Below are 50610 nucleotides of genomic sequence, written 5' to 3' on the forward strand. Positions count from 1 at the left end.
ACAGAATTTTGAACGCCCTCCGGTCATATTTGTACCAACTATGTCCGTATTTACGATATTGCCGATGCCATTTAGGTCGATACTCATTAATAAAGAGTCATGAGTTTCTTTCGCATAACAAGATAGGTTGTTACGATTCTTGTTTTGCATACACTGGGACCAAGCGTTAACGATTGTGTCATTAGCCTTTTGAATTAAGGCGTGAGACGACTTACTTCCCTCATAAGATTGGTCATCTTGAGAACAATGCTCTCTTTTCCATTCTTTAACGTTACCGCCGCCACCACCGATAGAAAAAATTCCAATAACATCAAGTGCTAAGTCACCACCAGAGCTACCTGAGCTGAACTCAGAGCTACAAACCCACTTTTTAAGCGCGATTTTTGATTCAAAATTCATCGTTTGTTCGTAAGTATCAAGCACTCCGCCGGCTAGAATAGCATTACAACTCTCGTACTGAACTACCGCTACTGCACTCGCAGAAGCTGCAATTGAAGAGAATGCTAAAGCTATTAAATAGCGTTTATTTTTCACGTTAATTATTAATTTATATTGGTATTTTATAATATAAAGTAGAGTATTGTAATGTGAAAAAATGTACATTGTTACCATTTTTAGTAAAGTTCCACACCCTTGTTGTTATTTCTTTAATTTTAAAATATAGAATGTTATTTGTTTTGCATTTTCCCATTTGTGTATTTATAAGTGTTATTTATTTACAATGTCTAGAGCGGCGGTGCAGAATCTATCAACTTTATTTTTTTAGTGCAATAAAGGAGTTTTTGATTAAATTTGTGTGTTTATAAAGTCGGGTTTTATTTTTATATTTTCTTTTATTGTCATTATAAAAGGTGAGGTTATGGTTTTTTATTAATTTGTTATTTTATTTATTTCTTAATATTTTGTTTTGTATTTTTTGTTTTTTTCATGGTTAAAGGCACTTTTATTATACTTTTATGTGTTTAGAGGTTGCTAAAAGTAGATTTAAAGTACAGCTTTGTTGTGAGTGCAGGCATATTGAAACGCTAATTACATAAGTTTTTGCGTAGAAAAGCTGCGTTATCACGAAATAGGGTTTTAGAATTACGCAGTCAAGCTTGTACTATTTTTGCACTGACTAATAAAAATCAATCAGTCAATGATTAGTACTTCGGGTTTGAACATCTGCATTAAGCTGATTAATAGCATCGGCAAATAGCAACATCGGGACGTGCGTACTTTTTAAGATTGAGGTGCAGCAGGAAATCATATGAGTTAACATAGCGACAACTAAAACGATGAGTGTCCTTATGCTTTTCAGCACATCATTAATTTTGAGTTGTGCCTTGCTAGGTTGTGCCGTTGGCTTTTTGGCTGGGTTACTTGGTATTGGTGGTGGATTAATTATCGTTCCGATGTTGTCCGCAATTTTAATAGGCTTTTCAATTTTACCTGCAGAGCAAGTCATTGTGGTTGCCATTGCAACATCATTAGCGTCAATTTTATTTACCTCGACTTCATCAGCGTTAGCCCATCATCGCAATAATAATATTCCTTGGCACATAGCCCCTTGGGTGATGAGTGGCGTCGCAATGGGGGCTTTGATAAGTGGTTTTTTAACAACATTAATTCCTGCTTTAGTCATCAAGTGGATTTTTTTAGTGTGCGTTGTTCTAATAGCAATTAATATGGTGATTTCCAGTAAGCGTGGCGACAACGCTAAACAAAGAGCATTGCCGGGTGGCCCGTTTATAAGTGTTATAACAAGTATTATGGGAGCGCTGAGTGCCATGATTGGCATTGGTGGCGGTGTATTAATTGTCCCGTTACTATGCTTTTTTTCAGTGGACATGCGAAAGGCGATTGGCTGTGCCACGGTCAGTGGCATAGTGATCGCCTTATTTGGCAGCATTGGGTATATTGTTTCGGGCAGTGAGAAACTCTCATTACAACAAGGTTTTGCTGGTTACGTTTATTTGCCAGCGCTGTTTGGCATTGTGTTGACTTCGTGGTTTACTGCGCCCTTAGGCGCAAAAGCGACACAGTACCTGCCTGTGGCAACAATTAAAAAGGTGTTTGCATTCATATTGGTAGTGATTGCAGGCAAAATGTTATTTTATTGAGGGAAAGCGATGGCTTTGCAGTTTCCAGAAATAGATCCAATTATTTTTTCAATTGGACCGTTAAGTGTACGTTGGTACGGTTTGATGTACCTGATTGGCTTTGCATTTGCTATGTGGTGGGCAAATAAAGAGTCAGAAAAGCCCAACTCAGGGTGGACCAAAGAGCAGGTCAGTGATTTACTGTTTTACGGCATGCTTGGGGTTATTTTAGGTGGACGCATAGGCTACGTACTCTTTTATAACTTCAATAAATTTTTGGCGGACCCTATTACCTTGTTCAAAGTATGGGAAGGCGGCATGTCATTCCACGGCGGTGCGCTTGGTGTAATTACGGCTATTTTTGTATTTGCTTGGCGAACTAACAAGTCACCGCTATCAGTCGGGGATTTTGTCGTGCCAATGGTACCAGTTGGTCTTCTTGCGGGCAGAATTGGCAACTTTATAAATGGCGAACTTTGGGGGCGTCAAACGGATGTACCGTGGGCAATTATATTCCCAACCGGTGGCGATGTGCCCAGGCACCCTTCTCAATTATACGAAGCTTTTTTTGAAGGCCTAGTGCTATTCTTAATCTTGGTTTGGTACCGCAAACAGCCTCGCCCAGCGGGCAGTATTGCAGGTCTATTTTTGCTAGGTTACGGTAGCTTTAGGTTTGCGATAGAGTATTTCCGTGAACCTGATGCGCATATTGGGCTGTATGCAGGTGTGATATCACAAGGGCAAATTTTATCACTGCCGATGATTATTGGTGGATTAGGCCTGATGATTTGGGCGCACCGTCGAGAGGCTGTGCGTACAGCTTAGCGCGGTACTATTAACCTCCACTAAACCCAAAAAAGAGTGACTCAAAAGTCACTCTTTTTGATTGTAACTTTGCTAAGCCGTCATTTGGCGTTATAGTATCGAACATTAGCTATCAGTTGATTCATAAATTACCGTGAAAACATCTCGCACATCAAAACTTACCACTATTGCTGTTCAGTTTATGCTGATGGCGGTTGTTATGGTGATGTTTATTGTGCAGCCAACCGCTAAAGCTGCAATGGTTTGTTCACACACCATGCCGTCGGGGCATGTGTCTATGAATATGGAAACTGAAAGTCACGGCCATAAGCATATGGCAACATCAAACAACCACATGCCAATGTCGATGCACGGTGATATGGATTGCTGCAAAACGGAATGTAGTTGCCCAACTAGCATGTGCGCACCTTTCTCGCTTTATGTTGGTGGTGCCAACTTGCTATATAGCCGAAGCGGGTTGGCTGATAAACCACTTCCAAGTCCCACTGGGACCCCACAAAGTACCGTAAACTTCGTTTATAAACCCCCCATTCTGGCCTAACACAGGCTTATTATGCCCAATATTTGGGTTTTTGGTTATTAATCCATCAAGGTCATGTTTGTTTGCTTCAAGATTTTGAAGTGTGTTAGTTATTATTTAAGCGTGCCTGCAGATGGTCCAACAATGATATAAATTGTAAGAGTGTCAGAATGCAATATTTTAGATTAGTACTCCAGTGGGGGGTCTTTGCCGCTGGGTTGATTTTTCATAGTTATTCCTATGCCGAGCATAGCTCAGCGCTATCTGTTTTAAAAATTTATAAAACGCCTACTTGTGGTTGTTGCGGGAAGTGGCTGAAGCACCTTGAGGACCAAGGCGTATTTCATCAAGCCATTGACTTAGCAGATCTGAGTGCAACCAAAAAGCGTTTGAATATTTTACCAAGATACCAGTCTTGCCATACTGGTGTTAGTGAGCATGGGTATGTGTTTGAAGGCCATGTGCCAGCAAAGTTTATTAAGCAGTTTTTAAAGGCTCCAATCAAAGGGGCAATCGGTTTATCTGTGCCTTCAATGCCGCTGGGCTCACCTGGTATGGAGGTTGGCAAGCGTTTTCATCCCTATCAAGTTTTGTTGTTAATGCCAGATGGCAGCCACACAGTATTTGCAGAAGTTAAGCGATATGAGGAGCAATTCTGATGAGCGTTTATCTAGTGAGTTCTAAAGCAATTATGGGTGTGCCCAGTCTTTTGTTCTTATGCCATTTCGGGTTAAGTGCAAGCGCCCTAACAAGGGCAGGCTTTTTGGATTGTGTATATTATGCCATGCGAAATAGAAGGAGTATCGCACTATGATGTTGTCGATTAAAAAACACCTCCTAGGGTTACTTGTGGGCGCACTTGTCGGCGGTGGTTTGGTTAACCTCTACACTTTCTATAGCAGTGAAAAATCAAGCGAAAACAAAGCCGCTGAAGAGAAAAAACCACTTTATTGGGTGGCGCCAATGGATGCCAATTACCGCCGTGATAAACCTGGAAAATCGCCAATGGGTATGGATCTCGTCCCTGTATACGAGAAACCGCAAGTTAATGAAGGCTCAGGTCCTGGAGTTGTAACAATTTCCCCCCATGTTGAGAATAATTTGGGGGTAAGAACTGCACTTGTTAAAAGCATGCGCATACATACAGAGATAACCACGGTAGGTTACGTTGGCTATGATGAAGATAAGTTAGTGCACATTCACCCGCGAGTAGAAGGTTGGATAGACAAGTTGTACATCAAGTCGATGGGAGAGAGAGTGGAGCAGGGTCAACCGCTATATGAACTGTATTCACCTGAGCTTGTGAATGCACAAAAAGAGGTGTTGGTAGCTTTAAAACAATCTGATCAACAACTTATTAGCGCTGCGCGCAAGCGTTTGAAGGCGCTGAAAATGTCACCCAAATTCATAGAGCACTTGGTGCAGACGAAAGAAGTCAGTCAAACCGTGACTTTTTACGCGCCGCAATCTGGTGTAGTAGAAAATTTAAATATTCGAGAAGGGTTTTACGTTCAACCTGATACAACAATGATGAGCATCGGTGAGTTGCAGCAAGTGTGGGTTGAGGCTGAAGTATTTGAACGAGAAGCAGCCTTAGTGAAAGCTGGTTTGCCCGTGACGATGAAATTGGACTATTTACCGGGCAAAACTTGGCAAGGTGAAGTGGACTATGTCTATCCAAGCCTTGATGCCCAAAATCGAACACTGCGAGTTAGGTTGAGGTTTAACAATAAAGACTTGGCATTAAAACCAAATATGTTTGCGCAAATTTCTATCCATAGCGACCCCGTCGATGAGGTAGTAACGGTACCTAAAGAAGCGGTGATCCGCACGGGCCAACAGGACAGAGTAGTACTCGTTGTTGGTAATGGCCAGTTTAAGTCTGTCGAGATTGTCATCGGGCGTGTAACCAGTGAGTACATTGAAGTATTAGATGGGCTCGCAGCAGGAGATGAAATTGTGACTTCTGCTCAATTTTTAATTGACTCAGAATCAAGTAAAAACTCCGATTTTAAGCGCATGAATGTAGGCGAAACGCCCACTTTTGCATGGATGCAAGGTAGGGTCAATGAGATACAGCGACAACAACGGATTGCCAATATTACGCATGACCCTGTAGCGGCATGGAACTGGCCAGAAATGACGATGGACTTTGGCATTGCTGACAGTGTTGACATAGAGGCACTCAAAGCGGGTCAGGCACTGCATTTTAAAGTCATACAGTCAGGCTCCGGAGAGTATTTGGTCTCTGAAATCCATATTGTTTCTGAACCGTCATTTCCGAGTGCTACGGTACGTGGCGTGATCAATCAAGTTGATATTGATGCGCGGGTATTAAACATCAGCCGTGAAGCAATCGAGAAATGGAATCGTCAGGCCGCTACGATGGATTTTGTTGTAGCAAAGGGTGTTGAGCTTCAACAGTTCAAAACAGGCGATGCTGTCAAATTTACCTTTGAAGTTAGGGAAAACTTAGTGGTGACAGAGATCATGTTGCAACAGGCTGGCGATGAAGCACATCACAGCCACGGCCATCATTAAGGAGCCAGAATGATTGAATCTATCATTAGGTGGTCACTGGTCAATCGCTTTTTTGTTTTGCTGGTTACGGCAATGGTGGCAATAGGTGGCGTGTATTCGCTTAAAAATACCCCCGTTGACGCTATCCCTGATTTGTCTGACGTACAAGTGATTGTCAAAACAAGCTATCCAGGTCAAGCACCTCAAGTTGTACAAGATCAAGTAACATTTCCATTGACGACGGCAATGCTTTCGGTGCCAGGCGCAAGAACCGTGCGGGGTTTCTCTTTTTTTGGAGACTCATACGTCTATATTATTTTTGATGACGACACCGATTTGTATTGGGCACGTAGTCGAGTTTTAGAGTATTTGAGCCAAGTTTCTGCAAGTTTACCTGAAACGGCAAAGCCACAGCTGGGGCCAGATGCTACCGGTGTGGGTTGGGTTTATATCTATGCGTTAACAGATCGAACCGGTCAGCACGATATTAGTCAGCTGCGCAGTATTCAAGACTGGTTTTTAAAATATGAATTGCAAGCTGTTGCTGGTGTTTCTGAGGTTGCTGCGGTGGGCGGAATGGTTAAGCAATACCAAGTAGAAGTTAATCCTGATAAGCTTCGAGCCTACGATGTACCTCTCAGCCTGATTGAAGTGGCTTTAAAACAAGGCAATAAAGAAACGGGGGCTTCGGTGGTCGAAATGGCGGAAGCCGAGTACATGGTGACCGCGACGGGATATATCCAATCGATTGAAGATATTGAAGCGATCCCACTTGGCGTCAATAGCAAAGGGACGCCTTTAACGATAGGTGATGTAGCAAATGTACAAATAGGACCACAAATGCGGCGAGGGCTCGCAGAACTGAACGGTCAAGGTGAAGTCGTGGGGGGCATCGTGGTGATGCGCTTTGGCGAGAATGCGCAGCAGACAATTGAAGGGGTTAAAGAAAAGCTTGCGTCACTTCAAAATTCACTGCCTGCGGGTGTGGAAGTAGTTCCTGTGTACGATCGCTCTCAACTTATTGAAAGGGCTGTCGATAATTTATGGAGTAAACTGCTTGAAGAGTTGGCCGTGGTTGCTTTGGTTTGCGTGGCGTTTTTATTTCATCTACGTTCATCAATTGTGGCTGTCGTGACATTGCCGCTTGGGATCTTAGCCTCTTTTATTATTATGAACTTGCAAGGCATCAATGCCAATATCATGTCTCTTGGTGGTATTGCAATTGCGATCGGTGCGATGACAGATGGTGCGATTGTTATGATAGAAAACATGCATAAGCACATGGAAAAAACGCCATTAACAGATGAAAACCGTTGGCAGATAGTGGCAAAGGCGGCTTCTGAAGTGGGCCCCCCGCTATTTTTCAGTTTGTTAATTATCACAGTGTCGTTTTTACCGGTATTTATATTGGAAGCGCAAGAGGGCAGAATGTTTGCACCATTGGCTTATACGAAAACCTATGCCATGGCCGCTTCAGCAGGGCTTGCGATTACTTTGGTGCCTGTTTTGATGGGGTATTTCATCCGCGGCAAAGTGGTGTCACAAGATACGAACCCTCTTAATAAATTTTTAATTGCCCTTTACATACCTGTGCTCAGGCAAGTGATGCGGTTTCCTAAAATTACGATTGCAGCAGCATCATTGATTACCATCGTGGGCTTTTACCCCGTCAACAAAATTGGCAGTGAGTTTATCCCACCATTAGATGAGGGGGATCTGATGTATATGCCTACCACTTACCCTGGCATTTCAATCGGCAAGGCACGAGAGCTGTTGCAGCAAACGGATAAACTGATACGCACAGTGCCGGAGGTTGAAAATGTATTTGGTAAAGTTGGACGGGCAGAGACGGCGACGGATCCCGCGCCATTGACGATGATAGAAACCTTTATCCAGCTCAAACCTCGATCGCAGTGGCGAGATGGTGTGACGACCGAAAGTCTAAAAGCCGAATTAGATCAATTGGTGAAATTTCCCGGTGTAACCAATGCTTGGGTAATGCCTATAAAAACACGGATAGATATGCTGGCTACAGGCATAAAAACGCCTGTTGGTATTAAAGTCGCTGGTCCTGATTTAGATGTAATTCAAGAAATTGGTCAGCACATTGAGCGTATTTTACCAAACGTTAAAGGGACAGCATCAGTGTACTCCGAGCGTGTTGCTGGTGGACGCTATATTAAAGTGGATATTTCTCGAAAGAAAGCAAGCCGCTTTGGTTTAAATATTGCGGACGTGCAGCAAGTTGTGTCTACAGCAATTGGTGGGATGAATGTGACTCAAACGGTTGAAGGACAAGAGCGCTACCCCGTTAACCTGAGGTATCCGCAAGACTATCGAGATTCACCTGAGCAACTGGCGAGGTTACCGGTGATCACTCCTTCAGGACAGCGTATCGCTTTGGGAGACGTCGCGAATGTATACATCGAAAATGGCCCTCCAGGCATAAAGAGCGAAAATGCGCGTATAAATGGGTGGACGTTTATTGATATAGAAGGAGTTGATATTGGCAGCTATGTAAACGATGCAAAAGCTTACTTGGCATCAGAGCTTGAGCTGCCTACGGGGTATTCCATTACTTGGGCAGGTCAATATGAGTACATGGAAAGAGCAAAAGAAAAGCTCTCTTATGTGCTGCCACTCACTTTGGCTATCATCGTAATACTGCTCTATATGAATTTTAGAGCTATCAGTGAGGTTGCCGTCATCATCGTTACGCTACCTGTGGCGTTGATAGGTGGATTGTGGTTAATGTATATAGAAGGGTTTAATTTTTCGGTGGCTGCGGGGGTTGGATTTATTGCTTTAGCAGGCGTAGCGGTCGAAATCGGCGTTATTATGTTGGTGTATCTGAATCAAGCTTTGAGCGAGTTAAAGTATCGGGCCCAAAGTACATTTACGCCTATATCAATGGCGCAATATAACCAAGCCCTGGTGGATGGCGCTGGTTTACGTGTAAGGCCAGTGATGATGACTGTTGCCACGATTATTATTGGCTTATTGCCCATTCTTTATGGGACGGGAGCTGGCTCTGAGGTTATGAGTCGAATTGCCGCGCCTATGGTCGGGGGCATGAGTAGTGCGGTTTTACTCACGCTCATTGTGTTACCCGCAGTATATAACTTACTTAAACGTGGTGAAGTGGCACGGTTCAATCGAGTTTTAACTTCAGAAAAGTAAGTCAAATTAAAGAAGCAATGCCAATATGGCATTGCTTCTGATCTCAATTTTAAAACTCAGCTGGGCAATCTTGCTCGCGAGCGCTAAAGCAGCCACTATTGTTTTCAGCAGCGATGCAAGCCGCATTGCCGAATGTGGGACACATGTCGGGCTGCCCACCAGCAATGCGCTTGGTCATTTCCAAATCCATTTTTTTGTCGTTAGAAAGGTGCTTTAGGGTATTTCTCTTGATTGATAACTTCACTTTATTTTCCTTATGGCTTGATAATAGTTCCTAAATTAACCTATCAGTTGTTTTTGAATGTGTTAACTGTTTTTATTTCTTTGTTTGGAATTTTATATTCTAAAAGTAAAAGTTGAAATGAGGTGGAAAAGTTGAATTCAAATTTACTTTAAATAAACACATGCGGACAATGATGGTGTCACTCACAGAGGCAGTGTATGATAGCGCTCAGTACAGTTTAGTTTAGTGATAGGGTTACATAAATGAAGCAATACTTGGACTTATGCCAGCGTATCGTAGACGAGGGTAAATGGGTAGAGAACACTAGAACTGGTAAAAGATGTCTCACCGTGATTAATGCCGACCTTACCTATCATGTTGATAAAAATGAATTCCCACTAGTGACCACACGAAAAAGTTATTGGAAAGCTGCGATTGCGGAATTACTTGGTTATCTGCGTGGTTATGACAGTGCTGCACAATTCAGAGAGATTGGTTGTAACACTTGGAACGCCAATGCAAATGACAACCAAGACTGGTTAAACAATCCAAATCGAAAAGGTGAAGATGATATGGGGTTTGTATATGGCGCAGTCGCCAGAAACTACCCCAAACCTGACGGTGGCAGTGTGGATCTTGTCAAGCAAGTGATTGATGACTTGTCTCAGGGTATCGATAACAGAGGTGAGATAATTACCTTCTATCACCCTGGTTCTTTTCATCTTGGTTGTTTACGCCCTTGTATGTTCCAGCATCAATTTTCGATTCTAGATGGTGTGTTATATCTAAATAGTTATCAGCGTAGCCAAGATGTGCCTTTAGGCGGTAACTTCAATGCGATTCAAGTATTTACTTTGTTAAAGCTAGTTGCACAAATTACCGGACTTAAACCGGGCAAGGCGTTTCATAAGATCGTTAATGCACATATTTATGAAGACCAACTGGAATTAATGCGTGATGTACAATTAAAACGCGCACCATTTGAATCGCCTCAGTTACATATTAACCCTGATATAAAGACATTTGAAGACTTGGAAACGTGGGTAACTTTGGATGACTTTGAAGTGACTAACTACCAACACCACGATGCGATTCAATACCCATTCTCCGTATAAAGAATTCAAAAAAGCAGCACAGAGTGCTGCTTTTTTGATCTCGATAGTTCCTGCAATAAATACAAATATAGTGTGCTGTATTCCCCTCAAAAACATACTTGCAGATTGTTTTTTGAACAAAAGGTAGGGGTTTTATCCTTTTTTGTGGACAATTAAGTATTTTTTAGTCAGTCTAAAGGCCTATGTTAGGACGGAAATGTCATATTAGTTAATTTAGTTTGGGTCTTGCAGTATGCCTACCACTTTGTGGCCAAAAAAATTATTGTCAGTATTACCTTTGTTGGGATTATTTGGCTGTGCAAACACGGAACTTTCACTAGAAGAAAAAATAGCACAGCAAGAAGCAATACATGCGCATAAAAGTATGATTGCCTCATATGACAAAAATAAAGCGAGTATTGAACGCCTTGCGCAAATGGAGGGGGACTTAAATCAGCTACTTGCCATTTTATCAGTGGAGGCTGAAGTGGAGACAGTGCAAAATCACCTTAGTCCAACGCAAGAAACGACAATTCATACGGCAACAGATAGTATTGAGCCCCAGTTAAATGATTCGCAGACAGCAGTGACTTCAAACCGAGTGATTGAAGCGGACGTGACGACCCCAGATTTAGTGCTGGGCATTCATATGAAACGTGAACGCGCTTTACGTCAGGTTGAACATATTGATAAGCGACTAAATAAGGTTAAGCAGCAATACCACCTTGTATTTAACTCCGTGCATGCTCAAATGATTGAACCGAGCGATCAGCAATATCTTTACTATGTAACTGCAAAAGGTTTTACCTCAATAGAAGAGGCTAAAGTATTTTGCAAAGCGATGGTAAATATCGCAAAAAGATGTACCTATTTATAGAACGCGTGTAAATTAAATTCTCCGAGTATGGCTGGATAAGCTGTGTTGGAATCAAAGAAGGAGCTTTGGGTATTTTTTAGAGTTTATGCTCTTATTTATTTGGCAAGAGAAGTATTTCTTAATCACAACTTCTTCCACAGTGGTTTTAAAAGGATAACACAATGAAAAACAAGACTAGAAAAATAGCCCTTGTGACCGCTCTAACTGCGGTGACGTTTACCTCTCACGCGGGTGAGCAAAGAACATTTGAAGCGAAAGTAACTGTAAAAAATGCGTTTGAATTAGAGAAGCAGTCAGATCTGTTATTTGGCACAATCCGAGCGAAAGCAGACACCACAGGCTCTGATACAGCGACTTTGGTAATCCCAGCCGATACCGGCAAAGCAGCCAGTGTAACGTCTACTAATATCAGCAATGCAGAAATCTCTATTTTAGAAGCTGGGGCGCCTGCGCAGTTTAAGATCTCTGGAGTCGTCCCTTTTGCAACGTTGAATATTACAGAACCTGCGGAAACAGATATTGTCTTAGCGGGTGGAAACCCTAATGCTGCGGGTTTTAAGATGGACTCTTTTACCTACTACATCGAAACTGGTGCGCTGAGCAAACAAGACGTTGCGGGTAATAAAATTCAGGTGGATGACAAAGGTGAAGCACTTTTCAACATTGGTGCGACACTTAAAACGACCACTGGCGGCACTGCCAATTACTTAGATGGTAGCTATAGCGGCACTTTTACCATCGAAGTGAGTTACTAGGTTATTGCTGGTTTGAAACATGCCATACGTAAAGGAAGTTTCAATACATTAGCCGCGTTCATTGCATTGTTGGTTGCACCTAGTTTCTATAGCTATGCGAGCGTTGTTGTTGAACGGCCTTTAAATTTTGGCACTGTTTTAATCTCAAATCATGCTGAAGTTGGCCGTGTACAAATGCGAGCCAACGGGCAAAGCACAACCAATGGGCCGGTGCATCTGGTGTCGGGTGCACATACTGCAAGCATTGTATTGTCGGCTCTACCTGCGCAAACAAATATTGCTATAAGCACCAATATCATTACCCCTCAAATGTCTCACAGTAATTTAGCCATCTCGGGTATTAATCTAATTCACTTGGAACATGTGGACCGAGTGTATAGTGATACGCTTGGTAACGCACAATTTGAGGTGGGTGGCACGATAGAGATAAAAAGCAGCCCCAGTCAATATCCAGATGGCACATACCGAGTTTGGGCAAGCATAGAAGTGAGTTATTAGTCATTTATGAAGAATCTGTTTTTAGTTATTGGTCTGTTGATAATTGGCCTGGTGAGTAATTTTGTCCACGCAAGCTTGATGATCTCCCCTACTCGAGTTGTATTTGACGAACGCCAGCGCACAGCGAAGGTTTTTTTGATTAATAACAGCCAAGAAGAGAAAACGTACCGATTGGGTTGGAAGGAAAAATACGCTTTGCCTACCGGTGGATACAGAGATTTAACTACTGATGAAGTGGGGTCTTGGCGTTTGAGTCAATTAATTCGAATGACGCCAAAGCAAATTCATTTAGCACCCGGTGAAAGGCAATTAGTAAAATTAGCACTGAGACGTAAACAGGGAATGGCACCGGGGGAGTATCGCTCCCACTTGTTTTTTCAAGCGCTACCAACAGAGAAGAGTGTGACCTCGAAAGCAATTGGAATTAACCTAAACATGATTCTGAGTTATAGCATTCCCGTTTTATACCGTAAGCAAACCTCCGTACCAAAAGTAAATTTAAGTGATGTCCAAATCGTGGAGAGTGGCTCGGGAAAACAAGTCATTAAGCTGAAAATGCACCGCTTAGGGAACGCCAGTACATTCGGCAAAGTTCAAGTGTATTGGAAAGGGGGGGATGAACAATCTTGGCAGCGTGTGTCTGTGGCAAATAATTTTGCAATTTACCCTGAAGTAGAAAGTGCGTCGGTTGAACTTAATGTCCTGACTGAGCAAAAAATGCAGAATGCAGGTCAGCTCAAAGTAATCTATACAGGTCAGCAAGAGTACGTTGACAAGGAATTTGTTAAAAAGATTTTTGCTCTTACGCCCTAATTTTAGGTGTGACAGTATTGCGCGACTTTTATACTGTATTTGTTTGGTTGATATTGGTTAGTCTACTCGCTGGCAAAGTGACTGATCTTCGTGCCGCCCCAGTGGCATTTAAAGTCGGTGTGGTACACGCTGGGGGAGCGCGAATTGCAGTAGGTGAAGATCTACTTTTATCTCTCTATATAAATGAAGCATACATAGCAGAAGTTTTTGCCATTAAAACAGAGCACGGTGCTGCGATTGAATTGCAAAGTCTTTTTTCCAGTTTAGATTTTGCCATTTCTGCACAAAATACTTCTGCTTCAACTAATTATGTGGGTTGGTTCATTGCCCCAAAACAATCGTTCTCACTAGATCTAGAAAAACAGCGAGCCCATGTGGCAGGGCGTGTTGAGCACTTTAATAACTATCAGTGGCGCCAACTTGAAGGGGAAACCTATGTCGATGCAAATTTATTAGCATCGTGGTTTAATCTCAAGTTTATTATCAACTATCAAGATTTAAGAGTACAGGTACTCAGTGCAAAGGTGTTGCCAATTGAGCAGCGTCTTGCGCGAAAGAGTCGTACTTTTTCTATGAAAAATACCCACCCATTGCCGATATTGCCATGGCAGCCGAGCCCTTATCAAAAGTGGAGTGCGCCACTACTAGATTTTCAACTCGGAGTTAAAGCAACAGACTACGATACGAAATTAGATTATGTTGTTCAAGGCAGTCAAGATATCGCTTATTGGAACACCCATTATTTTGTGCGGGGTAGTGAGCAGGATCTGGCAAGCCAAAGTCGATTACAAGCCAGTCGCTCATATTCTGATGCCGTTTCTTTGGGCCCGCTAGAAGTCACGCAACTCGAGTTTGGTGATATCATAGGAACTCATATTGGCAGAGACTATCAGGCGACCCATGCGCGGGGAGCGAGAGTCACAAACAGGCCTGTGTATAAAGAGGTTGATAGTCAAATCGTGAGGATCAGCGGTGGTGTACAAGTAGGCTGGGATGTTGAGCTATACCACAATGGGTTGATGATTGCACAGCAGCTGAACATTCAATCGGGATTGTATGATTTTGACAATATAGAGTTGTATTTTGGCAGCAATGCATTTGAAATCTTGATGTACGGGCCACAAGGGCAAATTGCACAAGATGTTCGCTCGTATTATGTGACAGGCAATGCGATAAAAGCAGGTGAGCATTATTTTGATATGTCGATAGTGGATACTGGAAGCACATTACTTAATGATAAACTCGTTAATTTGTCTACCTCAGGTTGGAATCTACTATCTCGTTATGATTATGGTTTGAGTGAGAATGTTGCCGTCTACACTGGTGTGCGCTACGGCTTAGAAAGTCAGGCTAACCAATATCAACTGTCAACGGGCGTCAGCTTTGATATGTGGAATAGAGGATTGTTGAATGTAGACTTAAGCCGGGATGAACAGGGCAATCAGTTAACTCAATTACAGGGAAGAACAGAGGTGAATGGCCACTCTCTGAGTATGACCTTTAATGATCGCAATCGATTTTTGACACCACAAAGTATATCTAAGGTACGCTCACAGGAGTTGTACTTGCGCGCTTCAGGCCAATTTTATAGTTATGGCTCTTTGCGGTTAAATTATCAAAATACGTTAAATTGGCAGAGAACACAGCAACAAAATCGTTTTATGGCGACAAACTTGCTGGCAATGGCGACACGAGCCGGCACATTCAGTAATCAACTTAGTTATTTTAAACACGACACGGATGACGAGACCGAGTTATTTGGTGGTTTGCGTTGGCAGGGGCGGCTGGGGCGAGCTTATGGTCGTTTTAACATAGGCTATCAGCTACAGCCGAGCCGGAAATTCACGGATTATCAGATACAAATAAGTCAGTCAATTCAACCCGATCTTGACGTAGAGTTGGAGTATACAAAGTCGTTGTTACATGACGGCTATGAGCTAGGGGTAGGGCTTAGTTGGCACAATGACAGACTCCGTTTAACCGGGGACTTTAGCTACCAGCAAAATGAAGAGTGGCAACTTGGTTTCGCAACTCAGTTTAGTTTAGGTTACCCCAATACGAGAGAGATACTACTCTTTACAGACAAACGTCTCGCGAGTACAGGTTCTGTGGCTGTCAAAGTGTTTTTAGATCATAACAACAATGCCGTCTTTGATAAGAATGATGAAGTTTTACAGGGCGTGAGAATTAAATCAGTTCAAAGTTTAGGGCAAGCACAAACTGATGATAACGGCATTGCTTTACTCACCAATATGCCGCTAGAGCGCAGAACAGATATTCGATTGGATATAGATACTTTGCCAGATCCGTTCTATATTCCGGCACATGACGGACGTTCGGTGACTCCGCGTCGGGGACTCATTACATATTTGGAGTACCCGGTTGTACATGCCGGAGAACTAGAAGGTGTTACCTACAGAAAACATCTGGATGGTAGCAGTTCACCACTACCTTACGCGACAATAGAGCTGGTAGATAAAGACAATAAAGTTGTTGCACAGGCTAAGTCAGCATTTGATGGATATTATGTACTTAGCAATATCCGGCCAGGTCTTTATGAAGCTCGTGTGAAACAGCAATCAGATGACGAGTTTACACAAAGAGGCAAAGTCGCAGTTCAGCTATCCAACGAGGGGGATGTACTGTTGGAAGTCGATTTAACCGTAGAGCAGCTAGAGCAACGCGAGCGTATTATTGCCAGTGGTGGTAGGTTTAACTCCCTACCCATTTTAAAAACTTATGCCTTGATGCTAGTAAAAAAGTCACCAGGGTTGTTCCAATCTAAACCTTTTTATATGTATGACAGGCAGCGTGAGGACTATTTACTGGGTTTTTCACTTTATGAGCATGTTGAAAAAGCGGCAAAAGCTTGCCTGACATTCAAGCGAAAAAAAATAAATTGTGAAGTAGAAGAAATCACACTCAACTATTAAAAGTAGTCACTCGAGCAATACTAACTGAAATTGATGTCACACGAACAATATAATTATTGATATGAGAACTTGGTTCGATTTTTGCATTTCCTGTCATATTGAATGAGAGGTGCAGAATATGCGTATTTTATTATTGGTGTTGGTTGGCTTGATGACGGGATGTAGTTCCAGCCTGTTAATGAATCAAAGTAATCAACCTACAGCAAAAAATACACCACCCGCGCGCACTGTGCATAGTTACGTGGGTGAGTTAGCTACTCAATTGAGTCAGTACAGCAAACCTTTAAAGCCGGGGGCATCAATTGCAATAACCAGCTTTTATAAAGACAGCAAGCTCGGTATGGACACCGTACACAGTCAAGGTGAAGGACTGAGTAATCAAGTTCAAGAGAGCTTCATTACATATATGACACAGATGGGTTTGCAGGTTGTCGAGTTTCGCATGCAAAAAGCTATAAGTTTGTCGGATGATGCCGATAACATACTTAGCCGTGATATAGATAAGCTTAAAGAACGACATAAATTTGACTTGGTGTTAACCGGTACTGTCAGTGAAAGCTTCAATTCTTATACGATACATGCACGTTTGATTGATATGGTAAATAATAAAACGATGTCAGCAGCGTCCATTAGCTTGCCCAAAGCCACTTTGTGGGGAGAAGAGCAGGTGCAAATGCGTGATGGTTTACTTCATCGCGGCCAATATTGACGGAGAAAAATATGAAACAGTACGCATTCGGGCTTATTTTACCGCTTTTGTTTGGTTGCATGCTTACCGAAGATGACCGCAGTAACCGCAGTGCCATTGTGGTTGAGAAAAACGCTTTTGCCACACCTGAGAGCCAATTTCAGGCTCATCCCAGCGGCATGCATGGTATGACAGTTTCGCAGCAAATGGCGAGTCGTAATGTCACCCACTATGTGCAGAACTTAATGCAAGATATGATCGGTAACTTGCGTTACGTGAATGATCGTACACCCATTGCTGTGGCTACTTTCGTATTCCTAGATGAAGATTATAACTATGGGTCTTTATTGGGTAACCAACTTTCGGAGAGCTTTATACATGAGCTTCATAACTTTGGGGTGCCTGTTGTCGATTTTAAAACGACAGACTTTATGCGCGTGACCAAAGAAGGGGACTTTATTTTTAGTCGAGACTTCTTAGAGTTATCTGATGAGCATACGTTCAATTATGTGCTCGCGGGCACGTTGGCTAACCATCAGGGCGGCGTCTTGGTCAATGCACGGATTGTCGGTGTTAAGAGTAAGGCTGTGGTTGGAACCGCACAAGGCTTTTTACCTCAAGCGGTTGTTAACGCTCTAAGAGACGGTATTGGCCATGATGGTATTCGGTTAGAGCGAGCGAGTAGGTAATGACTATGAAACGATGTGGCTTAATTTTTAGTTGCCTTGCTGTACTGAGTGGATGTGAATCGTCAACACATACGCAAATTGTGCCGAAGCAGCAAGTTGAGTCTAGTGTGACGCAACAGGCACGGCAATTAACGCAGCTTTCACGTGAGCTTGATACAATATCAGATATTGAGTATAAAGATCGTGGTTTTATCAGCTACACACACAATAAGCAAATATCAAACTATGCTGGCCAAATCGCGTTGGAGCTATCTGACTCATTGTCTGGCATTTCACCTAGTGCGGTGGCGATTACGAGTTTTGTAAGCTTTGATAGTAGCCTACGTCGCAGTAATCAGCTTGGCAATCAGCTAGCAGAGTCGATGATCCATCAGTTTCAAAAAATGGGTTATCCTGCACTCGATTTTAAATCCCACCGAGGGATTGCAGTTACTGCCAATGGTGACTTTATTTTGTCGAGGAATGCCAAACAATTACCTAAAAAGCCAGCCCCCAGTCACGTATTAACCGGTACTATGGTTTACCGAGACAAAGGCGTTGAGGTCAATACACGACTTCTAGATTTTGATAATCGCTTAGTCGTTGCTAGTAGTAATGTGATGATCCCTTACTTTATTCTTAGTCCTCACGCGACTTCAACATACTAATCCAGATTTGGTGTTCACTAACTATTGTGGGTGAGCACCGTTTACCCCCAACATTTTTGCTTCAAGCTAAGGCTAAAAAGGCTTAGATTTAGCACCTTGCTTCTCTCTTTCATGAATTGTGTTTGCGATATACAGGGATACAAGGTGAAATAAAATATGCTTGTGTTTTAGTCTCTTAAGTTGTTATATATTAAGACAAAGGCAGTTCAACTAGTCTCCGTAGTTTAATGGATAAAACGAGGCCCTCCTAAGGCTTTGATGTAGGTTCGATTCCTACCGGGGACGCCATTCAAAACGATATTGCCAACCAAACTACAAGGCAAAGTCTTCCGGCGGAGTAATAATTAACTCGACGATGTCATTGACCTGAATATTGTTCATTGGGCGGTTTTGTATATTTTGCGCAATGGCATTTTGCGTATTGACCTGTGTTACTTTAACTCGGTTTATTGTTTGAATACTACGTGAGAAAAACTGGTTTCTTTTTCCTGCCACGTCACTACGATGTGCGACACTCAGGACCTGTCCTTCCTTAATGCCGTGCGCTCTGCCAAGGTTTATCACAAGCTGATCTTGGTCTTTGTGGAGGATTTTACCTCTGGTGGGCATGCACGCAAAAGCTTGGTCTAAATCTTGAGCTAGGCTATTGAATACACTTTGGATACGCTTGCCATAGTCAGTATGCCAGAAAGTATCACTGTAGACATCGATGATTTTAGTTTTCTCGAATGGCCAAATACCTGTCACACTGTAGTGTTGTTGCCACACCTTGTCTTTGGTGAGGGCATCAAACGCAACAAAATCGATTTTGAAGCTGCGCACAAACTCGTCGTCTTGCCAAAATGCATAATCGCTGTTGAGTTGCTGTGAACTAGCAAGATCAGTGATCTGGCTGAGTAAAACATATTGACTATTGCTCGTGGCTGTTAAGCTTTCGATTAGCTGCTTGTCATAATCAAAGTTTTGCGAAAAAAACGCTCTAACATTGAGGCTTTTATCTATGAAGGGGATGGGCTTTACCGTCATATTTCTTTGCATAAGTGTTTGATACAAACGCTCGCTTGAAGACTTATGGATGTCAAAAATTTGACCTAACCGAGCTTGGTGAGGTTGAATAAGCTGACTTTGAGTGACGGTAATTTGTTTACTGAATGACTCTTCAGGGCATTTTTGTTGTTTTGGAAAAATATCCAAATGTAGAGTCACACTCATGACCCCATTTTTGGTGTTTTCTGATACGAGATTAATCTCTTGGATCTCTCCATGACTTTTGATTTTGATATGATCTTGCGCCAACACGCCGTCAGCTAAGGTCTGCACACTAGATACGGTTGCGCCAGAGAATATCAATGCTTGTGTTATAGCATCTTGTACAGCTTCTTGTCTGGCGGCTGCTCTGTCAGAGGTGTAGGCATTTGCATAACCCGTAACTTCAAACCACTCAGCTTTACAAGGAAGACTAAGTGCACCTGTAACAAGCGCTAGACAACTTAATTTTTTCATTGAGCAATTACCATATCAAAAATCTATCTAACGTTGTTAACGCAAGTCTTATGCCAATAGTGTTGGCTCAATTTGTGCATAAGCATTAGTGGACGTTAATTGGTTTTATTAGGAGTCGGTAGCAAATGCGAAAGTTTTATCAAATCGGCAAAGTACTTGCTGCAAGTTTTGTACTTGGCCTCACTGGGTGTAGTTCAATTATCGACAAACATGTAGAGTATAGTTATGTACAGCCTGATAGCTACCCCGTTTTAAAAGCAATTGGTTATGCGCCGCTTGATGCACAGCCTGGGGCAACTGACAGTGAGAAAATGTTGATGGCTATTAAGGTATCTAAGTTAGAGGCTTACCGAGAGCTTGCAGAGCAGGTGTATGGCCACCAGCTCAATGCATCGACAACCGTAAAGGGGGTTATCGCCCAAAATGATGGCTTGAGAAGCCAAGTACAAGGGGTGATCCGTGGGGCTAGGGTATTGAAATCTTACGCGGTCGGGGACATTTATACGACAGAACTAGAGTTGGATATGAAGACTGTCTACGATCTTTACATAGGCCAAGTTAAACCCAAGAAAATCCAGCGAGTAACGTATTACTAACCTTTGCCAAGAGGTTATCTATCGGCACAAAAAAGCACGCTAGGTAATAGGCGTGCTTTCAGTATGATTTGTGTGTGTGTTTTTATCGCTAAGCTTTTAAGTTTTTTACAAGCTCACTGACATTTTCAACCACACTACCTTCCTCTGTGTATGTAGTTGAAGTTGGTGTTCCTATTAGAATTTCTTTCAATTCTCGGACTGTCATATTGGCCAAATGAGCGGCTTTGGCGTTAACTTCGTTTTGATTTTTACATTTATACAATAGCGTGTTGATTTCTTCTGTAAGCGGAACTACATCTGGGTCTTTGAATAGTTCAGCTGGAAATGAAGACAAACTTTTATCAGTTTTTTGAATCGTATTGAGGTAGGTAATCTTTTGCCGAGCAATTTCTTTTAAACTATCACCGTTTCTTGAGCTAAGAATAGTCAACTCCTCATCAAGAAGCTGGGTCAAAGCTTCTAACGAGGCGATTTGAGCATTTAATTGCTGTATACACAGCTCAGTTGTATTATCCATATAAATCAAATTCAAATGCGGCTATATTTTTGGCTAATTTTTCTGCATCGACTTGATATTTGCCTTCAGCAATGGCTTTTTTCAGCTCTTCGACCTTTTTACTGTCGAATGCTGGAGCTTGCTGTGCTTTTTCTTGCAAGCCTTTAAGTTGTTGCGCTTGAGGCGTCAAGCTTACAGAATCTGCTGCTGCTTTCTGCTGGGCTGCAGGTTTAGTTGCAGGATTATTTGCATCATTTCTTTGCAATTCAGCACGTTGTTGCTTAACATTATTAGCAACATTGTTCGGCTGATTCTGACCGTTAATGTTATTAACCATGATTCTGACCCATTAAAAAAGTTGATTCAGTCTTTATATCGACCGTTCCTTTATTTACTTTAGCAAAAATTTTAAATATTGACCGCTACGGAATCAACATCTTTTACACGTGCTCGTATAGTTTTTCCTGATTTTGTGTTTTTAACTCGGATCTGTTCACCTAAGTTGCCGTCTTGCAGGGCTATTCCTTGTGTTTTGATGGCGAAGTGTTCGTTACCAGCCAAAATTATAACAGTATCTCCCTTACAGACCATGCATATGTGCCTCATGTTAATTGATTTATCAGCTTGAATGCGCCGTTTTGTTTTACTGCCAATCAACATTGAAATGTCGTCAATATTCGATGCACGCACAAAGTGTTTTGGTCGCATCGCAATTTTGAGATCTTCCGCTTGTAGCACAACACCTTTGTCCAACCGCTGTGAACTGACTATAACAGGAAACAACACTTCAATTCTCACATGCACAAATTGTACCCATTTCTCTCTACTATCACAACGGACTTGTACCGTAACTTGGCGCGTAAATGGTGGGCGTGTTTTGCTTGATACTTTTAGGGGGAGTGCGCACTGCCTATTAGGAAGACGAGAGTCAAGGGGGAGTGCGCTGATATTAGTTTCTCCCTTAGACTCTTGAATAGCATGTTTTTCTACATACTTTATTGCGAGTTCCTGAATTTGCTCTGACTGATAGGTCTGAGCATAAGCGGATGACATGGCTAAAAAATATGCCAAAATAAGAAAGAATTGAACTGCAACTGTATTTTTTAACAAACTCATGATGTTTCGACTATGCTTATGGGGTGAAACAAGGTATAAAGATTTTGCGTGAATTGCTTCACCGCTTCAAGTGCAACTTTGAATGCTAATTAACAAGCAAACATTGTTCCGATAAGCTGTATTTTGAGTAGGAGAATGAAATGGCAGGTATTTTAGACTCAGTTAACCAACGAACTCAGTTGGTGGGTCAAAACCGACTTGAACTATTACTCTTTCGTTTGAAAGGTCGCCAACGCTTCGGTATCAATGTTTTTAAAGTAAGAGAAGTGCTCCAATGTCCACCTCTTACGGCTATGCCAAAATCTAATTCGTATGTAAGAGGGGTTGCGCACATCCGTGGGCAAACTATCTCAGTTATAGATATGTCTCTCGCTGTCGGCGGGCCGCCAATCGAAGATATTAAAAATTGCTTTGTCATCATTGCTGAATATAACCGCTCAGTTCAGGGCTTCTTGGTGGGCGCGGTAGAGCGCATTGTAAATATGAATTGGGAGCGCATTATGCCTCCACCATCTGGCGCGGGCCGTTACTCTTATGTGACCGCTGTGACAGAAATCGAAGAAGAATTAGTAGAGATACTCGATGTTGAGAAAATCTTAAATGAGATTTGCCCAATTAACACAGAAGTCAGCGAAGACATTGTTGCTGATGGAGAGATGCAAAAAGACCTCGGCGAGCGTATTGTATTCATTGCAGACGACTCTGCTGTAGCTAGAAACCAAGTCAAACGAGCGCTTGAACCGCTCGGAGTGCAAACAGAGTTGGCCAAAAATGGTAAAGAGGCACTCATACGATTAAAAGAGATCGCCGAAGTAGACTGTCAAAATGACATCACTGAGCGTGTTGGGCTTTTGATTTCTGACGTTGAAATGCCAGAAATGGATGGGTATACCCTAACAGCGGAAATTAAAGCCGATCCAAAATTAGCACCTTTACATGTTATATTACATACTTCTCTCAGTGGTGTGTTTAATCAGGCTATGATTGAAAAAGTCGGTGCAGACGACTTTATCGCTAAATTTAACCCTGATGAACTGGCGTCTGCTGTGAAGAAATGGGTTCATTGTGATTAATAAGTGGCGGTATAACTTTGGAAAATAAACATCTTGAGCAAAGCGAGTACGATCAATTTCGCACTTTTTTAGAACAGCAGTGCGGGATAGTGCTTGGTGATAACAAGCTATATTTGGTGAAGAGTCGGCTTGCGCCTTTGATGTCTCGATTCAATGTGGATTCTCTTTCTTCATTGGTGAGCAAAACTCTGAGCCCACATGAGCGCCAGCTGCGAGCCGCAGTTGTTGATGCAATGACAACGAATGAAACGTTATGGTTTCGTGATCAATATCCGTTCGAATTGCTAAAAAAGAAAATTTACCCTGAATTTAAAGACTTGCGTCGTCCAGTAAAGATATGGTCAGCGGCTAGTTCTTCGGGTCAGGAACCGTATTCAATAGCGATGTCGACAAGTGAATATCAGTCCCAAAACCCAGGCGCACTAAAAATGGGTGCACAAGTTGTGGGGACAGATATTTCTAATACAATGCTCGATATGTGTAAGAATGCTGAATATGATGCACTTGCACTTGCACTTGCGCGTGGTTTATCGCCAGAAAGGCGTAAAAAATTCTTTATGGATAGTGGCAATGGCATGGCAAAAGTTGTCGACCCTATTCGTAAAATGGTGAATTTCAGACATTTAAACTTGCTTGATTCATACGCACTATTGGGTAAGTTTGACGTGATTTTTTGTCGCAATGTGCTTATCTACTTCTCGCCAGAAGTGAAAGCGAAAATTATTTCGCAGTTTGCTCAAGCGCTAAACCCAAATGGATATCTATTTTTGGGGGCGTCAGAGTCTATGGCCGGTTTAAGTGACGATTTTGAAATGCTGAGGTGCAACCCCGGCATTATTTATCAGAAAAAATCTTAACCATAAAAAAGCAGCAGAAGAGCTGCTTTTTTATTTTAGCAGTGCTGACTAACCTAAAATAATGTGTGGAATAAAACGGCTTAAATCTTGTGTTATTAAGCTTTTGTCTGCTCTTAACCCTATTCCTGCGGGCTCGTCTCCTACCACCCAGCTGCCGACCACGAGATACTCGTCTTCAAATTTAGGTAGTGGGCTATATGCTTGATAAACATATCCCTCTTCGCCATAACCCCCTAAAGATTGCGCAACTATTTTGTTATTTTTACGGATTTCAATGTTCGCGCCTTCTCGAGAAAAAATTGGCTTTTTAACTATACCTTGATGATTTGGTAATTGATGTTTTTGGTCGGAAAAATACGCTGGTAATAAGTTAGGGTGGTTTGGGAAATGCTGCCACAGCAGTGGCAATATTGCTTTATTCGATAGTAGCGCTTTCCAAGATGGCTCTAACCAAGTTGTTGTAGTGTCAATCAAGGCGTGTGCATACTCGTCCTCAAACATAAACTCCCATGGGTACAATTTAAAACACCAACTAATTGAAGTGTCGTCTAAATCAGTAAACTGGCGATGATTATCTATTCCAATATCTTCGATATAAACAAACTTACTCCGAATACCCGCCTCAATGGCACAGCTTTTTAAATAATCAATGGTCCCCTTGTCCTCGGCAGTGTCCTTACAGCAGCTAAAATGTAAGCTCTTAGAGCGATTGAGTTTGTGTAAATGTCGAAAACGAGCAATCAACTGCTCTTGTATGCTATTGAATTGATCTGTTTGTCTAGGCAGTAATCCCGCATCGACTTGTTGTTCAAGCCATATCCACTGCCAATATGCTGACTCGAATAAAGAGGTGGGCGTATCGTAATTGGCCTCAAGTAGTTTGGCGTTGTGACGACCGTCATAACAGAGATCAAAGCGACCATACAAATGAGGATCTCGCCTTAGCCAAGAGCGCCTTATAATATGCCAAAAAGGCTCAGGGATAGCGAAACGCTGCATCAAGGCATCATCATTACAAACCTTGTCTACAATGTGCAATAACATTTGATGTAGTTCAGCGGTAGGGGCTTCTATACCTTGTTCGATCTGCTTGAGTGAAAATTGATAGTAAGCTCGCTCATCCCAGTAGGGTTGTCCGTGCATGGTATGAAATCTAAACCCAATTTCTTGGGCTTGTGCCCGCCAGTTTGGACGTTCATTTATGGGAACTTTTATCATTTGAATAGTGCCGTCAGACTTCAGGTTTTGTTTTCTCTAAAAGTAAAATAAAGAAGGGGTTACCCACCCCAACTTCGACTGCTGGCGCTGCGACCAAAGCCTCCTCGACTTTTGGTTCTCGTGACCACTTTGTTTGGTTTCGCCCTGTAATTGATGGCAGAAGAGCTTACTTTGGTTGTTCCTGCTGCGCTTGTGCTAGCAACAATAGCATTTTGAGCATTGCGATACTTGAAGTAGTCGTCCTTACTACGGTATAAGGGCTTTGCACCTGAATAGTATTTACCACTTAAAAATGCCGCTTGTTTTCGCTTGCGTTTTTTCATGGCATCAAGGCCTTCATCAACGGCCTCAGCTATCGCCGCGACCATAAACCCTGCCATTAACGGCCGCCATATTCCGCCGTTGTTATCACATTGTTCATAGCCAAAATCGCCTTCACAAAGCTGTTCTGTGGCATATTTGGGCGCTTCAGAGAGATGCCTATTTTGTGCTTGTTCATACTGAAATTGACAGGCGTCCTCTTCAACACCAAAGGAGGTACAATCATCAATGTTTTTAAACAGCAATGCTGACTCATCACTATCGCCACATCCTACAAGACTTGCACTGGCACCCATCATTAAGGTTAGCTTAACATGCTTGCTGCGTTTCATATCGACTCCTTAATATGTCATGCAGGCAGCATTTAGTATTCCTGTTGCCAGTGAAGCACCACCCAAAAATAGACCCGCGCCAATGTGGTTGCTTTCAATTTTTTGCGAAAGTAACGGCATATATAAACGCACTAAAAAGAACGTCACTAACTGCATTATGCCTGCAATAACGCCCCATAATGCGAAATCAATTAATGAGACGGCGTTAACAGCAGCACTGGCTACAGGGAGAGTAAACCCGATTAGCGTGCCGCAAAAAGCCGCAGCTGCCGATGGGTTATTATCTTTGACTAACTGCCACTCACAATGTGGTGTAACCTTAGTGTAGACAAATAAAAAGGTTAGAATGAGTAGGTAACCCAGAGCGAAATAGGCGATAAAAGGAATAAATCCTTGCAGAGATTCCAGTAACATCAAGCGTCCTTTTACATTATTCGTGAAGTGTTAAATTTTCTAACTCACGGTGGAGTATATCATCATCACCTATGTTTAATTCAATTAATCGTTTTAAATGAGTTACGCTGTCTAAGTCGATTTGTGCACAGTGCAAACCAAGGTGTGCTTCTTCGATGTGTCGAATTTCTACCTCCATACATATTTCTACGTCGCTACCGGGCAAGTTGAACTTTAGACTAGCGGGTTGTCCTTTGAGTGGAGTTAACCCAATTGGTAAGGTGATCAGTGCACCATTTAATGACAAGTCAATAATTTCGCAATTATAGTCCCCAGTTGTCGTCATTAATGAGGCTTGATTTGAGAATAGGACTCGGGAAAACTTTCTGCGTTCTTTCATAAGAGGATCTCGTCATTTCGTTATCTAAAGTTTAGTCATTTTTTTACAGACTAACCAGATATAAAAAAGCCCTGAACAGGTTCAGGGCTTCAACTTTAGTTTGGTATTAATTAGCCAATCTTTTTGTATTTGATACGTTTAGGTTCTGCCGCTTCAGCGCCGTACGTTTTCTTCAGCCACTCTTCGTACTCAGTATAGTTACCGTCAAAGAAGTTAATTTGACCTTCGTCACGGTAATCTAAAATATGCGTCGCGATACGGTCAAGGAACCAACGGTCGTGCGAAATACACATAACACAACCAGGAAACTCTAAAATTGCATTCTCAAGTGCACGTAATGTTTCTACATCTAGGTCATTGGTTGGCTCATCCAGTAGGATTACGTTACCACCCGCTTTAAGCAGTTTAGCTAAATGCAGACGGTTGCGCTCACCACCCGAAAGCTCTTTGACAAATTTTTGCTGGTCATTGCCTTTAAAGTTAAAGCGGCCAACATAAGCACGGCTAGGGATTTCGAAGCTGCCAATTTTAAGAATGTCTTGTCCGTTAGAAATCTCTTGGAAAACAGTATTGCTGTCATCCATGTTGTCACGAAACTGCTCGACAGTCGCCAGCTCTACAGTTTCACCAACTTTGATTTCACCGCTATCTGGTTGCTCCTCACCACTTAACATTCTAAATAGTGTTGATTTACCAGCACCGTTGGCGCCGATGATACCTACGATGGCGCCTTTTGGCATTGAGAAGCTCAAATCGTCAATCAATACACGACCGCCAAACCCTTTATTGAGGTTAGTCACTTCAATCACCTGATCTCCCAAGCGAGGGCCTGGTGGGATAAAGAGTTCATTGGTTTCATTACGCTTTTGGTAATCAGATTGTTGAAGTTCAGTAAATTGCGCCATACGAGCTTTTGATTTTGCTTGGCGACCTTTGGGGTTTGAACGCACCCACTCAAGCTCTTTCTCAATTGACTTTTGACGTGCTTTTTCTGACTTTTCTTCTTGCTTAAGTCGTGCGTCTTTCTGCTCTAGCCAAGATGTGTAATTACCTTCCCATGGAATACCATGGCCTCGGTCAAGTTCTAGGATCCAGCCAGCGACGTTGTCTAGGAAGTAACGGTCGTGGGTAATCGCAACAACGGTACCTTCGTAATCATGTAAAAAGCGCTCTAACCAAGCCACAGATTCTGCGTCTAAGTGGTTTGTTGGCTCATCTAGTAGTAGCATGTCTGGCTTTTCAAGCAATAAGCGACATATCGCAACACGTCGTCTCTCACCCCCTGATAGATGCTCAATTTTCGCATCCCACTCTGGCAAACGCAGTGCATCAGCAGCACGCTCTAGTGCATTATCTAGATTGTGGCCGTCATGTGCTTGAATAATCGCTTCGAGTTCACCTTGTTCTTTAGCTAAAGCGTCAAAGTCTGCACCATCCATTGCATATTCTGTATATACTTCATCTAGGCGAGTTAGCGCTGTTTTAACTTCGCTGACAGCCTCTTCAATGGTTTCTCGAACAGTTTTACTTTCGTCTAGTACAGGTTCTTGAGGTAAATAGCCAATTTTAGTACCTGGCTGAGGGCGTGCTTCACCTTCAAACTCAGTGTCAACACCAGCCATAATACGGAGTAAAGTAGATTTACCTGCACCGTTTAAACCAAGTACGCCTATTTTTGCACCTGGGAAAAAACACAAAGAGATATCTTTTAGAATTGTGCGCTTAGGTGGAACAACCTTGCTCACCCGCGACATAGTATAAATATATTGAGCCATCTATATAGTCCAACTAATTTTTTAATTTCCGCTATTGTAGTTACAACTTAATAAGCATTCAACGTAGCAAGGGAGATATCGTGACCCACTGGTGCCGCTTTTACAAGTGTGGCTGTGTACTATTTGTACAAAACGCGTTCCTTTATTAGAAAGAGTTGTAGCGGGAATTAGAATTTTCATGCAGCTATTTGTAACTGTTTAGCTTTGGGCTTAATTTGACTTCCCAAACCCTAATTTATCTTACTCCCTTGTTCTTAGGGCATTTTTGACCTGTTTTAATTCCGGGAAAGCGGTATTATATACCTATGCTCAGCAAAGCTATGAAATAAAGTTGTTACACTCTATAGAAGGAACTCTTCTGCAAATTTATTTAAAAAGCGCAGGGGGAGTGGTAAGCCGCCTCGTGATTCAACGTACCTTAATAATTTAAAAACCTCATCATCTTAATCAGAATACATTTTTTATAGCCTCAATTACGAGGTTATTTGCGAACCTTCTTAGACGGAAAATATCAATTAAGCAGCAATAAAAATAAGTATAAGCTCATCTGGAAAACTCGATAAGGAAAGCTATGACGCAGTTAAGTTACTCATCAAAAAGGATTTTTAAAAATAGAAGAGCTCCGCTTGGAGCAGAGATACTCCGTTTTGCAAGACGTTTACGTGGATACACTCAAGCAGAGTCAGCAGCAAGCTACGGTATTGAAGAGCGTACATTGAGGCGTTGGGAAAACAAGGAGTACAGCCCCAAATGGAACGACGTAGTTGGCTTGGTAGAAGATGTTTACTCATTAGATATTTTAGAAGTAATAGGAAAGCTAAATGATAACAACTCAGATAACAATTAAACACATTAGAAATGCACTTAGACGCTGGGGTAAGTTTTGGCGTCAACGTGAGCTTGGTAAAGGGTTTAGCCGTCAAGCCGTAACTGAACAAGCAGGCGGTGGACGAAGCAACTATTTTTCTAGCGATATGATGAGCGTCCCCGAAGAAATTGAATTAATCGGGCAGTTAATAGCTAAGCTGCGACCAGAGTGTATACGTGCAATACGGGCCAAATATTTGTTGGATATGGATCTTACTCAAGCAGCAAAAATGCTTGGCTTTGATACCAAACGTTCGGCGGAGTTTTGGCTAATCAAAGCTGAAAGAGCGTTAATGCTGGAGCTTAGTTATTAGAATAGGAAAATAAATGTCGATTATGAACACAGTTGAGCAAATAAAAAAGCATGAGGGGTACCGGCGTTATCCCTATTATTGTACAGGAGGCAAACTCACCATTGGTTATGGTAGAAACCTAGATGGCAAAGGCGTCGACCAAGAGGAAGCTGAGTACTTATTAGCACAAGATGTACAGAATGCGTTGGCCGGTGTAAAGCGACGCATTAACGTGAGTCATTGCAATGAAGCAAGGCTTGCAGTGCTAACCAATATGGCTTTTAACATTGGTTTGCAAGGCGTCATGGGCTTTAAAAGGATGTTAGAACATGTTGAACAGGGCCAGTTCGAAGAGGCAGCACTTGAAATGCTTGATAGTCGCTGGGCGAGGCAGGTCCCTAATCGTGCACAAGAATTAGCTCAGCAAATGTTGAGTGGAGAATGGCAATCATGAGTTGGTTTACCAGCTTATTTATGGGTAATGTTCGTGAGCCTCTACAAGTAGTCGGTAACATTATCGATGAACTTTACACCAGCGAAGAAGAAGTACTGGAGCAGCAAGTCTTAAAAGCACGTCTGCTTACAAAACGAAGCGAAATACAGGCACAGATTAATTCGGTTCAGGCCAGTCATCGCAGTGTATTTGTCGCAGGGGCCAGACCTTTTTTGATGTGGGTATGTGGTTTTGGGTTTTTATTTGCTTTTGTAATCAACCCTATATTGCAGTGGTTATTGCCAGAGCATGGAGTACCAGAATTGCCGCTAGACGTAATGCTTGAGTTAACTTTGGGCATGTTGGGTTTAGCAGGTTTGCGAACCATTGAAAAAATAAAAGGAGTCGCTAAGTGAGACAGCCTGATAATTGGCAAATGAAAAAGGAGTTAAATTTAGCCCATATTTTAACAACGATCGCTTTGGTGGTTTCAGGAATTTTGTATTTAAATGATCTCGATAAGCGGATTACGTCCAACAAGCAAGAGTTGGCTCATTTAAAGCAAATTCGTAAAGAAGACCAAAAGCGCATAGAAAAACGTTTGGACTCCATAGATGCAAAGCTTGATGCTCTGTTAAGCGCCAAACGTAATGGCTTGTAACGTTACTTACTAAGCCAGTAGTTTAACCCACCTTTGTAATTAAGCACTGAAGATAGTTTGCTCAGGCCAAGTGGTCGAGTGTGCGTTCGTGTGCAAAAAATTTAGCAAGGAGACGAATTTTGAGTACTGCTATAGAATTAGCGAAATTACCACCTCCTCAGGTTATTGAAGCGCTTAGTTATGAGGAGATTTATCAACAGATTGAGCAAGCATTACTGGAGAAAATTCCAGACTATAGTTTGTTAGCATCAGATCCCGCGATTAAGTTATTGGAGATAGCAGCCTATCGTGAGTTGCTATTACGACAACGTATCAACGATGCCGCCAAATCAGTGATGTTGGCTTTTGCCAGAGGAAATGATTTAGATCACTTAGGTGCATTGTTTGGTATTGGGCGAGATGACGATGAAGAAGATGAACGTTATCGCCAGCGTATCCCTATGTCATTAGAGAGTTACAGTATGGCTGGAACTCGCGGAGCATATGAGTTTCATACTTTCTCAGCAAGCCACCTCATACATGATGTATATGTTGATTCAGAGCAACCAGGCCGAGTCAATGTGTATGCTTTGCTAGACACAATGAGCGAAACTCAGGCAAATGAAGTAAAAGGCAAAATAGCGGCACAACTCAATGATGAAGATATTAGACCCATAACCGATGAAGTCGTTGTTAATTGGGTCATGCCGACCTTAGTTCCTTTGTCTGCGCAAGTTTATTTGAATGTCGGGGCAAATAAAGCTCAGGTTGAGCTGGCGATAATGCAAGCGCTCGACACCTTCATTTTGAACCACTTTAAGCTTGGTGCTGAAGTACCTCATTCAGGTATTATTGATGCGCTTCATCAGCCAGGTGTGAGGAAAGTAAAACTATTGACGCCAACAGAAGACCTTCAACCAGAAGTGAACCAAGCTTTCCGTTTAACGCTTGATCTTGTATTTCCAGAAGAGGCGTAGATATGACTAAACCTTCATTATTACCGGTGAATAAAACGCAACTGGAAAGCGATTTAGAGCCCAGTATGGCGCTGAATAGGCCTCAATTTAATACTGAGCATGTTATCCCCGAGAGCATAGGTTCACAATGGGATCCTTTGACTTGTCCCGAGGGACTATTACCTTGGCTTGCTTGGGCACTGTCTGTTGATGAGTGGGATGAAGCTTGGTCGGTCGAAACCAAGCGAGCAATGATTGCCTATTCTGTTTCTATCCACAAACACAAAGGGACTGTGGGCGCTGTTAAGCGCGCGTTGCAGTCTCTTGGTTTACAAATTGAGTTTTTCGAATGGTTTGAGGATATTGATGACGTATATCTGGCTCCGCATCATAGTGGAGAGCCACATACCTTTACGTTTATTGCTTGGGCAAACGAAATGCCCTATACCAGTCGCGCAGTGGTATTAGATCAAAAACTTTATGATGCGATTTATAGAGTGACGAATCAGACAAAACCACAGCGCGCACATTTTGATTTTTTAGTTGGCATGAAAATGTCCTCGCAAGCCGTCGCTGGCAGTTCAGCACACGGATTTGCGAGCAGCCGTGTTTATGCCAAAGTTATGCCGCATGAGAAGCGTCGTGCTGGCAGTAATTCACTCTCACTCGCTGGTGCCATTTCTGGGCATCGCACAGCCGCTTCCCGCCACTATGCAGCATCTTCATCTGAGCGTGCTATCACAGCTAAATCTCAGCCAGGGTGCGCCCTTGTCATTCGAAAACAAGTGCCTTTGATTAGTCGCCAGCGTGTGAGTACCGCGAATGTACGCAGCTTGAGTGCACGCGCAAAACTGGGTTTTGGGGCCGCACTGTCAACGGGTTCAGGACAGGTTGTAAGAACATACATTCGCAGTGAACAAACAATGCCTTCGCGCTTTATTGAGTTTAGCTGCCAGATGGCTGGTGCTATGTCGAAAAGCGCAAAGCAAACGACCGTGCGTCGTTTGTATCTAAATGCAGTTTCTGCAACTTAAACATTTCGAAAACAAGGAGTGCAATAGTGAGCACGATTTTACAGCCGGTGATCACCTCAGCGGGGCTTGCTGCTGTGTTCAGAGCACAGCAAAAAGGTTTCAAAGCTAAGATCACAAAAATTGGAATAGGTTCGGGAGTTCATCAAGTAGATGAAAATACAACGAATTTAAAAGATGAAAAGTATCGCCTAGATATTGACCATGCAGAGTATTTTGAAGATCAAAAACAGCTACATTTGACAGTCCGAGACGACTCGAAAGTTGCTGATGATGGCTTCTTTGTCAACGAGGTTGGCTTTTATACTGAAGAAGAAGTTAATGGCCAAGTTCGCCACGTATTATTTGCTGTTTATTCGGCAAATGAGCCAATTGCTTATAAGTCTAATGACATAGATTTACTGCTGGCTTTTGATTTGACTTTGACTGGTGTGCCGGGCGATGCGATTACGATTATCGACAAGGGCGTAGATTTCAATATCTTAATCGCGCCAGAGCTTGCCAAAATGGCGCGCTCTCAAATTATGAATATGTATCGTCATTTAAAACAAAAGTTTGCATTGATTGACAAAGGAATTTTGTAAGGAAGGTCTATGAAAAAAGAAGATAACTTGCGTGCACAGACGCTCGCAGAAGAAGCGCTGAAGTTGATGCAAGAAGCTAAAGTTTTGCAACAGCAAGCTCAGTGCCAAGCTGCTCGAATTTTAGGTTATCAACAACAAAGTGATGGCCTCGCGTTTAAATATTTAGCTGCAAAAGCGGAATATGGCGAGCAAAGCTTGGAAGCAAATGAAGCGAAACAGGCGTGGCTTTTTTCCCGAAAAGCGGTGCAGGCTCGTTATCCTAAATTTCATGACTAATTAATTTTTGATAGTGCTTTTGCCCACCGAATGGTGGGCTTTTTTGTTTATAGCGGAGATATTTAATGTCATTAGAACAGGATATAACTCGCGTTGTTGAAGCCACAGAAGGTTTGACGGCAACAGTTGATAATCAGATCAGTAAGATCACCAATAAATTGAGCTCGGCCGTGGCCGAGACAAAAACAAAGGTGGACGCGCACCTTGCCAGCGCAGATGCGTTGCTAAATTCATATGAAGAGCGTCAATCGCATTTTCGAATCACCAAAAATCAGGCTTTGGTTGCCAACCAAGCTGGCACCGTCCCTGAGGCATGGTCAAGCGGTTTTGTCACTAAAGCTACTTTATTAGAAAAAGTGGAAACGGGTGTAGAAGCTACACAACGCACACCTCTTGCCAGAGAGTTCTTACAAGCGATTAATTCAGATACCAAATGGTTTGCACAAAACTTTAATATTTGGGAATTGGAATATGCACCTAACCAAGGCGGTGAAAACAGCCATGTTGATGCTTATTTAATGTATCAATACTTAAGAAGACCAACACATATTACCTTTGGGGCCATCGTTAAGCATATTCGTGGTGTGGTGCCAACAGGGTTTTGGTGTACTGGCTTAAAAGCAGGTGAACCGGCAAAAGTATGTGGCGGTCAATATGGTCACAGCAGTAGAAACCACTATACGCATTGCCATCCATATGTGCCTGGTAAAAACTTACCAGCAGAGCAAAAAGGGGTGATTCAAGTTGCACTACCAGCCGTTGTAACGGGTCATGTACCCATCGATAAAGCTTGGGGTCAGTTCGCCTATATTGGCGACTCTGCCTATGATGTGATTGCATAAGGTCAAGGAGATATAACTTAAATGGCTAAACTATTTGTAAATGGACAAGCTGTAGAGCAGTTTTTTGATGCAAAAATGCCGCAGCATGCGGTTGCAAAGCTGGTGGCAGAAAATTTCGGTGAAGAGAGTACATTTTCAGTGGAGCTGACTGTAGAAGAGGCTTTGCAACAAAGTCGCGAAGTTGTTCGCTCTGCACTTGAGCAACAAGTTGCTGATTCAGAGTCATTGCTTGGCACGACATCGGATACTGTGCACTTATTACTTAATGAGTTGAGTGGCTTTGTGAATAAATTAAGCTCAGCTCAAACGCTTGCAGAAATGCGCGCGTCTACGGAATCACTCAAAACAGCGATTGGCGATGTGGAAACCAAAGTTACCAATGGTGAACTCAGTTTCCCTTACCAAACAAAAGGCCAAAGCGATGTAATGGCTGACATTATTTCGCGTGCAAATGGCGTCGACGCCGTCATTAAAGCGCAGTAAATATGGTATCAGTTGGGTATTGAGCACACCTATTGATTTTTAATTTTCATTATTAAACCTAAACGCAAAGCCCGCCAATTGGTGGGCTTTTTTATTTTTTACTTGGAGGTAAATTATGTCTTTAGAGCAAGACATTGCAAATGTAGTCAGTGCAGCAGAGCAACTCACTGGCATTGTGGATACAAAAATTGAAGATATCGACAATCGCGTAGCACAAAAAGCGATTGAAATTGACCAAAAAAATGCTGCGGTTGAAAGCCGTTTAACGGCGAAAGAGCAGGCGGTTGATGCCAAAATTCGAGATTTTCAAAAGGCGTTACCACTGGCGCCAAACTTATTGGTGGATACCAAGTATTTTAACGGGATAGGCAAAGATAATGTAGCCGTAGATATGGTTAGTTCACATAGCAAGCCATGGCGCTGTTGGATTGACTACGGCGTTGAAGCATCGGGTACTGTGACGAGACTGACATTGAGCAAGCTTGCTGAGAACGGCTTAAAACCAGAAGGGGAGTTTTTAACTCGAGCGCTGGGTGACGAACGTACCGAAAACAACTTTTATGGTAGTAATTTTAAGGTGCTTCTGTTTGATGTTGAGATTACCAAGGGTAAGGATAGCAATCCTAATGAAGGTCACTTTTTTGTTTTAAGTCAAGGTGTAGACTCCTACACTGGATGGGGGCGAGGGGAGTTTTTAACTCAATCTAGTTGTTGGGTAAACGTTTTGGAATGTTCTGATGGCATCAAGTTTTACCCTGCGGCAAACCGAGTCGCAAATATTCAAGTTGATAAGAGTGACTTAGGTAAAGGCTGGGTTTATAAGCATTCAACTAGGAATGGTTGGGGCGGAAGCCACTCTCCACTGTTTTCTGGTAAAGGGCGAATGAAAGTTGCGATTTGTTTACCTTATGCTGGTACGGGCGATCATGGTAATAATATGATTTGGGCAAACGATGTGGGTCATCCATATTCACATACAGACGCTACAGAGTTTTACAATAAGAACGTTAAAGAAGCAAGCTAGGGAAAGTAAACATGGCATTATTAAAACAAGTTTCAACTGATAAAATTGTTGCTAGCGGCATTCATAATGAGCAGTCAGCAAAAGAAGTTGCTGAGCTGGCTGGTTACGAAGATGGAGATTACGAAGTTGTTTATTCCGAGGAGGAAATTACCCAATCAAGATTACTCGACTACAAAGCAAAGAGCGACCATTTGTTCATCGATTACATGGCGAATCTAACTGAGCTTGGTGACACGGCACAAGCGACCATAGACGCGAAACAAGCTTGGTTGGGCGCTAGAGCTAGCGTGAAAGCAAGCTTTCCAAAGTCATAATTTTTAAACTCCCCCATGTGCCTGACTAGGTTTTAGTCAGGCATTTCTCAACACTTAATTAAGATCTTAGTTATGTCTTTGACAAACTTTAGCGCCATTGATCTCAGCCGTTTGCCGGCGCCAAACCTCATTGAACCTCTAAGCTATGAAAAGATTAGGGCTGAGATTTTAGACGATTTTAAAACGCGATTCCCTGATGCTGAATTGAACCTAGTGAGCGACCCGGTCATAAAGCTGGTGGAGTCTTTTGCTTATCGAGAGCTACTGTTGCGTCAGCGCATCAATGAAAGTGCGCATGGTGTGCTATTGGCACATTCTTCTAGCCAAGAGCTTGACTATTTGGGCAACCGATTTGGCGTCATTCGCGAGACGGTAATTCCTGCGAATGAAGAAGTGACGCCTCCACAAAAAGCGATAATGGAGAGTGATGAACGTTTTCGAGAACGTATTTATCTTGCCTTGGAGGGGTATAGTACTGCCGGGCCTGCTGGGGCATATAAATTTCATACTTATGCTGCCTCGCCAAACATTAAAGATGTACATATAGATTCTCCCGAATTTAGTTATCTCGACTTGCCAGAGTCTGTGACCGCTTTATTGCCCGAACAAAGCAGGATATTGAACTGTACTTACTCAGGCGGAATTGAGCAAAATACAACAGATTCAACCGCTTTTTACCCGCCAATGCCAGGGGATGTTGTCATTACGGTATTAAGCGCTGAGGGGAGTAAATTAACACAAGGATATGGCAAAGCGAGTGAAGCACTCAAAGAGTCTGTGTTAGCAAAATTAAACCGGGATGATATTCGCCCTTTAACAGATCGTGTACATGTCAAAAGTGCCGAGATTATAGACTTTAATGTAGTCGCCAAGTTGCATTTGTACCCAGGTATGGATGGCGAGTTGGTTTCGTCTGCAGCTTATCAAGCAGCTCAAGCTTTTTTAGATGACCATCATAAACTTGGCCATGACGTTTCTCTCTCAGGGTTATATGCAGCATTGCATCAGGTAGGTGTACAGCGTGTTGAATTGACTGAACCAGCGGCAGATATCGTTGTATCCGGTGTGCAAGTAGCGAATTGCTGCAGCCTCACCGTTGTACTGGGGGAGGAGAATGTCTAAGTTTTTCTACCAAACGAGCACAACAGACCTCGAATTGGCACTAGCACATTGTGCAGACCGAATTTTGACATTACCCATTGCGACAAAAAGTTTATGGGATCCGTGGCAGTGCCCCGTTGATTTTCTGCCTTGGTTAGCAGATGCCCTGAGTATAGATACTTGGGACAGTAATTGGCCGGAGTCGGTCAAACGCAAAGCAATCGCAGATAGTGTCCCCAGTCATCGAGTAAAAGGGACTGTTGGGGCATTAAAAAATGCGTTGGCTGCACTGAATGTCGAATTACAGCTACAGGAGTGGTGGCAAACTGGTGGAGTCCCGCACAGTGCGCAAATAAAGGCCTATGTTAGGCAGAACTTAGACGAGAGTGGTAACACCTTTTTAACCCCAAAAATGCAAGCTCAACTTTGGCAAATCGTTGCAGCAAATAAGCCTCAACGCACCCAAATAGATTTTGAAATCGGGAATATCCAGCAAAATACGGTGTATATAGCAAGTGCAGTACAGGGCTATAAACTTCAAAAAAGAGCATTTGATCAAGTCGTTGACGACACATTTGTTCAGGCCGATTTGGTTATATCTCCACTGGCACAAAGCTATGGCTTGAATTCAATGCACTTTGAGCAGCATGTCGATCAGCTTTTAAAAAGGTGTTCAGTCTTTTTTTCCAGTGTTAGCCATGCACAGTGCATTAAAAAAACTCAACTTGAGCAAAAAAACGATATAAATCTCGAGTTGTCTACCGGTCACCTTTTATCTCATACCGGTTCAATTACTCTCAATAATCTCTACATGGAATTTTCATGAATACATACCAACCAATAATCACACAGGCTGGTCTAAACGCAGCGGTGGATGCTCAAGGAAAAGGGCTGAGTGTTCAGCTTTCTCATATTGCGATAGGGGAGCTAGGCTACACTCCAGAGCGAAGTCAAACAAATCTAAAAAACGAAGTAAACAGAGTTGAAGTAAGCGAAGGTATCAACTACCAAAATGGACAGTTTCGAATCTCAGGTAAGTTCACCACTGAGCAATCAAACGTCGCGGTACGAGAAGTCGGCTTTTATCTATCAGATGGAACTTTGTTCGCTGTTTGGTCACACCCAAGGAATGTGCTGTTTTATCTGACGCCAATGTCAACTGTAATACAAGGGTTTGACTTGTTATTGAGCGCAGCACCTGCAGATGCGATTTCTGTATCGAGCAGTGGCGATTTACGCATGTATTACGACGACGTGTTTTTACATATGACTGAAGTACAGACCGAAATGTTAACGTCACAAATCCAATCTAACACGACCATCGTGAAGCTCTACAGTGAATTAGCTCAAAAAGGAGTACTATAAGTGAGCACTATTGAAATCCAAATTAAAGACCTGAATGAGACAAATAAAGCGCTTGCTGCGGCAGCTAATGAATTGACCAGCACAGTGCAAACACAGGCAAACCGTATAGAGCAAGCTAAAGCAGATTTAGAAACTGATGCCAGCGCGACGTTAACACGAGTTGAAGCCGATGCAGCTAAGAAAGTGAGTGAAACTCTCACTCCCATTCTGCCTACAATGTCAAAAGCTCAGTTCGACGCAATACGTGAACAAAACAAACAGCAGTATGCGGGCAGTGGATTTGTTGACTATGGTGCTGAACTGAACAGCTACGAAGCAAAGCGAATTAGTCGGGGAATGATGTGTACCGGTGATTTAACACAATCTTCCATAGCAAGAAGTATTGCTCTGAGTTATTCTCTTGGAGATAACAGAACAGCAAAAGCGCAAAAATCACTCGTAGCGCAAGTATTAGTAAATGGTACGATTCACCACATAAAACACACCGCTCGACCTGATAATGGATATGGTGCACAAATACGCTTGCCCGATGCGCCTGATGGTAAAAAAACCTATGACCCAGTCACTTCTAAGTTAACTGGACACGATACGGTGCAAGCGGCCTTTGAGGCGGCGGTAGGTACCAATGAGGTGATCACCTCAAGAAAAGACATTATTTTTCTAGAATCTTGGCATGAGGTCATTTCGGAAAAAGGCGCTGTTTACCCATTAGGTAATGTGCAATATGGCGCAAGCTCATATTCGGGTATTTCTCTGTCTGCGGACCTTGTGGAGCAAGGTTACTCAGCATTTGGTGAATGGGATTCTATCACTAAAGGGTATGGTGCAACTTGGACAGAGCTGTCAGCACAGCAACAAAGAGTCTTTTTGGCGGATACGCAAAATAATATTTATTTTGACCCCAAAACTGGCGAGCTAATTCAGGTGCGATACCGCATCCGTGTAGTTGAGGGAGTAAGTGATGAAGTAAAGCTTTTTCCCGGAGACTATATTTCGGGATATTATCCAGCGACTGGCAATTCTAGAATTGCGCAGCAAGGTAAAAGCGTTAGGCCAATTGTAGCGCTCGACAGCATAACCGAGGGCGGTTCCGCATTTATGTATGATAAGACTGGCGCTAGTTATACTGGTGGAAGAGTCAGTGAACCCAGTGCTTGGTTAGGCCATGCTTCAAGTTCGGTTCTAGTATCATATGAGAATACTTTAACCGCAATCCCAATTGCCAGTGTACAAAGGCAAAATGTGGGTGCTTACCATCCAACATTTAACCCAATGGGATGTGCGAAGTTAAAACATAAAGGCGGCTCGGCTTCAGCGTATTGGTATGAAGCGTCGTCTAAGAAACCTTTAAACAAGTTGGAATGTTTTGATTTCGAGAATTATGTCCACGCGGACTGGGGTAAGCTTGGGAAAATGTCAGGCAGATTAGATGGACTTAAATACTATGATGCAGTTTATGCATCGCAAGTAGAAGATTTAAGAATATCAGCACATAAGTTAGATACATACTCTTTGGCGGACAGCACCATTAAAAAAGCGGTGGGCGGTGTCCTTAGGGGTAAAGGACGTATGCCTTTTACTACGACAGCACAGTTCTCGAGTGTTACAAGCCCAAACAAAATTTTGATAAGAGAGAGCGAAACCAGTGTTAGTTTATTTCAGCGATTTGGATCTTTAGGTATCATTAAAGGAGGCTACCCCATTTATGTTCATACCGGTAAGAAAGTACTAACTGTCGATTCAGTAGGAAAAGACAGCGTTGGCGACTTTTTCTATCTGCTAGGTGATGATGCAAATGAACTTGAAGAAAACAAAACTTACTGCATATATGACTTTATGACCCTTTCAGGCGAGTATGACGAGCTTGAGTGGGTCGACATCGTTGGTTCACCAGATAATATCGCAGCGACCTTCCCTGAGGGCGTAGTCGGGCAATGGATTACGAAGGTGCCAGATGATACATCTGGTTACCCATTGAATAGAAAGCTGACTGGTAGTCAACTCTCTGCCACGTACACCGAAGATCAGGGGCTGAATTGGCAAGTGCTTGAGCGTGAGTTTAATACTGATAGCAACACTGATTTAAGCAGTTGGTCTAGCGGTGTTGTTGCATTACTAAGCTATAAATCTAAGTCGCATTTCACCGCTGAACATGAAGGTGGGCAATTTGTAGCAGGGTTAAACAAGATGTGGGTTGGCAATGATGCTCGCCCTGATTTTGGTTCAATTTTACAAAGCAGTTTAATTGGGCAGGTTGGTACATCAAAGTCGTACACAACAAATGCATACAAGCCTTTGACTATGCATACATTAGTTGATAGTAAGCTCATTTTGGACGAACCAATCGAGCATGGTAAATTACCTCGCTTAGGTGGTGAAGTAGGCAGTTATGGGTGTAAAACTACATACGGTCTGATAGAAAAAGATGGCTTATTGTATATGCAGTTCAATGGATCGTCATTGAAACTAGGCAAACCAGAGACTGTGAATACAGTGGCTGACTCGTTTACAAATTGGGTGAAGGACTCTGTTTATAAAATCACCGGACCAATTGGTAATAAAAGTGTTTATAAAGCGTTGGACGCTTTGGATGTAAGCCTTGACTCTGAACTACTTTATAAAGCTGACGATGGTAGTTTCTATCACCAAAATAGCGGTGCAAAAGTATTGCAGTTTATCTCCCACTCAGAGGTGAGTTTGGGTGATGATCAAACGATTCCAGTGGTCAACCATGAACAAGTCAAATTTGATTTGAACGGCAATGAAGTGAAGTCTTTCTGTCATCACTCCTTAAGCCCTGTTGGCATTGCGATTCGCTAGGAGAGAAGAAGATGAATCCTGAAAATCTTGAAGGAGCTCAAACTCTCGAAGCATTTACTATGAAGCCCACATACAGTGAAGTTCGCAGTAAAATCATGTTGCGTCATCCTCGAGAGGAGGTGAAAAAGCTACTGAAACTGGCAATCGATGATGAAGACGCAGAATTTATTGGAGAGCATGAAAGGTGGCAAATTACGTGTGCAGATGTTCAAAAGCGAATTGAAGAGATACATGCTTTTAACGCTGCTAACCCTGATACGCAAAAAGTGCTACCTCAACTTCCTAAAGAGCCCGTATTAGACTTGTCACAAAGGCAAGCTTGCTACGAGCAGCAAATTGTTGACGTTGATTTTGAAATTTCAACACAAAGCAAGCCATTGTCTATTGAATATGATGATGAGGCACTAGTTGCTCTCATTTATCCATTGACGCATGCATACTCTGATGAGGAGGTTGCACAAGTTAAGCGTGCCAGGTTTAAGCAAGAACGCGAGGATACGGTTGCAGCAATTAAGGTCGAAGTGGATGGCTTAACTTTTGATGGTGATGAACTAGCACAAAACCGCATGTCTAGGGCGGTGCTAGTTATGGATGAAGGCAGTACTCTTTCTTGGGTACTCGCAGACAACTCAACTGCCAATGTCACAAAATCTCAACTGATAGCAGCATGTAAGGCAGCTATCTTAACCCAAACTCAGCTTTGGACAGAGGAAGTCTAAATGCTTTAAGTAACGCGTAAGGTATTAGGCTGTGTTTCACTGATACCTTATCTTCTGATTATCAATTCAATAATCAACCCATGAGAAACCACTATGAACTCCCAGTACTTTGATTTTTCTGCGCTGCCTGCGCCGGACATCATTGAGCCACTGGATTATGAAACTATTTACCAAGCACGTAAAGACAGGTTTAAATCACTTGCACCACAATATGCTGATGCACTTGAACTTGAAAGCGATCCATTGACTGTATGTCTGCAAGTGGAAAGCTATCGAGAGTTACTGTTACGCCAACGTATTAACGAGGCGGCGTATGCTAACTTACTGGCTACAGCAAAAAGCAGTGATTTAGACCAGCTTGGTGTGTTTTATGGTCTAGTGCGTGCCGAGGGTGAAGAAGACGGTAACTACCGTCTTCGCATTCGGCAAAAAACATTGGCGTCCAGTACTGCCGGCAGCAAAGATCACTACCGCAATGCAGCGTTAACAGCTGCTCCAAATACTATCCAAGATGTTGAAGTGGATAGCCCAGCCCCGGGACGTGTGCGCGTCTCTATTTTATTTCAAGACAAAGAGCATGCAGATGCACTGCTTCAGCAAGTGAGAAACCACGTATTGAGCGATCAGGTAAAGGTGTTAACTGATCAGGTCGAGGTTAATCACGCTGAAGAAGTGCCGATTGATGTCAAAGCGGATATTTATCTACAAGATAATGTGCCAAATTGGGTCTTTACCCAATTAGAAGGCAAATTACGTGAAGCTTGGCAAGAAACAATGGCGCTTGGTGTTGCAATGACACCTAGCTGGCTAAGTGCACAACTCCATGTAGAAGGTGTTAAACATGTAGAAATACATACACCTAACTCTTTGATTGATATAGCCTCCAATCAATATGCTCAACTAGGGCAAATTCAATTATGTCTCATCACTTAAAAACTGATAGCGACGCATTACTCCCAATTAATCGCACAGACCTTCAAGCAGCTGTAGTAAAGCATGGCCAACTTGAAGCCGTTTTAGGTGAGGGAGTGCAATTGCTGCGTGGCTTTAAGTCCCACCCTAAACAATCTCTACTACCGTGGCTTATATGGGAATACGGTTTAGGTGCCTTGGTTCCTTACCTTGACGATTTAGATCAAGTCTTACAGCAAGGCCTCGCTTGGCAAAGGATCCGCGGTACACAAAAAAGCTTAGAAATGGCATTTGATTGGCTTGGCTTTTCTCTATCAGATGTTGAAGAGTCTAAATCTTATCGGCATTTCTATCGCTACCAGTGTCATTTAAATCAGATGCCTGACTTAAATGATGTTGAACGGATGGCACAATTAGCGGAGCTAAGTGCACCAGCGCGAAGTGAGTTAGTGCGTGTTACATATAGACTTGATTTAAGAGAGCTTAAGTTGTCTGCAAGCAGTTTTGGCACATTGCTTAGCGATCATTCAGGCTATCGACACCGACTTAAAAATGGCAAGTTACTACGTATTAGTACACGCCGTGAACATGAAGCAATTATTGATGCTCCAGGTTCAGCTACCAGCTCGCGTGAGCGCAAGCAACATAGCAGCTGGCAAAGTTACTCTTCTCAAGTGCTTGGCACTATGCAGTTAAGTAATTCAATCGTGCATAGTTTTCAGTCGGCTAACACACATAGCCGTCAAACAAGTCGTGCATATACTATTGGCCAAGCTCAGTGGTTTGGTCATTGGCAGTCGTCAGTGTGGTCTGAAGCAAGATACCCTCAGGTCATCACCTTTCATCAGGCGCTACGCTGATTAATTCAATTATTACTCATAAATTAACCTAAATTCGGTTTGAATGTTCAGGTCTCCCACTAAATAAATTTAATAGCAGGGATAAATCCCATTAGCTGTATATGAAGTTTCAGCCTTGTTGTTGTATTGCTCTTATTACTTAGTGAAGACATGAATATGTTAAATCGAGTTAGGTAAAACAAGGAAATACATTGGCTATTCTGACTCGTGCAGGGCGAACATTGTTTGCTCAATCTATTGCACAAACCCCTATATATTTGGCTTGGGGACGCGGTGAAACACCATGGCAATCTCCTCCAGCTGAACCCATCATTGCAACTGAGCTAGCTGCGCCTATTGGCTATCGAAAGGCTAAGAAAGTTGCTTTTTGTAATCCGGATGATCAAGGCGATATTCATATTCAAGGCGGGCGTTTCAGCCTATCTGAACAGCCGACTCAACATCTTTACTGCGAATTTACTTTCGATTTTGCAGACGGTGTAGGAGAGACGGTTCGAGAGTTAGGCTTGATGTCTGGAACACAACAACTCCCAGAGCTACCTACTGGATTGTCTTATTTGTTGCCCGAACAAGTGGCATCTACTGGTACTTTATTATTACTTGAGCACCGTGCACCACTCGTGAGAGAAGAGGGTGTGAGAGAGAGCTTTGAATTTGTCGTGAGTTTTTAGAGGTTTTTTATGCTTGACGATTATTATGAAAAATTTCATGCGGATTCCGGCTACGAACGACTGCTGTTCAGAGCTGGAAAAGGTCTGCAAAGTAGAGAGTTAAACGATCTACAATCTCAAGTCGGCCATCACCTTAAAGGTGTAGCAGATGTTTTGCTCAAAGATGGTGACTTAGTTAAAGGCGGTGAGCTGGTTGTTGATACCGATTCTGCGAGTGCACTGATCACAGAAGGTGATGTATACATGGCTGGTCAGGTACGCCCAGTACCGAGTGGTGTTGTGCCCATTGATATGTCTGCGACTATTGACGTGGGTGTATGGTTGACTCACAAAGTGATCACCGAAGAGCAAGACCCTAGTTTGCGAGATCCCGCTGTCGATGCGATTAATTTTGACGAGCCCGGCGCTGCGCGTTTGCGGCAAATCTGTCAATGGGGTTTGCTGAGTGATGCACTAGGCCCTGACGAAGCATTTTATCCTGTCCATCGTATCGAGCAAGGTACTTTAATAATTAAGCAGCCGCCGCCTCAGCTAGATGCTGTGACTCAGGCTTTAGCTCGATATGACCGTGAAGCCAATGGTGGCAGTTATGTTGTACAGGGCATGACGTTAAGTTATCGAGGTGCTGAACAAGGTATACAAAGTTTCAGCCTTGAAGAAGGTAAAGCACATATAGAGGGTTATGAAGTCGCCTTTGCAACCTCTCGAACCACCGAATTTGACTGTGACCCAGACATAGGTGAAGTAAAAGAAGAGCCAAAAACTTTTCAAGCCGATGATCAGGGTATGATGCGTATGGATACGGACTTCTTTCCAGTGAAGTCCATTGATGAAGTCAATGTTACTGTTGAAAAAGTGACACAACTGACGCGCGGGCAGCTGGCAGGTGGTGAAGACTTGCTGCCTGATGAATCTGTGTTAGAAATCCTAAGTATTAAACAAGGGGATACAGTTTATACCCAAGGGGCCGACTTTATATTTTTGCGTAACCACATCAGCTGGCAGTTAAGCGGTCAAGAGCCAGCAGGAGGCAGTTTATACGAGGTGACATATCGCTATCGAAAACAGCTGACCGTTGATTTCGATGAGTATGGTTTTAGTCTCGATAAGCAGTTAGCCGATGGCGGCCATATAGTCGACAATACACTTGTGACGATTGATTACCAGTGGTATCGACCTAGGATCGATTTGATAGTGCTTGATAGGTTTGGTCAAATTAAACGGATCAAAGGTCAAGCCGCGCATCAGTTTCCCATCGCACCAAAAGCGCCTGCGCATCACTTAGCGCTCGCACAAGTCACACAATCTTGGCTTTCTAGCGAAGCTCCACATATTGAAAATTTGGCGGTAAGAGCTGTCTCAATGTCGCAGCTTGAGCACATGCAAAATCAAATTGGCGACCTCTATCAACTGCTTGCCGTTGAACGTTTACGTAATGATGCTAATAGCCAAGACCCAGCAAGTAAATATGGCGTTTTTGTCGATCCATTTATTGATGACGACATGCGTGACGCGGGTATTGAGCAGACAGCGGCTGTTGTAGATGGCGAATTGGTGCTGCCTTTGGAAGCCGATATTCACCAGTTGCAAGTTCCAAATGGCAGAGCTTTAACATTGCCATATGAGCTTGAAGATATACTGGAACAGCCAAAGCAAACAGGCAGCATGAAAATCAATCCATATATGGCTTTTGAGCCAATTCCGGCGGACGTTCGTCTAACGCCAAGTGTCGATCATTGGACACAGACACATACCAACGTTGCAAGCTCAATCACGAGAAGGTTCTGGGGCGGGCGAGGCATTAGGGTCCGCACGCAAACTGTCAGTACAACCCAAGTGATCAGCAGTTCTGTACGTCGAGCGGAATTCTTAAGAAGACGCTGGGTTAGTTTTTCTCTGTCAGGGTTTGGCGGGGGCGAAGCGCTAGAGCAACTCACATTTGATGGCATAACAGTTATACCGGAGGGACAATGACCATAAAAGCCGATGCTCAAGGCCGATTATCTGGCCGATTTTATATCCCTAGTAATGTGCCTGTGGGCAGTAAGTCTGTTCGCTTTACTGGTGCACAAGGCTCAAGAGGGGAGGCCACTTATACAGGTAGTGGCACAATCCGTACGCAAACAGTACGTCGCGTGAATAACGTATTGCAGTGGCGTTTTGACCCACTTGCACAAACTTTTACATTACCAGAGTTACGCTTTATTGCGGGTGTGGAACTATGGTTTAAGAAAATTGGTGAGAAAGCAGTTCGAGTTCAGATCCGAGAAACTAACCTCGGTTTGCCAAACGATACTGTAATCGCAGAAACATCCTTGCCTGTCACTCAATTACAAGCCAGTGGGCCGACTTTGTTTGAGTTTGCGCCAGTATCACTCAATGCGGGTCAGGAATATGCAATTGTGGTGTTAAGCGATGATGCGACGCACGAAGTAGCGATTGCGGAACTTGGTAAGTTTGACCGCAGTAGTGGTTGGGTAACAAGTCAGCCGTATCAGGTTGGTGTGTTGCTGTCTTCGAGTAATGCGTCTACTTGGACACCACATCAAAATCGAGATTTGAGTTTTCGTTTGAAAGCAGCGCGATTTACTAGCACTGAGAGCAGTGTTGAGCTGGGTGAAATTGACTTGGCGGAACACAGCGATCTACTTGCAATGGCTGTGATTGAACGACCGAGCAGTGAAACACAGTTGCACTTTGAATTTAGCGGTGCGCAAAGTGGGGAGTTTAATTTGCAAGAGTCCCAGGCATTGCGTTTACCAAATATGCTCAATGAGACTTTAAAAGTGCGCGCTAAATTAGCAGGTACTGCCACGCAGTCACCGGTGCTGTTCGATAGCGTTCAAGCTGCTTTGGGCAAAGTTAGTAATGACGCAGATTATGTTACACGAGCAATCCCTTGCCGCTTAGGTGGTAGTTTAAAGGTGAGTTTTGAAGCTCAGCTACCAGGTACCGCAAAAGTAGAAGCGTTTATTGAACAGCAAGGTCAGTGGTTAAATATCCCTTTGCAAACGACTCAACCAGAAGGGGATGGCTGGTTATTGTGTAACTATGAATATTCGAACTTAGCCGATGCTCAATCTCGTGTGAAACTAATACTTTCTGGTACTCATGTAGATAGACCAAGAGTGCGTTCACTTCGTGCATTCTCTGTATAAGGGGTTGCTATGATTGAAGATAAAACCCCTTTTTATTCTCTGCCCTTACCCCACCCAGACAATTTACTACAACAGGATGTACTACGCATAAAGTACGCGCTTACCGGCGTGGACAGACTCATGTACATGCAAACCAATCTTCGTCGTCAGCAAGATGAGCTGTTGAACGAAAAACTTAGACGAGTAAAGCTAAACCAGCTACTCGGCGAACCACTATTAACAATATAAGAGGACATTATGGCGAGTATACAAAATGCCGTGCAAGTCATGGTAGATAAGCTAGTTGCTGATATGCAGGGCAACCAGCCTTTAACCGCTGAAGAACAAGCGTTAGTAAGCAATGCGATTACTAAATTAACTGACAATGCAAAACTGGAACAAGCTGTTGTTGCGGTTGCTGAGTCACATATTAATGATGCGACTGGCGCACTTCAGCAGGTCTCGCAATCTACGGGTGCCGCATTACAAACGGCGACAGAGTCTTTGACTCAAACGAGCACAGATCTTGGTAATAAGTCAGACAAACTTGATCTACTCGACGCGATGGCACCAAACCTAAACCGAGTGGAGTCTTTGCAGACAACGAATAACTCTTTGCAAGTTAGACCTTTGATGCCAATGACGCCTATTGACATTGCTAGCACGTCATCGAATAACCGCAGGTCAACACCTGTATTTGCTGTGTATGACAGTAATGGTGAGACCCACGTTGTTCGACCTGGGTTTACACATAATGCAAACACCGAGCAATGTCGTTTAGAGTTCTTAAAATTAAGCGCAAATGGTGCAGAAAAAACCACTACGCATACGAGCTTTATCTACACAAATGCGTTTGAGCAAAATCCAGCTAGTAAAATTTATTACTACGGCACCAGTGCTTATGTACCTTTGGCAAGTAAAAATAACTCTGCAGATATTCAATATGAGATTGTTTATAGTACACAAGACTCACAGACTACGGCTGTAGCTAACTATGGTGGGGTGTTCTGTAAGTCGTCTGGTTTTACTTCAATTACTAAACCTAAGCTGGACTTAAATGCAACGGATCAGTTTGGGGTGAGTACTTTAACAAGCCACAAATATAATGAAGTGGGTGTTTTATATGATAATACTAAGCATTGCCTGGTTATGGTGGATGAAGGCACATCTGTGTTAGTAGAGAAGTACCGTGACGGTAATATTGTAACAAATACGGCCATCGCCAATGCTGAAGAGCTTCAAGCCTATGTGGACGCAGGCGACTTCACGGTTATTAAGTTCATCTATCATAATATCCAATGGCCATATGGTATCAATAGTTATAATCACTCTGAAACAACGGTATCGGGCTACGGCACAAGCTACTACGGTTTCTTCGGTCGCTATAACGGTGTCACCAAAATGGGTGAACACAAATACAGTGTGCACTATCGATTTACACAAGCTAAACGTTTAGAACCGATCAACTACTTCTTTAGTAATAGCTCAGGCCACTATAAGGCCCCGAATGCAAACGGGACATACTCTCCGGATTCAGAGGTAAGAGTGGTGCTTGAAACCTTTGATGGCGAATTACTCGGCATGTATTCATATCAAGCGAGAGCATACAATGCTGGCTATGACTGCGGTGTATTAGGCAGTGCGATTAGCTGTATTAACCCTTACTCAGGTGCCGGCATTCTTAACGAGCACTATACCTATAACCAATATGGCCTTGGCCGTACTTGTCGCGCATTTTAAGGAGAAATTATGAGTTGTGAATATTTTGCCGATAAAGGCATGAAGATAGACGGTAACTATTGGTTAGTGAACCCTCAAACGGGCGTTGCCTGGAACGATACGACAGTGGCTGATTTTAAACAAACCTATGAAGCTCAGCAGATTTTGCTGGAAGAGGAAAGATTTGCGGCATCAAAAGCCGATAAATTTCAAGAGATTAAAGAAGCGGTGTTTAACAAACTAGGTAACGAGCAATGGCGTGTGCAAAAAGCACAAGAGCACATGCTTATTGCTGAACTATCTGGTGATCAAGCTGCGCTAGGACTGAGCAAGTCTCAATTGCAAGAGCTACTAGCCAATCGCGAACAGTTGCGAAAGGCAAGTGATGAGGCTGAGCTAACTATTGCTGAGTTTACAACACAGGCTGAGTTGGACGCTTTTGAGTTTGATGTAAAAATTTCATTGTAAAACCTGCACCGTGACCCGTTTTATTCCCAATAAACGGGTTAGTATCAAGATTGCTTGAGAAAGCAACAGAACTGTTATTCCACAACCAAAACCCGCTTGGCCATACCAAGTGGGTTTATTTTATTGAGTTTTAGAGTTTTAAACCATTGTTGCAAATAGGTCAGGAATGACCTGTTTTAAAGCCTTAAAATCAGTAAAATATACCTAAGCTTGAGAAAAGCAAAACACCTAATCAAAGTTGATTTAAAAGCCATGTTGTTATTGAAATATAAGCGAATGTGGCTTTTTTATTTGGGGTGTTTATCACTGATTTAAGGCGGTCAGGAATGACCTGTTTTAAAGCCTTAAAATCTGTAAAATACACCTAAGCTTGAGAAAAGCTGAACACCCAATCAAAGTTAATTAAAAAGCCACGTTGCTTATGGAAATATAAGCGGTTGTGGCTTTTTTATTTGAGGTGTTTATCACTGATTTAAGGCGGTCAGGAATGACCTGTTTTAAAGTCTTAAAATCAGTAAAATACACCTAAGCTTGAGAAAAGCTGAACACCCAATCAAAGTTAATTTAAAGGTCATGTTGCTTATGGAAGTATAAGCGGTTGTGGCTTTTTTATTTGAGGTGTTTATCACTGATTTAAGGCGGTCAGGAATCCAGGGCGAGAGCGTGAACATT

At 42.8% G+C, this 50610-nt stretch carries 54 protein-coding genes, 1 tRNA gene and 1 pseudogene; 45 read left to right on the forward strand and 11 right to left on the reverse strand.

The features are described 5' to 3' along the window. Positions 1 to 534 (reverse strand): annotated as a pseudogene (locus N482_RS15390) (hypothetical protein); the annotation flags it as partial. 755 nt (positions 535 to 1289) lie between these two features. Between N482_RS15390 and N482_RS15395 the strand changes: the two are divergent. The 6 genes from N482_RS15395 (at position 1290) to N482_RS15420 (ending at position 9126) form a co-directional block, all read left to right on the forward strand. After that, a complete protein-coding gene (locus tag N482_RS15395) occupies positions 1290 to 2102 on the forward strand; it encodes a sulfite exporter TauE/SafE family protein (RefSeq protein WP_419555042.1) in 813 nt (270 codons plus the stop codon). A 9-nt stretch (positions 2103 to 2111) separates the two neighbouring features. After that, positions 2112 to 2906 carry a prolipoprotein diacylglyceryl transferase gene (lgt, locus tag N482_RS15400; RefSeq protein WP_063377873.1) on the forward strand — a complete coding sequence of 265 codons (795 nt, stop codon included), beginning with the start codon at positions 2112 to 2114 and terminating at the stop codon, positions 2904 to 2906. 133 nt (positions 2907 to 3039) lie between these two features. After that, positions 3040 to 3447 carry a hypothetical protein gene (locus N482_RS15405; protein ID WP_155730608.1) on the forward strand — a complete coding sequence of 136 codons (408 nt, stop codon included), beginning with the start codon at positions 3040 to 3042 and terminating at the stop codon, positions 3445 to 3447. A 149-nt stretch (positions 3448 to 3596) separates the two neighbouring features. Then, positions 3597 to 4085 (forward strand): DUF411 domain-containing protein, encoded by a 489-nt coding sequence (locus N482_RS15410; RefSeq protein ID WP_063377875.1) that lies wholly within the window; start codon positions 3597 to 3599, stop codon positions 4083 to 4085. 154 nt (positions 4086 to 4239) lie between these two features. Then, a complete protein-coding gene (locus N482_RS15415) occupies positions 4240 to 5967 on the forward strand; it encodes an efflux RND transporter periplasmic adaptor subunit (RefSeq protein ID WP_063377920.1) in 1728 nt (575 codons plus the stop codon). Positions 5968 to 5976: 9 nt separating this feature from the next. Continuing rightward, positions 5977 to 9126, forward strand: coding sequence for an efflux RND transporter permease subunit (locus tag N482_RS15420; RefSeq protein ID WP_063377876.1), 3150 nt, complete (start codon positions 5977 to 5979; stop codon positions 9124 to 9126). A gap of 49 nt (positions 9127 to 9175) precedes the next feature. Here N482_RS15420 and N482_RS15425 read toward each other — a convergent pair whose 3' ends face one another. After that, positions 9176 to 9370 (reverse strand): hypothetical protein, encoded by a 195-nt coding sequence (locus tag N482_RS15425; RefSeq protein ID WP_063377877.1) that lies wholly within the window; start codon positions 9368 to 9370, stop codon positions 9176 to 9178. Between the two features lie 242 nt (positions 9371 to 9612). Here N482_RS15425 and N482_RS15430 point away from each other — a divergent pair, with 242 nt between their 5' ends. The 10 genes from N482_RS15430 (at position 9613) to N482_RS15475 (ending at position 18631) form a co-directional block, all read left to right on the forward strand. Next, positions 9613 to 10464: a thymidylate synthase gene (locus N482_RS15430; RefSeq protein WP_063377878.1), complete on the forward strand. Its 852-nt coding sequence runs from the start codon at positions 9613 to 9615 to the stop codon at positions 10462 to 10464. Positions 10465 to 10696: 232 nt separating this feature from the next. Continuing rightward, positions 10697 to 11320 carry a hypothetical protein gene (locus tag N482_RS15435; RefSeq protein WP_063377879.1) on the forward strand — a complete coding sequence of 208 codons (624 nt, stop codon included), beginning with the start codon at positions 10697 to 10699 and terminating at the stop codon, positions 11318 to 11320. A gap of 161 nt (positions 11321 to 11481) precedes the next feature. Continuing rightward, positions 11482 to 12075 carry a DUF4402 domain-containing protein gene (locus N482_RS15440; RefSeq protein WP_063377880.1) on the forward strand — a complete coding sequence of 198 codons (594 nt, stop codon included), beginning with the start codon at positions 11482 to 11484 and terminating at the stop codon, positions 12073 to 12075. Positions 12076 to 12087: 12 nt separating this feature from the next. After that, entirely contained in the window at positions 12088 to 12573 is a 486-nt protein-coding gene (locus N482_RS15445; protein WP_063377881.1) for a DUF4402 domain-containing protein, read from the forward strand. A 6-nt stretch (positions 12574 to 12579) separates the two neighbouring features. Continuing rightward, a complete protein-coding gene (locus tag N482_RS15450) occupies positions 12580 to 13386 on the forward strand; it encodes a molecular chaperone (RefSeq protein ID WP_081227982.1) in 807 nt (268 codons plus the stop codon). Positions 13387 to 13403: 17 nt separating this feature from the next. Further along, positions 13404 to 16319 (forward strand): hypothetical protein, encoded by a 2916-nt coding sequence (locus tag N482_RS15455; protein ID WP_063377882.1) that lies wholly within the window; start codon positions 13404 to 13406, stop codon positions 16317 to 16319. Positions 16320 to 16437: 118 nt separating this feature from the next. Next, a complete protein-coding gene (locus N482_RS15460; protein ID WP_063377883.1) occupies positions 16438 to 17028 on the forward strand; it encodes a FlgO family outer membrane protein in 591 nt (196 codons plus the stop codon). 11 nt (positions 17029 to 17039) lie between these two features. Further along, complete coding sequence (locus N482_RS15465; protein ID WP_063377884.1) at positions 17040 to 17696, forward strand: FlgO family outer membrane protein; 657 nt, start codon at positions 17040 to 17042, stop codon at positions 17694 to 17696. A 5-nt stretch (positions 17697 to 17701) separates the two neighbouring features. Beyond that, the gene (locus N482_RS15470) at positions 17702 to 18343 is read left to right on the forward strand and encodes a FlgO family outer membrane protein (protein ID WP_063377885.1); all 642 of its coding nucleotides are present in this window, start codon (positions 17702 to 17704) and stop codon (positions 18341 to 18343) included. A gap of 213 nt (positions 18344 to 18556) precedes the next feature. Further along, positions 18557 to 18631, forward strand: a tRNA-Arg gene (locus N482_RS15475). A 24-nt stretch (positions 18632 to 18655) separates the two neighbouring features. Here the strand turns inward: N482_RS15475 and N482_RS15480 are convergent. After that, a complete protein-coding gene (locus N482_RS15480) occupies positions 18656 to 19846 on the reverse strand; it encodes a flagellar assembly protein T N-terminal domain-containing protein (protein ID WP_063377886.1) in 1191 nt (396 codons plus the stop codon). A gap of 125 nt (positions 19847 to 19971) precedes the next feature. Here N482_RS15480 and N482_RS15485 point away from each other — a divergent pair, with 125 nt between their 5' ends. Further along, the gene (locus tag N482_RS15485) at positions 19972 to 20442 is read left to right on the forward strand and encodes an LPP20 family lipoprotein (RefSeq protein WP_063377887.1); all 471 of its coding nucleotides are present in this window, start codon (positions 19972 to 19974) and stop codon (positions 20440 to 20442) included. Between the two features lie 88 nt (positions 20443 to 20530). On the opposite strand, the gene flgN is transcribed toward N482_RS15485, so the two are convergent. The 3 genes from flgN to flgA form a co-directional block, all read right to left on the reverse strand. Beyond that, entirely contained in the window at positions 20531 to 20959 is a 429-nt protein-coding gene (gene flgN, locus N482_RS15490; RefSeq protein ID WP_063377888.1) for a flagellar export chaperone FlgN, read from the reverse strand. Next, complete coding sequence (flgM, locus tag N482_RS15495) at positions 20952 to 21275, reverse strand: flagellar biosynthesis anti-sigma factor FlgM (protein WP_063377889.1); 324 nt, start codon at positions 21273 to 21275, stop codon at positions 20952 to 20954. Before flgM ends, flgN begins: the two co-directional genes overlap by 8 nt. Before the next feature lie 71 nt (positions 21276 to 21346). Next, positions 21347 to 22054 carry a flagellar basal body P-ring formation chaperone FlgA gene (flgA, locus tag N482_RS15500; RefSeq protein ID WP_063377890.1) on the reverse strand — a complete coding sequence of 236 codons (708 nt, stop codon included), beginning with the start codon at positions 22052 to 22054 and terminating at the stop codon, positions 21347 to 21349. Between the two features lie 140 nt (positions 22055 to 22194). On the opposite strand from flgA, the gene N482_RS15505 reads away from it, so the two are divergent. Further along, positions 22195 to 23127 (forward strand): chemotaxis protein CheV, encoded by a 933-nt coding sequence (locus N482_RS15505; protein ID WP_063372352.1) that lies wholly within the window; start codon positions 22195 to 22197, stop codon positions 23125 to 23127. Between the two features lie 17 nt (positions 23128 to 23144). After that, positions 23145 to 23984: a CheR family methyltransferase gene (locus tag N482_RS15510; RefSeq protein ID WP_063377891.1), complete on the forward strand. Its 840-nt coding sequence runs from the start codon at positions 23145 to 23147 to the stop codon at positions 23982 to 23984. 48 nt (positions 23985 to 24032) lie between these two features. Here the strand turns inward: N482_RS15510 and N482_RS15515 are convergent, their stop codons facing one another. From N482_RS15515 to ettA, 5 genes are all read right to left on the reverse strand, one after another. Then, positions 24033 to 25202, reverse strand: coding sequence for a glutathionylspermidine synthase family protein (locus N482_RS15515; RefSeq protein ID WP_063377892.1), 1170 nt, complete (start codon positions 25200 to 25202; stop codon positions 24033 to 24035). A 59-nt stretch (positions 25203 to 25261) separates the two neighbouring features. Further along, a complete protein-coding gene (locus N482_RS15520) occupies positions 25262 to 25855 on the reverse strand; it encodes a DUF1190 domain-containing protein (RefSeq protein WP_063377893.1) in 594 nt (197 codons plus the stop codon). Between the two features lie 9 nt (positions 25856 to 25864). Beyond that, positions 25865 to 26269: a DUF350 domain-containing protein gene (locus N482_RS15525; RefSeq protein ID WP_063377894.1), complete on the reverse strand. Its 405-nt coding sequence runs from the start codon at positions 26267 to 26269 to the stop codon at positions 25865 to 25867. 16 nt (positions 26270 to 26285) lie between these two features. Then, a complete protein-coding gene (locus tag N482_RS15530; protein ID WP_063377895.1) occupies positions 26286 to 26648 on the reverse strand; it encodes a PilZ domain-containing protein in 363 nt (120 codons plus the stop codon). A gap of 110 nt (positions 26649 to 26758) precedes the next feature. After that, entirely contained in the window at positions 26759 to 28423 is a 1665-nt protein-coding gene (ettA, locus tag N482_RS15535) for an energy-dependent translational throttle protein EttA (protein WP_063377896.1), read from the reverse strand. 571 nt (positions 28424 to 28994) lie between these two features. On the opposite strand from ettA, the gene N482_RS15540 reads away from it, so the two are divergent. The 26 genes from N482_RS15540 (at position 28995) to N482_RS15665 (ending at position 49938) form a co-directional block, all read left to right on the forward strand. Continuing rightward, the gene (locus tag N482_RS15540; protein ID WP_063377897.1) at positions 28995 to 29270 is read left to right on the forward strand and encodes a helix-turn-helix domain-containing protein; all 276 of its coding nucleotides are present in this window, start codon (positions 28995 to 28997) and stop codon (positions 29268 to 29270) included. Next, positions 29245 to 29604, forward strand: a complete 360-nt coding sequence (locus tag N482_RS15545) for a hypothetical protein (protein ID WP_063377898.1) — start codon at positions 29245 to 29247, stop codon at positions 29602 to 29604. Before N482_RS15540 ends, N482_RS15545 begins: the two co-directional genes overlap by 26 nt. Positions 29605 to 29617: 13 nt before the next feature. Further along, positions 29618 to 30037, forward strand: coding sequence for a glycoside hydrolase family protein (locus N482_RS15550; RefSeq protein ID WP_063377899.1), 420 nt, complete (start codon positions 29618 to 29620; stop codon positions 30035 to 30037). Further along, complete coding sequence (locus N482_RS15555) at positions 30034 to 30432, forward strand: 3TM-type holin (RefSeq protein ID WP_063377900.1); 399 nt, start codon at positions 30034 to 30036, stop codon at positions 30430 to 30432. Before N482_RS15550 ends, N482_RS15555 begins: the two co-directional genes overlap by 4 nt. Then, the gene (locus N482_RS15560) at positions 30429 to 30677 is read left to right on the forward strand and encodes a hypothetical protein (protein ID WP_142050168.1); all 249 of its coding nucleotides are present in this window, start codon (positions 30429 to 30431) and stop codon (positions 30675 to 30677) included. Before N482_RS15555 ends, N482_RS15560 begins: the two co-directional genes overlap by 4 nt. A 119-nt stretch (positions 30678 to 30796) precedes the next feature. Further along, the gene (locus tag N482_RS15565; protein ID WP_063377901.1) at positions 30797 to 31633 is read left to right on the forward strand and encodes a baseplate assembly protein; all 837 of its coding nucleotides are present in this window, start codon (positions 30797 to 30799) and stop codon (positions 31631 to 31633) included. 2 nt (positions 31634 to 31635) lie between these two features. Further along, positions 31636 to 32646: a phage tail protein I gene (locus tag N482_RS15570; protein WP_063377902.1), complete on the forward strand. Its 1011-nt coding sequence runs from the start codon at positions 31636 to 31638 to the stop codon at positions 32644 to 32646. A 26-nt stretch (positions 32647 to 32672) separates the two neighbouring features. Beyond that, the gene (locus tag N482_RS15575; RefSeq protein WP_063359592.1) at positions 32673 to 33227 is read left to right on the forward strand and encodes a phage tail protein; all 555 of its coding nucleotides are present in this window, start codon (positions 32673 to 32675) and stop codon (positions 33225 to 33227) included. A 9-nt stretch (positions 33228 to 33236) separates the two neighbouring features. Then, positions 33237 to 33503, forward strand: coding sequence for a hypothetical protein (locus N482_RS15580; RefSeq protein WP_063377903.1), 267 nt, complete (start codon positions 33237 to 33239; stop codon positions 33501 to 33503). 65 nt (positions 33504 to 33568) lie between these two features. Further along, positions 33569 to 34345 (forward strand): hypothetical protein, encoded by a 777-nt coding sequence (locus N482_RS15585; protein ID WP_063377904.1) that lies wholly within the window; start codon positions 33569 to 33571, stop codon positions 34343 to 34345. Between the two features lie 21 nt (positions 34346 to 34366). Then, on the forward strand, positions 34367 to 34828 hold the full coding sequence (locus N482_RS15590; RefSeq protein ID WP_081227985.1) for a hypothetical protein: 462 nt from the start codon (positions 34367 to 34369) through the stop codon (positions 34826 to 34828). A 115-nt stretch (positions 34829 to 34943) separates the two neighbouring features. Further along, positions 34944 to 35852 (forward strand): hypothetical protein, encoded by a 909-nt coding sequence (locus tag N482_RS15595; protein ID WP_063377905.1) that lies wholly within the window; start codon positions 34944 to 34946, stop codon positions 35850 to 35852. An 11-nt stretch (positions 35853 to 35863) separates the two neighbouring features. After that, positions 35864 to 36166, forward strand: a complete 303-nt coding sequence (locus tag N482_RS15600; RefSeq protein WP_063377906.1) for a hypothetical protein — start codon at positions 35864 to 35866, stop codon at positions 36164 to 36166. A 72-nt stretch (positions 36167 to 36238) separates the two neighbouring features. Beyond that, positions 36239 to 37288: a baseplate assembly protein gene (locus tag N482_RS15605; protein ID WP_063377907.1), complete on the forward strand. Its 1050-nt coding sequence runs from the start codon at positions 36239 to 36241 to the stop codon at positions 37286 to 37288. Beyond that, complete coding sequence (locus N482_RS15610; RefSeq protein WP_063377908.1) at positions 37281 to 38093, forward strand: phage tail protein I; 813 nt, start codon at positions 37281 to 37283, stop codon at positions 38091 to 38093. The genes N482_RS15605 and N482_RS15610 overlap by 8 nt, the downstream gene beginning before the upstream one ends. Further along, positions 38090 to 38632, forward strand: a complete 543-nt coding sequence (locus N482_RS15615; protein ID WP_063377909.1) for a phage tail protein — start codon at positions 38090 to 38092, stop codon at positions 38630 to 38632. Before N482_RS15610 ends, N482_RS15615 begins: the two co-directional genes overlap by 4 nt. Further along, positions 38633 to 41452, forward strand: coding sequence for a hypothetical protein (locus tag N482_RS15620; RefSeq protein ID WP_063377910.1), 2820 nt, complete (start codon positions 38633 to 38635; stop codon positions 41450 to 41452). Between the two features lie 11 nt (positions 41453 to 41463). After that, positions 41464 to 42171, forward strand: a complete 708-nt coding sequence (locus N482_RS15625) for a DUF4376 domain-containing protein (protein ID WP_063377911.1) — start codon at positions 41464 to 41466, stop codon at positions 42169 to 42171. Between the two features lie 93 nt (positions 42172 to 42264). Next, positions 42265 to 43104 (forward strand): baseplate assembly protein, encoded by an 840-nt coding sequence (locus tag N482_RS15630; protein ID WP_063377912.1) that lies wholly within the window; start codon positions 42265 to 42267, stop codon positions 43102 to 43104. Further along, the gene (locus tag N482_RS15635) at positions 43089 to 43943 is read left to right on the forward strand and encodes a phage tail protein (RefSeq protein ID WP_063377913.1); all 855 of its coding nucleotides are present in this window, start codon (positions 43089 to 43091) and stop codon (positions 43941 to 43943) included. The genes N482_RS15630 and N482_RS15635 overlap by 16 nt, the downstream gene beginning before the upstream one ends. Positions 43944 to 44134: 191 nt before the next feature. Beyond that, the gene (locus N482_RS15640) at positions 44135 to 44614 is read left to right on the forward strand and encodes a hypothetical protein (protein ID WP_063377914.1); all 480 of its coding nucleotides are present in this window, start codon (positions 44135 to 44137) and stop codon (positions 44612 to 44614) included. Between the two features lie 9 nt (positions 44615 to 44623). Beyond that, on the forward strand, positions 44624 to 46588 hold the full coding sequence (locus N482_RS15645) for a DUF4815 domain-containing protein (RefSeq protein ID WP_063377915.1): 1965 nt from the start codon (positions 44624 to 44626) through the stop codon (positions 46586 to 46588). Continuing rightward, on the forward strand, positions 46585 to 47772 hold the full coding sequence (locus N482_RS15650) for a hypothetical protein (protein ID WP_063377916.1): 1188 nt from the start codon (positions 46585 to 46587) through the stop codon (positions 47770 to 47772). Before N482_RS15645 ends, N482_RS15650 begins: the two co-directional genes overlap by 4 nt. 9 nt (positions 47773 to 47781) lie before the next feature. Then, positions 47782 to 48000, forward strand: a complete 219-nt coding sequence (locus N482_RS15655) for a hypothetical protein (protein WP_063377917.1) — start codon at positions 47782 to 47784, stop codon at positions 47998 to 48000. A 9-nt stretch (positions 48001 to 48009) separates the two neighbouring features. Further along, positions 48010 to 49491, forward strand: a complete 1482-nt coding sequence (locus tag N482_RS15660; RefSeq protein WP_063377918.1) for a hypothetical protein — start codon at positions 48010 to 48012, stop codon at positions 49489 to 49491. A gap of 9 nt (positions 49492 to 49500) precedes the next feature. Further along, entirely contained in the window at positions 49501 to 49938 is a 438-nt protein-coding gene (locus N482_RS15665; RefSeq protein ID WP_063377919.1) for a hypothetical protein, read from the forward strand. Positions 49939 to 50610 lie beyond the last annotated feature (672 nt).

Origin of the sequence: Pseudoalteromonas luteoviolacea NCIMB 1942, assembly GCF_001625595.1 — a bacterium.
Lineage (GTDB): Bacteria > Pseudomonadota > Gammaproteobacteria > Enterobacterales > Alteromonadaceae > Pseudoalteromonas > Pseudoalteromonas luteoviolacea_A.

What these genes read in the sequence shown, in the direction of transcription:
- N482_RS15480 (WP_063377886.1), bottom strand. Translation starts at nt 19,846, where the DNA reads ATGAAAAAATTAAGTTGTCTAGCGCTTGTTACAGGTGCACTTAGTCTT.
- lgt (WP_063377873.1), top strand. Translation starts at nt 2,112, where the DNA reads ATGGCTTTGCAGTTTCCAGAAATAGATCCAATTATTTTTTCAATTGGA.
- N482_RS15635 (WP_063377913.1), top strand. Translation starts at nt 43,089, where the DNA reads ATGTCTCATCACTTAAAAACTGATAGCGACGCATTACTCCCAATTAAT.
- N482_RS15570 (WP_063377902.1), top strand. Translation starts at nt 31,636, where the DNA reads ATGACTAAACCTTCATTATTACCGGTGAATAAAACGCAACTGGAAAGC.
- N482_RS15650 (WP_063377916.1), top strand. Translation starts at nt 46,585, where the DNA reads ATGACCATAAAAGCCGATGCTCAAGGCCGATTATCTGGCCGATTTTAT.
- N482_RS15540 (WP_063377897.1), top strand. Translation starts at nt 28,995, where the DNA reads ATGACGCAGTTAAGTTACTCATCAAAAAGGATTTTTAAAAATAGAAGA.
- N482_RS15520 (WP_063377893.1), bottom strand. Translation starts at nt 25,855, where the DNA reads ATGAAACGCAGCAAGCATGTTAAGCTAACCTTAATGATGGGTGCCAGT.
- N482_RS15580 (WP_063377903.1), top strand. Translation starts at nt 33,237, where the DNA reads ATGAAAAAAGAAGATAACTTGCGTGCACAGACGCTCGCAGAAGAAGCG.
- N482_RS15625 (WP_063377911.1), top strand. Translation starts at nt 41,464, where the DNA reads ATGAATCCTGAAAATCTTGAAGGAGCTCAAACTCTCGAAGCATTTACT.
- N482_RS15395 (WP_419555042.1), top strand. Translation starts at nt 1,290, where the DNA reads ATGCTTTTCAGCACATCATTAATTTTGAGTTGTGCCTTGCTAGGTTGT.
- N482_RS15465 (WP_063377884.1), top strand. Translation starts at nt 17,040, where the DNA reads ATGAAACAGTACGCATTCGGGCTTATTTTACCGCTTTTGTTTGGTTGC.
- flgN (WP_063377888.1), bottom strand. Translation starts at nt 20,959, where the DNA reads ATGGATAATACAACTGAGCTGTGTATACAGCAATTAAATGCTCAAATC.
- N482_RS15610 (WP_063377908.1), top strand. Translation starts at nt 37,281, where the DNA reads ATGTCTAAGTTTTTCTACCAAACGAGCACAACAGACCTCGAATTGGCA.
- N482_RS15660 (WP_063377918.1), top strand. Translation starts at nt 48,010, where the DNA reads ATGGCGAGTATACAAAATGCCGTGCAAGTCATGGTAGATAAGCTAGTT.
- N482_RS15515 (WP_063377892.1), bottom strand. Translation starts at nt 25,202, where the DNA reads ATGATAAAAGTTCCCATAAATGAACGTCCAAACTGGCGGGCACAAGCC.
- N482_RS15655 (WP_063377917.1), top strand. Translation starts at nt 47,782, where the DNA reads ATGATTGAAGATAAAACCCCTTTTTATTCTCTGCCCTTACCCCACCCA.
- N482_RS15505 (WP_063372352.1), top strand. Translation starts at nt 22,195, where the DNA reads ATGGCAGGTATTTTAGACTCAGTTAACCAACGAACTCAGTTGGTGGGT.
- N482_RS15550 (WP_063377899.1), top strand. Translation starts at nt 29,618, where the DNA reads ATGTCGATTATGAACACAGTTGAGCAAATAAAAAAGCATGAGGGGTAC.
- N482_RS15665 (WP_063377919.1), top strand. Translation starts at nt 49,501, where the DNA reads ATGAGTTGTGAATATTTTGCCGATAAAGGCATGAAGATAGACGGTAAC.
- N482_RS15435 (WP_063377879.1), top strand. Translation starts at nt 10,697, where the DNA reads ATGCCTACCACTTTGTGGCCAAAAAAATTATTGTCAGTATTACCTTTG.
- N482_RS15440 (WP_063377880.1), top strand. Translation starts at nt 11,482, where the DNA reads ATGAAAAACAAGACTAGAAAAATAGCCCTTGTGACCGCTCTAACTGCG.
- flgM (WP_063377889.1), bottom strand. Translation starts at nt 21,275, where the DNA reads ATGGTTAATAACATTAACGGTCAGAATCAGCCGAACAATGTTGCTAAT.
- N482_RS15470 (WP_063377885.1), top strand. Translation starts at nt 17,702, where the DNA reads ATGAAACGATGTGGCTTAATTTTTAGTTGCCTTGCTGTACTGAGTGGA.
- N482_RS15630 (WP_063377912.1), top strand. Translation starts at nt 42,265, where the DNA reads ATGAACTCCCAGTACTTTGATTTTTCTGCGCTGCCTGCGCCGGACATC.
- N482_RS15605 (WP_063377907.1), top strand. Translation starts at nt 36,239, where the DNA reads ATGTCTTTGACAAACTTTAGCGCCATTGATCTCAGCCGTTTGCCGGCG.
- N482_RS15525 (WP_063377894.1), bottom strand. Translation starts at nt 26,269, where the DNA reads ATGTTACTGGAATCTCTGCAAGGATTTATTCCTTTTATCGCCTATTTC.
- N482_RS15590 (WP_081227985.1), top strand. Translation starts at nt 34,367, where the DNA reads ATGGCTAAACTATTTGTAAATGGACAAGCTGTAGAGCAGTTTTTTGAT.
- N482_RS15450 (WP_081227982.1), top strand. Translation starts at nt 12,580, where the DNA reads ATGAAGAATCTGTTTTTAGTTATTGGTCTGTTGATAATTGGCCTGGTG.
- N482_RS15420 (WP_063377876.1), top strand. Translation starts at nt 5,977, where the DNA reads ATGATTGAATCTATCATTAGGTGGTCACTGGTCAATCGCTTTTTTGTT.
- ettA (WP_063377896.1), bottom strand. Translation starts at nt 28,423, where the DNA reads ATGGCTCAATATATTTATACTATGTCGCGGGTGAGCAAGGTTGTTCCA.
- flgA (WP_063377890.1), bottom strand. Translation starts at nt 22,054, where the DNA reads ATGAGTTTGTTAAAAAATACAGTTGCAGTTCAATTCTTTCTTATTTTG.
- N482_RS15555 (WP_063377900.1), top strand. Translation starts at nt 30,034, where the DNA reads ATGAGTTGGTTTACCAGCTTATTTATGGGTAATGTTCGTGAGCCTCTA.
- N482_RS15585 (WP_063377904.1), top strand. Translation starts at nt 33,569, where the DNA reads ATGTCATTAGAACAGGATATAACTCGCGTTGTTGAAGCCACAGAAGGT.
- N482_RS15485 (WP_063377887.1), top strand. Translation starts at nt 19,972, where the DNA reads ATGCGAAAGTTTTATCAAATCGGCAAAGTACTTGCTGCAAGTTTTGTA.
- N482_RS15530 (WP_063377895.1), bottom strand. Translation starts at nt 26,648, where the DNA reads ATGAAAGAACGCAGAAAGTTTTCCCGAGTCCTATTCTCAAATCAAGCC.
- N482_RS15545 (WP_063377898.1), top strand. Translation starts at nt 29,245, where the DNA reads ATGATAACAACTCAGATAACAATTAAACACATTAGAAATGCACTTAGA.
- N482_RS15415 (WP_063377920.1), top strand. Translation starts at nt 4,240, where the DNA reads ATGTTGTCGATTAAAAAACACCTCCTAGGGTTACTTGTGGGCGCACTT.
- N482_RS15615 (WP_063377909.1), top strand. Translation starts at nt 38,090, where the DNA reads ATGAATACATACCAACCAATAATCACACAGGCTGGTCTAAACGCAGCG.
- N482_RS15595 (WP_063377905.1), top strand. Translation starts at nt 34,944, where the DNA reads ATGTCTTTAGAGCAAGACATTGCAAATGTAGTCAGTGCAGCAGAGCAA.
- N482_RS15430 (WP_063377878.1), top strand. Translation starts at nt 9,613, where the DNA reads ATGAAGCAATACTTGGACTTATGCCAGCGTATCGTAGACGAGGGTAAA.
- N482_RS15410 (WP_063377875.1), top strand. Translation starts at nt 3,597, where the DNA reads ATGCAATATTTTAGATTAGTACTCCAGTGGGGGGTCTTTGCCGCTGGG.
- N482_RS15645 (WP_063377915.1), top strand. Translation starts at nt 44,624, where the DNA reads ATGCTTGACGATTATTATGAAAAATTTCATGCGGATTCCGGCTACGAA.
- N482_RS15600 (WP_063377906.1), top strand. Translation starts at nt 35,864, where the DNA reads ATGGCATTATTAAAACAAGTTTCAACTGATAAAATTGTTGCTAGCGGC.
- N482_RS15460 (WP_063377883.1), top strand. Translation starts at nt 16,438, where the DNA reads ATGCGTATTTTATTATTGGTGTTGGTTGGCTTGATGACGGGATGTAGT.